The following is a 57671-nucleotide window of genomic DNA, read 5'->3' as shown; positions in this document are numbered from 1 at the left end:
CTGCTGGACCGGGACGCGGGCGCCCGTCGGTACCGCCACACCCTCCTCGACCCGGTGATACCGCCGGTCGGTGACTGCATGGCGACGCTCGCGGCCCACGCCCACGCCGACGGTGCCGAGGTGGTGGCGGGTGCAGTACAGCGCAACCGGCGATCGCCCCTGAGGTGTGACTGGTCGACGACGTGACGTTCCCCAAGTGCGGCATTGCGGCCGCCCAGGTCAGGCCGCGTTCCGGTACTCGCGGATCACTCCGCGCCGAGCCGGTGCCGGCGGCGTATGCCGAGACGGGAGATTTGTCCGGGGTCGGTGATCAGTTCGGGGACCACGCGCAGTGGCGCCGCCGGTGCTCGTCCCAGATCAAGGCGCGGTCCAGGAGTTCGTGGCGGCAGGTGGACCCAGCGCTCAATGATGGCGTTCATGCGTGGTATCCGGACGTCGGTGAGCACACTCTGGATGCCGGCGTCGCACAGGATCTGGTCGAAGAGAACAAGGAATTTCGCGCGGCGAAGACCGCGGGGGCACCTCCGACGGCGAGAGCATCGAAACGACCGCCGGCCGGTCGAACCGGGACGAAGTCTTCGGCTCGGCGAACAAGCTCGGGGTGGGCGAGGAGATCCCACACGGTATGAGGCGGGGAGCACCGCGGCGAGCTCGCGGGCGCGGACCGGACCGGAGGCCGCGCGGGACTGCGCGGCCGCGAAGTCGCCCCTCCCTTCGCTGTAGATCACCGCCTCCCCGTCCAGGACCGTCCCTGGGCGCAGCGAGGTCAGGCCGGCCACGGCCAGATCCATCCACGCGGAGGTGACCGTCCGCCCGGACCGGGCCTGTAGCCGGACGGTCTCTGCATCACGCCACAGGACGGTGCGGTGCCCGTCGAACTTGATCTCGTACCACCAGCCCTTGCCGCGAGGCAGCGTCGGCACGGCCTCGGCGAGGGCCACAGCAACGGGGTACTCCACCTGGCCAGCCTGTGGCGGCCGAGCCGCGGGTGCGCGTTGGCCTAGGCTGCGCGGGCGGTGCCCGCGCAGCGACTCGTCGCCGAGCATGCGGGTAGGGGTTCTTCTGTTCGTCGAGTCAGCGTTTGACACGGTTGCGGACGGCCAGGACGGCAAGGCCCAGAAGGACGGGCTCGGTCACACGGGACGCCATCTCGATGTAGGTGCCGGAAGTGGTCAGGTCCTGGTCGGCAGAGCGGAACACCACTGAGTTGAGGGTGACGTCCAGGGCCTGTTCGAAGCGCTCGCCGGTGAACCTGTCGCCGGTGGGGTTCTGGGGATCTGCCTTGTCGATCTCGAAGGTGACGGTGCCGCCGCCGGCCGGGACGGTGCCGGTCGCTGCCTGCTTCGGGGCGTCCTTCGGAAGACCGAGGCCCATCAGCAGCACGATGGTGACGAGCATGGCGGCGCCGAGCCACGCCAGCGCCCGGGAAGCGCGCATGCCGTAGCCAGACAGCGCCCAGTAGGCAGTCAGAAGACCCCGCTCGCTTCGGGGTATGTCGTCGGCGTGGCGGCGCATCTCCATTTCCCCGTAATAGAAGTCGGCGGCCCCAGGCTCGTGCTTGCCATCCTCGAACGCTTTGCGAAGCGCGCGGTACACCGGCGCCAATTGCAACGGCCCGACGCGCCCGGCGCCGTACACGGCCACGTTCCAGCCCGGGACGGCCCCCGGTTGGCTCGCGCGCCAGTGGTGTTCTTCGGCGAGGGTGCGGCGTTGGGTGAACCGGATCGGACGCCAGCCCCGCCAATGCATTGCGGGCGGGACCGTGCCGAAGGTGCATGCGCCCTCCAGCCGTATCTGGTCCAGGTGCACGGTCCCGGTGAACAGGCATCCCGACAGATCGACGTCGGCGAGGACCAGATGGGCCGCGTCCACCCCACGCATCGAGGCCATCCGCACCGTCGCGTCAGGCCCGCCGGCAAAAGCCTGTTCTGTCACTGGCCGCCCGTCGGAGAGCACGAAGGGGGAGGACTCCGCGGCGATCGTGAGGGGGTACTCGAAGACGGCATGGGCGAAGTCCACCGTTGTGTAGCGCAGCCGTAGTTCGGCTGTCGACATCCAACGGGTTCGCCGGCACTCCACCCGCTGTGCCACGCACGACAAGGTCATCGGACCGTCGAACACCGCACCAGCCAACGACACCGTTCCGGCACACGCAAACGGCCCAAGGTCAACCGGACTCTTGAAGGTCGCTGCCCCGAACCAGGCGTCGTCCTCGAAGGTCACCGACTCGAACCTGGCGCTGCCCTCGAAGGTCGCTGTCCCGAACCCGGCCCTGCGCTTGAAGGTCGCCGACCCGAACCAGGCGCGCTTGAACGCCGTCGACTCGAACCCGGCCTCGGACTCGAAGGTCGCCGACCGAAACCATGCGCCGCCCTGGAAGGTCGCCGAATCGAACCCGGCCTCGCCCTGGAAGGTCGCCGAATCGAACCCGGCCCTGCGCTCGAAGGTCGCCGACTCGAAACGGGCGGCGCCCTTGAAGGTCGACGACTGGAGCCGGGCGGCGCCCTTGAAGGTTGCCGACCGAAACCAGGCGCTGTCGTTGAAGGTTGCCGACTCGAACCCGGCGACGTTCCCAAAGGTTGCTGAATCGAACTGGGCGTCGACCTCGAAGGTTGCCGACTCGAACCCGACGACGTCTTCGAAGGTCGCCGACCCGAACCCGGCGACGTTCTCGAAGGCCGCCGAGGGGAACCCGGTGACCCTCTTGAAGGTTGCCGACTCGAAACGGGCGACGTTCTCGAAGGTTGCCGACTCGAACCAGGCGCTGCTTTCGAAGGTCGCCGACTGGAACCGGGCGGCGCCCTTGAAGGTCGACGACTGGAACCAGGCGCTGCTTTCGAAGGTCGCCGATTCGAACCGGGCGTCGCTCTCGAAGGTTCCTGAATCGAACTGGGCGTCGGCCTGGAACGTTGCCGAATCGAACGCGACGATGTCCTTGAAGGTCGCCGACCCGAACCCTGCGGCGCTCTGGAAGGTCGCTGAGGAGAACCAGGCGGAGTCCTCGAAGGTCACCGAGGGGAACCAGGCGGAGTCCTCGAAGGTCGCGCGGTTGAAAACGGCCAAGCCTGTGAAGGTTGCCGAATCGAAGTGGACGTTGCTCTCGAACGTTGCCGAATCGAATCGGGCTACGCCAAGGCGGGGGTGTCCGGTGGCGGGGTCGCGGAGGGCGTCGAGAAGGGCACTCAGGAGGAGCCGGGTGAAGGGCGTACCGCGGTGGTCGATGTCGGTGCCGGAGGCCAGGCCAGCCAAGTAGGCGTCGCGGTCGATGTCCGTCAGATGAGCCAGGCATACGGTGTGGCCAGGGACGTGGATGCCTCGGCAGCCGACGGGGTCGGTGACGGGGTCAGCGCCGTGTGCGCAGTACAGCCAGGAAGGCGCCCGGGACAGAGGGGATTGAGGTGTGCTCATCGCGTGGCGGCTCCGCTGATCTTGCCGGTTTTGGGGCTCGTCCGGGTAGGACGTGTGGTTGTTGCTCGCCAGTTCCTGCCTCGTGGCCAACTATCGCTGCTGTGACTGAGCACGTAGTGGGCCCGTCCGGCCAACTACGTGCTCAGTTCCGGCGCCTGCGAGTCAGCCCCCGCGGAGTCCCCACTATCCGTCGAGGCCGCTGTAGACGTGAGCTTCGAGGCATTGCGGAGCGTCAAGGCCCACAGCCTCGCCTCGGTACAGGGCGATGAGCGAGTTCCTCCCCCGCCACCAGGTGTCCATCACGCCCTCCACCTCGGGCACCGGCGCGTAGCCGCTGAGGTCCAACGACTCGACGGCCTTCCCTTTGATCCTTGTGACGGTCTTGGCCCAGTGACGAGCATGGTCGGCAAGCGCCAAAGACTCCACCCATCCGTCCGTGCTCGCGTGAAGGGGCGTCCAGCGGTAGGCGTCAATCCCGAATGCTCCGTCGGGACCGACCCAGAATCCGTAGGCCATGGATACCCGGCAGCTCCCCGCTTGGAACGACCATCCCTCGGTTTCCGACCCTTCGGGACAGTCGGCGTCCAGGATGCGCGGGCCGCCTTCGTAGAACGGGGCTGGCGGCAGGGCAAGGCCGCCCCAGCGGTCCTGGAAGGCTGCCGCCCGGTCGATCTCCGCGGCAGGGATCCCCTGCTCGACCCACGCGTCGCGATGTCGCCGGATGTCCTGCCGGTGGACGCGGATGCCATCGACCTCGACAAACCTCTGGGCTCTGCAGCTCAGGCCGGCGGGCCCGACCGGCACTGGCGATACGAATCTGTCAGCCATCACCGCTTCCTCGTCTCACGGAGTGGACGACGGCGTGGCTGCCGCTGAAACGGCGACGGCCCCCTGGTGGGCAGGGAGCCGTGCGTCGCAAGGCGCGCTCGGAGGATGGGCTGTGGCCCCTGGCGGCCTGATGATCGAGGGGCATGTTCTGCTCGACGTCTTTTGCCCTCGACCTGACTGCTACTGGTCCGGGCCGGCCAGCGTTTCGATGGCCAGAGGCGGACAGTTCTCCTCGTCCCGAGTGAGGTTCGCCAGCTGTTCCGACGGCTCGGCTCCGTCCCGGACGGCCATGACGTAGGTCTTTGCCTCCTGCAGGCTCAAGCGCGGGGCTTGCTTTCGGAGATGGCTCATCGCGGCCACCACCCCGGCGGAGTGCACGAGTGCGCGGACAGAGGCGGCCAGCGGGTCAGGCGCCCTGACGCCCTTGATCTGCCGGAGGTAGAGCTCCTGCCACTCCTCGGCTATCCACGTGGTGGCGGGGACGTGGTGGATGCTCCCGTCGTACCGGTCCACCAGGTAAGGGCCACCGCCAACGAGGTTGTCGCGCGGATCACGGGTGCGGGCATACTGCGCCGAGTTCCAAAAGACGAGCCAGCCGACCGCGTGCTCCTCCACGTCGCAGACCACCAGCTCACGGACCGGCCCCGCCCATGTCAGCCGCTCTGCGGCCAACAGCGACTCGACGAGTTCGACGGCGCGTTCCTTGGAGATCACGTCCTCATCATTCACCACAGGTCAACCAGGTTTCCGATCACGTGGCGTTGCGCGCTGAGATCCCAAACGCGGTCCGAAAGAGGACCGGCGGCTGGAGCAGCCCGGCGGGCACTGGTGATCGGGCGGCCATACGGTCGGGTGTGGGCGCCGCGGGCGGCGTGCCGTCGGTGGCGCAGCGTCCCATCCGCAAGGCGGGGCCGCCCTCTGGCGGGGCACGGTCCGGGCTCGGTGGACAGGGCTCTCTGCTGTCTGCTCCGGGCGCCCATTCGGCGGTCGCGACCGAAGGGACAGGCCCCCGGACCCTGCCGGCCAGTGCGTGGAAATGGGACTGGTGCATTGCTGGCGTAAACCCTTCGCCTTCTGTGGCTTGAACGCATCGCAGGTGGCGATTACTTGTGCCCTCGTGCCGGCCAAGTGTCGTGCTGCGGCCCCGGTTTTATATTCCGCTTCTTCATTGAATTTAATTGACCGTTGGCCATGGATCGGGGCGATCGTTGGCCAACGGTTGCAGGGTGAGCGGCGCTTGACGGTGTGACAGGTGTGACGTGAGAGGCCGTTGGGCGCGGGTGCCGGAAATTGATTGTCGCAGTTGTGTCACGGGATTCGATCATGCTTATGCGTCACTGACCTGGCATTACTCTCCGTGGCCGTACCGGAGGGTGCCCCTCCGGTGGGCATAGAAAGCTCTTTCAAAGTTCAAGGACTGCACGGAACCTCCACAGTTGCTCCTATCATTTTTTCCATCCAACGGCCTTTCCCACGGGGGGATATACGTATGCCTGGACACGCTCAGCTTGCGCAGACGCAGACTCCGGTTCTGGTGATCGGTGGCATCAGCCATCCGATCGGCGGCCGGGTGCTCGCCACCGCGGCGCGCCTGCTCTGCTCGGGTCTGCTGTGCATTCGTTTCGGCTTCCGTCTCACGCTCGCCGCCGGCGAGGCCACATCCACGTCCCCAGCGCGGCACGGCACGTGAGTCGCCGTCAGCGCAGCGGACCGGTGCCGAGCGCCCATCAGCACCGGCCTGCGACCGTCGTCATGGGCATCATCGTTGTTCTGCCGACCGCCGCGTGGGTCACACACCACGCAGCGGTCGCCTTCGCCACCGATGCCGAGAGGCGCAGCCGTCTCACCGTGGTCGGGATCAGCCTGTTCCTGGTGTTCCTGGTGTTCCTGGTGTTCCTGCTGCAGACCTTCATGTACCACCTCGAGCGGGTACCGCACCTGACCGGCCGCGCCCGTCGCCGGCTGGCCGCGCTGCACGTCCCGATCCTGATACCCGCCTGCAACGAAGACCCCGGCTGCCTGCGGCTCGGCCTGGAGAGTTTCCTGCGCCAGACCCGCACGCCTGCGAGCCGGACCAAGGGGAGGACACCACCATGCACATCTGCGTACTAGGGCAGGGCTATGTCGGCCTGCCTCTGGCCCTGCAGGCCGCCGAGGCCGGCTACACCGTGACCGGCTACGAACCCGACCAAAACCGCTGCGAGCGGCTGGCCTCCGGCTCGTCCTACATCGAGGACATCGACTCGACTCGTCTGCAGGACGTGCTGCAGTCGGGGTTCTACACCCCGACCTCGGATCCGAAGGATCTCAAGGGTTTCGACGTCGCCGTCATCACCGTGCCGACACCGCTGACCGACCGTGCCCCCGACCTCAGCTGTGTGCGCGAGGCCGGCCGCACTCTGGCCAGGTGGCTGGAGCCGGGCGCCACCGTGGTACTGGAGTCGACCACGCACCCCGGTACCACCCGCGACGTGCTCGTCCCGCTGCTGGAGGAGGGCTCGGGCCTCATCGCCGGCCGCGACTTCCATGTCGGGTTCAGCCCCGAGCGCATCGACCCCGGCAACACGCTCTGGCGCCTGGAGAACACGCCCAAGATCGTCGCTGGTCTCACACAGGCCTGCCTGCGCCGCGTGAAGGCCTTCTACGACTCCGTCACCGACGTCACCGTGCCGGCCTCCGGTCTGGAAGAGGCCGAACTGGCCAAGGTGTTCGAGAACACCTACCGGCACGTCAACATCGCGCTGGTCAACGAACTCTCCCGGATGGCACACACCCTCGGCGTGGACGTCTGGCACACCCTGGAGCTGGCCGCGACCAAGCCGTTCGGGTTCACCAAGTTCCTGCCCGGCCCCGGCGTCGGCGGACACTGCCTGCCCATCGACCCCGTCTACCTCAGCCATCACGTCAAAACGCAGCACGGGCAGACCTTCAGGCTCGTCGAGCTCGCGCAGGACATCAACGAAAGCCAGCCCGACTACGTGGTGCGCCGCCTGCAGGACGCCCTCAACCGCCGCTTCTGCCGCAGCGTGCACGGGGCCCGCATCCTCGCCCTCGGCGCCGCCTACAAGCCCGGCACGTCCGACGCCCGCCAGTCACCGGCCATCCAGGTCATCGACCGGCTGCGCGCCATGGGCGCCGATGTCACCGTCGTCGACCCCTACCTGACCGAAGGCGGCCTGCGGGACATCCCCTTCGCATCCGCGGGAAACGGCACGAGCGTTGCCGACTTCGACGCCGTCCTCCTGCTCACCCCACACGGCGAATTCGACCTCACGCAACTCGCCGCCGAGGCCGCCTACGTGCTCGACACCCGCGGCGCCATGACACGCGCCCAGCACATCGAACGGCTCTAGAGCCCAGACGAACCGCAGCGGTGACACGGCAGCACGGACAGAAATTCACGCCGGCACCCGTGCCAGTCAACAGCTACCGCCACTACAGCCATCACGCGGCTTCATTGCGCCGCAGAAAGGAAGAACTGCCATGGGTTACGACGACGGAGCACTCGCCAGAACCGGAGTAGGCGCTCTCACGCTGTTCGGTGTGAGTATCACGCTGAACTGGATACTCGCCGTCGCGGTAGGCCTCGTCCTGGTCGGTGCCTTCACCTACCGGGCCGTGACTCGGCACAAGCAGGACGTCTGACATGCCCAGCGGACACCGCAGGTCCAAGCGGGGCCTACACGCTCCGTGGCAGACCTGGGTCTGTGTGGCCGCCGCCGCGGCGGCCACCGCCTGGACCCTCGTCTACCACCTCTTGTGGAGCACGCAGCCCTGGGGAACCGCTCTGGTCTTCTACTGCCTCATAACGGCCGTCTTGATCTACTCACTGGCCGCCGTGGTGAAAGGCAGGAGCTTCACCCACCTGCCGGCGCAAGAGGCGCGCGTACTGGCCATCGTCCCGGCCTACAACGAGCCGCCTGAGGCCCTCTACAAGACAGTGTGGGCGCTGATCAATCAGGTACGCCCGCCCGATGCCATCCACGTGGTCGACGACGGGTCCAAGATTCCGGTGGCCCCCTTCGAGCATCCCTTGGTCACCTGGCATCGTCAGGACAACGGTGGCAAGCGCGAGGCGCAGGCTCACGTGCTGCGCCTGGTCGACCCCTCGACGTACGACCTCATCATGACGGTCGACTCGGATTCCGTCGTGCACCGCATGGGCCTGTGGCACTGCCTCAAAGCCATGTCGGACGCTCGCGTGCAGGCATGCACTGGGCTCACACTGGTCTCCAACTACGCCCACAACCTGCTCACACGCGTCATCGACGTCGAGATCGTCACCTGGTGCCTGGTCACCCGGATGGCCCGCTCACAGGTCGGGGCAGTTGCCCCCACCTCCGGCATCCTCGCGGTCTACCGCAAGGAGTTGGTCCTGGACAACCTCGAAGACTACGTAAATTCCGGAACGGCGGGAGACGACCGGCGACTGACCCACTACGCACTCCAGCGCGGCCAGGTCGTAGCGGTCAACGAGGCCTGGGTCTACAGCAAGATGCCCACCGACCTCAACGAACTCTTCACCCAGCGAGTGAGATGGTTCAAGTCGTACTGGCGCTACGTCGGGTGGGAGCTGACCCACTTCTCCGCGGCACCCCTGTTCTTCCGCCTCTACGGCCTCGTCGTCACGGCGACCATGCCCATCCTGTACGTGTGGGTCCTCTTCGTGCTGCCGTACCACACCGATGACAAGATGGTGTTCGTTCAAGGTCTCGGGTACTGGCTCATCATGACCTACGCACAGACCGGCATGTACGCAGCGCTGCGACCCGAGTTGACAGCCAGGCAAAAGATCGCCGCCTGGCTCTTCCTCACCCCACTGGTCACGCTACTCAACCTGTTCATCGTCCGTCCCGCGATGTACTGGGCCCTCACCCAGGCCCGCACCACACACTGGGGCACCCGCCAAGCGGGAATCCCCGCCCCAGTCGCAGAACGGACCTGACGCAAACGCTCAAGACACTCAGCACCGAAAGTCGACCGCGCCGACTACTACGCCCCGCTCAACTTCCCTACCGGCGAGCGGGGCATCGTGCGGGCTCCCGACCGACGCCAGCATGACGCCCGAACGCAGGACGGTCGGCCGCAACAGGTCCCCGATGCACCCATCGGCGGCACTTCGGCCCACAGCGTCAACACGGCCGAGGACTGGCCCGAAAGCAGCAAACACAAAGAAGGGTCCGGGTCGTAGGCGACGCCGGTGACGTGCCCGGCCAGTTCTGGGGCGATGGCCTTCCACCGTTCCCGCAGGGAGGGCGCCGGCGGCCAGGAGCCCCCAGGTATGGGCGAACTGTGTACAGGCCATTGCCATTTGCCCCCACGAACTCTGCATCGAACTCCCGTCTCTTGCCCGCCATGGCTCCCAACTTCCCCTGCCAGTCAAAGTCTCTACGCTACGAGGGGAAGATCAAGTCCGGCCTCGCCCGCAGAACCGGCAGGTAATGGGCTTGCCTCTGCTAGGTCGGCCCAAGACCCGACAGAGGGGCGCGGCGCGATGCGAGTCGCAGTGCGCGGTCGAAGAGCAACTTCTCCTGCGCGGCCTCGGCGCTGGCGCGTCCCTGCCTCACCACGCCCATGGGCGAGGTTGTTGCGGGTGGCTATTGGTCAGGGTGGCTTCGTTGCGGGGACCCAGCCTTCGTGCCAGGTCAGGCAGTAGTTCCTCGAACTCGGATACGGCACCGACTGCATCTCCGGCTTTACTCCGCCAGTGGGCGAGGTCGTTGCGGGCGGTCAGGGCGTGGCCGTGGCTAGGGCCCTGCACTCGTACCAAGTCAGGCAGTAGTTCCTCAAACGCGGCTACAGCACCGGCCGCATCACCCGCCTCACCCCGCCAGTGGGCAAGGTTGTTGCGGGCGGTCAGTGTGTGACGGTGGTCGGCACCCTGCACTCGCACCAAGTCAGGCAGCAGTTCCTCAAACGCGGCTACAGCACCGGCCGCATCACCCGCCTCACCCCGCCAGTGGGCAAGGTTGTTGCGGGCGGTCAGTGTGTGACGGTGGTCGGCACCCTGCACTCGCACCAAGTCAGGCAGCAATTCCTCAAACGCGGCTACAGCACCGGCCGCATCACCCGCCTCACCCCGCCAGTGGGCAAGGTCATTGCGAGCAGCCAGGGCGTGGAGGTGGTCTGGGCCCTGCACTCGCACCAAGTCAGGCAGCAATTCCTCGAACTCGGCTACGGCACCGAGCGCATCCCCCGCTTCAACCTGCGAGTTGCGGCGGACTGTCAGGGTGGCGGAGCGGTGAGGGCGCTGCACTCGTACTAGTTCAGGCAACAACTGCAAGTACTGGGCTACAGCACCGGCCGCGTCCCCCGCCTCACCCCGCCAGTGGGCAAGGTTGTTGCGGGCGGTCAGTGTGTGACGGTGGTCGGCACCCTGCACTCGCAGCAGATCAGGCAGAAGTTCCTCAAACGCGGCTACAGCACCGGCCGCATCCCCCACCTCACCCCGCCAGTGGGCAAGGTCATTGCGAGCAGCCAGGGTGTGTGGGTTATCCGGGCCCTGCACTCGTACCAGGCCGGGCAGCAATTCCTCGAACTCGGCTACGGCGCCAGCCGCATCCCCCACCTTGCCCCGCCAGTGGGCGAGGTCGTTGCGGGCGATCAGAGTGTCACGGTGATCTCGGCCCAGCGCCCGCATGCGGATAGCCAACAGTTCCTCAAACGCGGCTACAGCACCGGCCGCATCCCCCGCCTCACCCCGCCAGCGGGCAAGGTCATTGCGAGCAGTGAGGGTGTCGGGGTGATCTGGGCCCAGCGCCCGCATGCGGCAGGCCAACAGTTCCTCGTACAAGGTCGCAGCGCCGGCCGCATCCCCCACCTCACCCCGCCAGCGGGCCAGGTCATTGCGAGCAGTGAGGGTGTCGGGGTGATCTGGGCCCAGTTCCCGCATGCGGCTAGCCAACAGCCTCTCGAGCTTGGGCACACCGTTACCCCGATCCAGCGGCGCGGATTTCATGTAGCCGATGGTCTCGTAGACGAAGTGGGGGTCCTGCACCCGAAACCGGTCCGCCTGCAGCTCCTCGGACGCGGCCGCATTCTGAGCCTCATTCCGCCAGTGGGCGAGGTTGCGGCGAGTGGTCAGGGTGTCGGGGTGGCTCAGGCCCAGGACTCGTACCCGGTCGGCCAGCTGTTTCTCGTACGCGGCTACGGCGCCGACCGCGTCCCCGGCTGCACCCCGCCAATAGGCGAGGTTGCCTTGGGCTGCAAGAGTGTGGAGGTGGTAGGGGCCCAGGAGCCGCGCGCGGTCGGCTAGTAGTTCCTCGAACGCGGCTGCGGCGCCCGCCGCGTCCCCCGCCTCACCCCGCCAATAAGCAAGGTTGCCGCGCACGGCCAGAGTATTGAGGTGGCCGGGGCCCTGCACCCGCACCAAGTCAGGCAGTAGATCCCCGAGCGCAGCTGCGGCGCCCGCCGCGTCCCCCGCCTCACCCCGCCAATAAGCAAGGTTGCCGCGCACGGCCAGAGTATTGAGGTGGCCGGGGCCCTGCACCCGCACCAAGTCAGGCAGTAGATCCCCGAACGCGGCTGCGGCGCCTGCCGCGTCCCCCGCCTCACCCCGCCAATAAGCAAGGTTGCCGCGCACGGCCAGAGTATCGGGGTGGTCAGGGCCCAGAATCCGCACCACGAGGGCCAGCAGTTCGTCAAGCGCAGCTGCGGCGCCGGCCGCGTCCCCGGCCGCACCCCGCCAGCCGGCGAGGTGGCGGCGGGTGGAAAGGGTCTGGGAGTGGTTGGGGCCCAGCACCCGAGCCCGGTCGGCCAACAGCTCCTCTAGCGCAGCTGCGGCGCCGGCCGCGTCCCCGGCCGCACCCCGCCAGCCGGCGAGGTCGTTTCGAGCGGTCAGGGTGTCGGGGTGATAGGGGCCCAGGTGGTGGCCAGTGGTCTCGGCCAGGCGGTGGTAGTGGGCTGTGGCTGCGGTGAACTGGCCTGCTTCACCAAAGCTTTCACCGGTACGGAAGAGCACCGGGTGGGCGTCGGGTAGGTGGAGGGCGTCTTCGGCGGTGAGGGCGAGCGCGGTGGCGTTGGCGCGCAGGGCCTGGGCTAGGTCGATGTCTCGTCCGATGGCAGGCCAGGCGGTAGTAAGGGAGTCGGCGGCGGTGCGGGCAAGCCGGTCGTGCTGGTCGGGGGTGAGGGCGTCGCGGGTGGCGCGCTGGATGAGCTGGTGAACGCGCACAGCCCGGTGGGGAGTATCGGGCGTGTGGTCGATGAGACTGAGCCGGCGCAGAACCCTGAGCGCGAGCACGGCGTCCTCGGCCGAGATCAAGGCCGGCCGGTGGATGCCGCCTGTGTCGGTGCCCGTGCGGTGCTCGGCAGCATGCGCGAGGGCGGGCTGGCTGGTGAGCACCGTGAGGGGGATGCCGTTGGGGTCGAGGAAAGCGGCCAGTTGGAGCATGGGGCTGGCCAGGCCCACCGGGCGGAGCTGGTTGGCGCGTTCGACGGACAGGGACCAGGTAGCGGACACAGTGGCGGCCTGACCATCAGGCAGTACGCCGGGCTCGGGGAGCAGGTCGGCCAGCTTCCTGATCCGGTTGGCCAGCATCTGCTGGTAGGAGGCGCAGGTCAGGTCCGCGTCGATGATGTAGGCCGCGGCCTGTGCCAGGGCGAGCGGCAGGTGTCCCAGGTCGGCGGCGAGGCTGTTGATTTGGTCGGTTGGCTCGTGACAGTCGTGTGCGGCGAGTACGGCGGTGACATAAGCGGCGGATTCTTGGGGGGTGAACAGGCCCACGGTGACCAGGCGTCGGCCTGTCCCGGTCAGGGCGGCCTCGCGGCGGCGCGTGGTGACCAGGACATGGCCGCGCGGACTGGTGGGCGGCCACCAGCCGATCATGTCGGCGGGGTCTGTGACGTCGTCGAGGACGATCAGCCACCGGCACGGCTTCTGTTCGGCTTTGGGTTCCAGCCAGGCCAGGAACGTCCGCGCGGCCTGCTCGGGGTCGCGGGGGTCGGCTGCAAGGATCTCCACACCGGCCTGCGCGTAACCGGCCGTGATCGCTGAGCGGTTTCTCGCGCTGATCCACACCAGTACGTCAACCTCGCCCCTGCGCAGGGCCGTGCGGGCGTGGTCGGCAGCCAGCTGCGTCTTGCCTACCCCGCCGGTCCCAGTTAGTACTTGCGTGTTCAACCCGTCGGCGGCGGCCCGCAACTGGTCGGCCTCTAACCGGTGCTGAAAGGAAAGGGCGCGCGGTGGGAGCACGCCGACCTGGTGCGGCCAGGCGGCCGGTGTGCGCGGGGCCGCCTGCTGCACGAGAGTGAAATCTTCGATCGCCAGGTATCCGGTGTTGGCCAGCCCGCCCTCGCTGGCAGTGGCGGCTCCCGTATAACTCACATGTACCGGGCCGACAGTGTGTGCGCCAGGTCTGGCGTAGCCGGATACCGCCGTGGTGCCGTGGCGAGTTGCGGCATTGCCGGCGTCCGCGGCAGAAGGAACGGACGGCTCAGGCGTTGCGCCGGCGTCCCCAGGACCAGCGCCAGGGGCATCGTCCGGGCCGGGGCGACGGTTGGGCCATCTCATCATTGGACGCTGTTCCTCCCACATGCTGTAACCGTCCCGGCCGGGTCAGCTGAAGTCGACTCCCGTGTTCGCGCTGCTGCCGGGACCATCTGCGGTCGCGTCCCCGGTTCGCTCCGCCCTAACAGGCCCGCTCCCACCCTGCTGCGGGCGTTGCACGCCGGTGGCCGCCCGGCCTCCACCTGTGGCCTTGGCCTTGCCGGTATCAACCGCTGCGACCCCCGGCTCCGGGGTGGCCGGGGACTGCATGAGTGCCCACACCAGGGCGGCGACACCGGTGGCGCATTGGACCGAAGCGGCAACCAGTTGGCCGGTGTCCGGGTTGTTGAGCAGCCAGAAGAACGGCGTCGATACCGTCAGCACGACCGCGACCACCACAACGATGATCTTCCTACGCCACGACATACTCATCCGCCCCCTCAACAGCACCGGACGCCTTTCACTAGCAGATGAGGACGTCCCTGCACAATCACTGGTTCCCCGCGCGCTGTTGAACTCACCATCCCCCGCCGCCGGCACAAGCAGAAACCACATCAACTTGTATGCGAAGGTCAACCTCGGCACGACGGCGTCCACTCGGCAAAGGAAGGCAGCGGCACAAGTACAAGGTCGGCGAAGTCACTCGACGTGCGCCCCCTTTCCAGGCCGGTGGGTCAGGCCGTCTCTCCAGATACCGGGGGCAGTCCGGCCACGCATCCCGGGCACCAGCCGCCACGCTCGCGCCACGGGCGTTCCTCGTTCTGCGTGGACAGCGCCTTGGCGTGCCGGTGCACCGTGCAGGCCAAGGCGTAGGTGCTCTCTTCCCGGCGGATGACCTGGGCACCGTCCTTGGGGTGGTCGTAGACGAGATCCCAACCGGGAATCACAGACGGGCCGAGGGCATCGACACGGCGACGCCCGTCACTGCTGACGTGCTTGGTTCGCTCCATGCGGTCTCCTTTGTAGCGTCCGTCTTCTGCCCCGTGTGTGCTTGAGGGCAGGCGGCATGTTTCAGGAGGGGGAACTTACCCGTTTACCTGAGGATTATCGTTTGCCCTCCGGCGACTTCAGTGTGGCGCCCAGAGCGGGCCCTCCATATCCAAGCTGGTCTGCAGAAGCAGGTGCAGGCTCATTAACGCACTTGTTCGGGTTGATCACGGGCGTGTCGTAACGATCACGCGAGTAGGTCCAGTGGTCGCGGGACAGCCATCGCGCGAGTTGGCAGGAGGCGAAGGGGGCCGGTCTCGATGATTTCGCACTCGGAGCATGGATGGCTCTGCCGTTTCCGTGCCCTGCACGAAGCAGGGATGAGTATCTCCGCGATTGGAGGCGGCGAGACACGCAGAATCCGCTCCCTGCTGAACGTGTCCGCCCTTGCCCAGATGCTGCGTCGAAGCCGACGGTGCGGTGAAGTTCTGACAGACCTTGATCAGGCGGCGAAGCCGATGTTCATGACGTACTCGTAGGCGCCGTAGTCGGATCCGAGGTCGACGGTGATGCCGTCGAACCAGGCCTCGTCAATGGCCTCGTCGTCATCAGCGGCCCATGCGTCGACCATCCGGTCCCACTGGCGCACGTTGAGGGTGCGGAAGGAAACGTCACGCTGGCAGGGACGGGGACCTGAGACTGGTTGAGGGGGTGGAACTCGACACGGGTGCCGCGGCCTTGCCCGTTTGAGGCCATCAGTTAGCGCTCGTACATCTCCGTACGAAGTTCAGCACCCGCCCACGGCGATGCCTGTCAGTGCAGAGCGCGCCCAGAGGGGTGAAGTGGGGCGGGCTGTCGAGCATCAGTCCGCCCCACGCTTGTCGTCCTGGCCGCCGCAGCCAGGGGCCACGGCCTCCGCAGCGTTCGGCTCAGGTGCTTCTAGCGGTGGTAGTGGTGGCGGCCCCAGGAAGCGTCGTCGACGAAGCGGTCACGGTCGTTGCGCAGGGTCGCGGTGTCAACGCGGTTGTCCCACACGTAGGTACGGCGGTTCTGGTAGACGTCGTGGCGGGTGTCGTAGCCGATGCCGGTGTGGACGCGGACCGTGGCACGGCCGGCGAGGCGGTAGTGGTCGAAGGTGTAGGTGTGGCCGTCCTCGTCCGCCAGTGTCCAGCCATCCAGGTTCACGCTGCGGCGGGTGTTGTTGGTGATCTCCACCCACTCCTGGTTCAGGGAGCGGTTGGAACGGGTGTCCCATCCCGGGGAGTCGTACTGCACGCGGCTGATCTCGACGCTCCGCCACTGTGCGCCGTGGTCGGCGGCGGACGCCGGCACCGCGATCACCGCGGTGCCAGCCGCGACGGTCAGCGCGGCAGCAGTCAGACGGCGAGCGGACGTGGATACGGTCACAGGATCTCCCTGCATCATGCGGGCACCCGCCCGGCAGCCCCCCAAGAGCAGCCGGAGTGGTGCGGTGTTCGGGTGGCGGCCGGCCGGCCGCGCACGCACACCCTGCTCCCCCGCCGACTCGCCGCGGATCCAACACGGCACGCGTTGCCGTATGCCCACACTGCCGTGACAGTCGCCTGCAACATCCACCTATGTGACCTATGTGTCGAATTGATGGTCCGGCAGCTCACAGACCCTTGCCGCTACTGGCCGCCGCGCTGCATCCGTCATGCCCGGCGGCTCGGCGAGCGGGCCGGCGTCACCCGAAAGTGAGTAACAGCGCCGCCGCCCGAACTCCACGGCACCTGGACCAGCCCGTCGCCGGCCCAGGGCGGGCAGCAGACGTGAAAAAGACCCCGCACCACAGATGTGGGTACGGGGTCTTCACGGAGCGCCGGGCAGGCCTTGCACCTGCATCTCCCCGCAGGAAGCGGGACGTCTTTCCTTGGACCACCAACGCATAGCGTGCCGACAGGAGTTCCGTCGGTCAGCTCAAGATCAACAATAGCAGACCCGGCACGTCGCGCGAACCGGTGGCAGACATGGAGCCTTTTCCATCGTGATCAGGCGGCGAGTCCGAGTGCGACGATGGCACGGACGACGGCGGTGATCCGGGTGGTGCTGCAGCGGAGCTTCCTCAGGAGGCGCCAGCATTTGAGGGTGGCCATAGCGCGTTCGCCGAGGCTGCGAATCTTGGCGTGATCGCGGTTGCGACGACGACGCCAGCCGCGCAGGTTCTTGCCCCGGAACGGGACGCAGACAGCAGGGCCTGCGCCCTGATACGCCCTGTCAGCCCAGCACTTGACGTCGTCAGCGGCGAGAGCCGGGGGGGGATGCCGTGGGTCCGGGCCGCGGTCAGATCGTGCACGGCTCCGGGCAGCGGGTCCGAGGCCCAGATCAGGCGGCCGGCTGGATCCGCGAGGACCTGCACGTTCATCCCGTGGTGCTTCTTCTTCCCCGAGAAGTACGGGAGGTCGGCGGCGATGCGGTCGATCAGCAGTACGGTGCCGTCGAGGATCACGTACGCCTTCTTCCCGCACCGTCGTTATGGCCTGTTCCAGCGTGGGCGCGAGAGCGGCCAGGAGGTCCACGGCCTCGCGTATGTACCGGTGGACCGTCGCGATTCCGACGCGGAAACCTGCTGCGAGGCGGGCGTAGGTGTCGCCGCAGCGCAGGTGGGCCAGGACGAGCACGGCCTGCCGGCCACAGATCAGGCGACGCCAGCGGGAGCCGATCCGTCGACGGTGGCCTGCGAGGAGACCGGATAGGTGCTGCAGAGAGCGGCTGGACAGGTCGATACCGACGGGTAGACAAGCACGCGGAAGCTCCTGACAGACTAGTGATCTTGGCTGAAAACCCACCTACCAGGGGCTTCATCCTGTTGTCAGCTCAACGGCGTACTGCTGATGCAGGTTGAGAAGGCTCAATGTCAGTGCCGTGCTGTTCACTTGGCCGCGTGGACGCCTCAGCTCTGCGCGCCCGTCTGAACGACGCCTGGCGCGCGCCCGAATTGCACTGCCCGCTGCCCATTCATGGGGCAGGGCATGTCTGTGTGCCCAGTGACGCGGAGGATCTGGCCGAGCTGGAGCGCGTCGCTGCGGACGTGGTTGACGGGGCGGGTCTGCCGGTACGTGCCTGGGTCGTCGGGGGTAGGGCGGCAGGGGTGCCCGACGGTCCGCCGGTGGGCGGGGAGGGTGGGCTCCCCATCGGCGGGGAGGGCGGGCTGCTGGAGCTGCGCGGGTGGGTGCTGGCCGAGCACTGGTTCGGATACGGCGTGACGGCCACCGCCGATGGCCCGCGCCGCGTCGTGATCCTCGCCCGGCGCGCGTTCACCCGCCCGCCCGGGGTCGAGTGGGTGGCGTTGCTGCGGGAGGCCACCGGGCGGACGGAGCCCGATCGGTGCGGCGTCGACTGGGCCGCGACGGAGACAGCGCTGGGCACCGCGCTGCCCGGTGACTACAAGGACATCGTCGACGCCTTCGGCGCGGGCAGCTTCGACGAGTACCTGGACCTGTTGGTGCCGGGTGCGCTGGGAACGGATCTAGTCTCCTGGGGCCAGGACATGGCGCGGTACGCCGACCTGTACCGGCCATACCCGGTCCACCCCGCGGCCGGCGGCGTGCTCATATGGGGGACCTCCGAGCAGGAGCTGACCTTCCACTGGCTGACCGGACCGGCCGATCCCGACGACTGGCCGGTTCTGGTGCAGTACCTGGACGGTGAGTGGCAGCGCTTCGACTGCGGCACCGGCGAGTTCGTGCTGCGCCTGCTCACCGACCGCACCCCGCCGTTCGCCTTCCCGCCCTCCGCCGGACCGTTCCCCCACTGGTTCGCCTCATGGGAGCTGCCGGAGGGCTAAGCCCCTGCTAACCCGGCTGTCAGCGCCGCTGACCATGCTCGGCGAAGCGTCTGGGCCGCCGGGACAGACTGCGGATCTGCTGGTCACGACCCCGCTACAGACCGGTTCAGTCGTCAGCAGGCCGATGAGCAGTACAGGGATGAGGTGGGAAAAGGCTCATGGATGCGCTCGAACTCGGTCCCCAGTGACTGTTCTTCGCCGATGCTGACGTACAGGAAGGCAGCCATCGGTTTCCGGCCCTGTCGACGACTTCCTATGGCCCCTGTCCGGTTCCCCGGGCTCGGTGTGGTAGTTCGCATAGCGTGCGGGTAGTGGGTCGCTGTCGAGTAACCCCATGGCGCGCTACCAGCGCAGCGTGTCAGAGAGGACTCGGGTCCAGGCGTCGAGCGTGGCCAGGCCCAAAGCGCGTATGCGAGCGTGGGCCACGACTCCCACCGGGTACGTAGAGTGGTGACCGGTCCGCGCGCAGCGGCACGTGCGCGCAGTACCAGGCCCGCTCTCTGTGCGCCCGTATCCCTGCGCACATCGTCTAGCAGTGCTGTCATGACCTGGCGGCGTCCGAATGCGTAGAGCGCCGGCTCGACGAATCAGCGGCAGAAGCTGGGGGCCGGGTCGTAGATGGTTGTGGCTGTCGACGGGGCGAAGAACTCTTCGGGCAGGCTGGGGCGTTCGCGTAGCGGCTTGCGTACCACATGGGGCAGGTGCCGCGCGCGTCGGTCTTGCGGCAGGCCGACCGTGTTGTCGAGGTCCAGCGGCCGAGTTACCTCGGCCGCGCATGGCAGGAATGAGCGTCTGCTGCCTGGTTGTGCTCTTCTTCGGCCATGGTTGCATTCTCGGCTGGTGCTGGATCAAGAGGTGTAGGGGCATTGGTTGGTGGTCCGTGAGCCGCGGCTTGTCGCTCAGCTGCTTCTACGCAAGGCGAAACGCCGCCCCGCGGTCAGCCCGTCTCGCCGCTGAACGCAGCACCCAGCTTCACTTCTGCCCAACGGGCGTCCGTTTGCGGAACTATGCCGCCGCCAGCCCGCCAGGAATTGACGCACAGCCAGAGACTGCATTTGCCCTCGTTGGTGACCATCGCCATCTCGCCGGCCTTTGCGAATTTCGGCAGTTTCGGGCGGGGATTTCCTTGAGCGTCTGCGCCGAAGGCAACCTCTCTGGGTACGAGCTGGATCTGTCCGCGTTCCTCGGACTTCGCAGTGATCCCCGGGCCTTTCAAGCCGACGAAACTTCCGCCGGCTCCTTTTTCGCTCCAACCGACGACACCCTCGTCGTTGTGTCCCAGCCCGAGGACTCCGTATCCAAACCCGGGTCCCGGCAGAGTTACTTCTCCTACGACACCCGATACTGTCTTCAGCCCGAGCTGAGGATCTGTGCCAACTGAAGCCTCATTGGCTGTTGTTCCCTTGACACCGGCAGAGGCGGGAACGACGAAGTGCGCACCATCTCGAGGGGTTTCCTCGCTGTCGGTGAAAAAACCCCAGACCCCGAGTTTGCCGAAAGCCCATGCCCTTCCGGCCACTCCATGACCCGTTGCGCTCTGGCCAAAGACTCCGTGACCTGTGCCATTTGTTTCCCCGACCACGCCGTTGCCGTTGACGTCGTTTCCGCCGTAGACCCCGGAGATCTCGTCCTGTTGTGACTTGCCAACGAGATTGTTCGCCATGGTCCCGTCATCCTTTCTGCGGGTATCCCTCACTTCTCCGGCACGGCGGCAGTCAGCCGTCGGTTCGCCGCCGGGCGGGGCCGACATGGCCCTGCCACCAGGATCGGCCCTCACTGGCCCCGTTGCACCCGGAGGCTGCCCTTCGCGTGGAGGGCGCAGTTCCGGCGTCACGCACGCCAAGGTCTTTGATGGGGCGGGAGCTCTCTCGTGAGGGCGAGGTTGTGCCGGTGGGCGATGCCGAGCATCGCGGTGTGAACGTCGTCGCCCTTCAGACGGCAGTCGCGAAGGATCTTCCGGGTCTTCATCCGCGCGTAGACGTGCTCGACGCGGGCTTGGACCGTGCGGTGGGAGGTGTGGTGTTCCTCGTTCCATGCAGGCAGTTCGGTCTGGCCGCGTTCGCGGCGGTGCGGGATGAGCAGGCCGGTGCCCCGGTAGCCGCCGTCCGCGGTGACCGTGGCCCGGCCGACGGCGGCCTTCGCACCGGACAATTCCTACGCCGTGCACGTCATGCGCTGGTCCCCCGCTGCCCTGACCGCGAAGCTTGGCGGTGTGGTGCATGTCCCAAACGGCCAGCTTGCTGCCTTCACCTGCGTCACTGCCGTCCACTAGGGTTCTTGATCACATACGGGGCAACGTCGCGCCCGCGAGCGGGCGTTGGGACACGGGGGAAGTAGGGGCATGGGTTACACGATTCCGGGCTGGCTGGACGAGATTCTGGACTTCATCGGGATCAATTTCCCGAACGTGGATGAGGACGACTACCGCGAAATGGCCACCACCATGCGGGAGTTCGCGGAGAAGTTCGAGGGCCACGGCGGCGACGCGCACAAGGCGTTCTCCCGGATCCTGTCCTCCTCCGAGGGCTGGGCCGTCGACTCCATGGAGAAGCACTGGAACCAGATCAAGACCAGTCACCTGGAAAAACTCCCGGAGCTGGCCCGGCTGTTCGCGGACGCCTGTGACGTGCTCGCCGAGATCATCGAGTGGATGAAGCACAAGGCGGAGGCCGAACTCGCCATCATGGCAGGTTCGGTGGGCCTGTCGATCGGCCTCGCCTGGGTGACGGGCGGTCTGTCGGCGATTCTCGGTGCGGCCGAGATCCAGGCGATGCGTCAGGTGGTCAAGCGGATCATCGACGAAGCGGTCGACCGGATCGTCGACGAGGTGATCGCGAAGCTGACCGAGCCGGTCAACGCGAAGCTGGAGGCGATGGTCGAGGACATGGTCCTGGACCTGGCCGACGGCGCGTTCCACATGCCGCCGGCCAACGGGGGTGGTGGCGGCGGGCACGGCGGCAAGGGCGGAATGCATCTTGACTCGGCCGGCGATGCCGGCGCTGGCTCGGGCAAGGTCACCCGTATCAATCACGTCGAGTTCGAAGACGGCGCGGGCAAGGTCTCGCGGCACGGCAGCGAGATGCATACGGCTGCCTCGGACCCGCTGGGCCGGGTCAAGGGCGCGTTCGGCCGCAGCAAGGGCCGCGATCCCTTCACGAAGGCCTTCGACAGCGTGCTGCACGGCGCGATCAAGGGCTCCGAGAAAGCCCTGAAGAAGATCAGCACGCACATCACCGAGACCGTGCCGGAGCGGGTCAAGGGTGCTTCGCAAACCCACAAGGGCAAGGATCACGACGTCCGCGACAAGGTCAATGCCATCGAGGGCGGGAAGAAGGCCCGCGGTGAGGACGGCGACGGCCAGTCGGGCGGGTATGGCGGCCGCGGCAAGAACCTGCGCGACAGGCTGAAGTTGGCCTCCGCCCAACTGGCCCAGCAGGCTCGCTCGTTGAAGAACAAGTTCACCTGCGGCGACCCGGTCGATATGGCCACCGGACAGATGATCCTCGCCCAGACCGACATCGACCTGCCCGGCGTTTTGCCCTTGTCTCTGCGCCGCACGTATCTGTCCGGCTACGCCGCGGGACGCTCCTTTGGTCCGTCATGGGCCTCCACACTCGACGAACGCCTTGAAGAGGATGAGTCGTTGGGCGGATTGTGGTGGTATCGGGAGGATGGCTCCGCGCTTGCTTATCCGCGCCTGCCTGACCTGCCTGGTGACTGGGTAGATCCGGCCCAGGGAGAGCCTTTGCCGCTCGCCTACGTGACGCGCGACGCCAGCTACGTTTTGACCGTGCAGGACCCGCGCTCCGGGCTGATCCGGCACTTCGAACGCGCCACGGCGCAGGGCGGCGTGTGGTGGCTGGTTTGTGTTGAGGACCGTAACGGCAACGCGGTCACTGTGGAGCGCGACGAGCACGATGTCCCCCTGACTGTCACCCACAGCGGCGGCTACCGTGTGCAGGTCGACTCCGACCAGGGTCGCGTCACGGCCCTGTCGATGCTCACCGATGACGGGCCGGTTCGCGTACGGGCCTTTTGCTACGACGACGCGGGGGATCTCACCGAGGTCCGCAACGCTGTCGACGCGCCCCTGCACCTGGGCTACGACGCCGACCATCGAATAACCCACTGGCGCGACAGCAATGACACCGCGTACTCGTATGCGTACGACGGCCAGCACCGAGTCGTCGCCACCCGGGGCACAGACGGGATCCTGGACGCTCGCCTCACCTACGGGGGCCCTGACGCGGACGGCGCCACCACCGCCACGTATACCGACTCCCTCGGTCATGTCACGGTCTACCGCGCCAACCGGCACGGCCAGATCATCGCGATCACCGACCCGCTCGGCCACATCACCACCCAGACCTGGGACCACCACGACCGTCTCCTGACCCGCACCGATCCGCTCGATCGCACCACTCGCTGGGAGTATGACGACGCAGGCGACCTGGTGCAGGTCACCACACCCGACGGGGCGACGACCAAGATCGGCTACAACGAGCTGCACCTGCCGGTGGAACTGATCGGCCCCGACGGCGCCCGCATCCGCCAGGAGTTCGACGCCCGCGGCAATCGAACCGCTCAGGTCTTCCCGGACGGCGCCGCGCTGCGTTTCACTCACCACTCCAACGGAGCGGTGGCGCAGGCCACTGACGCGGCCGGAGGCCGTGTGAGCGTCCTGGCGAATCCGGCCGGTCTGCCCACCGAGGTCACCGACGCGAGGGGTGCGACGAGTCGCTCCCGCTACGACGCGTTCGGCCGTCTCGTCGAACTCGTCGACCCGCTCGGGGAGCTCTCCACGACGTGGTGGGACGCGGAAGGGCGGATGCTGCGCCGTTGCGCAGCCGACGGAGCCACCCAGTCGTGGGCCTGGGACGGGGAGGGCAACTGCACCAGCCACACCGATCCGGTCGGCGGCATCACACGCTACAGCTACGGGCCCTTTGACCTGCCCGCCTCGCGCGTTGCGCCCGACGGGGCAACGCACACCTTCCGCTACGACACCGAGCAGCGCCTCACCCATGTCACCAACTCGCTTGGTTTGACGTGGAGTTACCTCTACGACCCGGCCGGGCAGCTGATCTGCGAGACCGATTTCGACGGCCTCACGTCCCGCTACGCCTATGACGCGGCGGGCCAGCCCGTCTCCCGCACGAACGCCGCGGGCACGACCGTCGCGTACACCTTCGACGCGGCCGGCCGGGTCAGCAGCAAGAACGCAGACGGTGAACACACGCAGTACCACTACGACGTGGCGTCCCGGATGACCCGCGCCATCACCCGGGACCACGTCCTGGACTTCACATACGACAGCGCGGGACGCCTGGCCGCGCAGAGCGTGGACGGCGCCGCGCTGCGGTTCACACACGACCGTGCCGGGCGGCGCCGCAGCCGGACCACCCCGTCGGGAGCCGTCACCACGTGGACGCAGGGCGCGGACGAGGGCACCGCGCGCATGAGCGTGTCCGGGCGCGCCATCGACTTCACCTACGATGCTGCAGGGCGGGAAGTCGTACGCCGCATCGGCGAGTTCGCCACATTGACCAGCAGCTACAACCTGGCGGGGCGGCTCGTGGGCCAGGCCGTGTCCGCGGGCCTCGAGCAGCGGCTCGTGCACCGCAGGACGTATTCCCACCGGGCCGACGGTCAGCTCACTGGCATCGACGACCTCCACTCCGGGCCCCGGCGCTTCGATCTCGACGCGGCCGGGCGCGTCACCGCAGTCCGCGCCGCGAACTGGAGCGAGACGTACGCCTATGACGCCATGGGGAACCAGACGGCGGCGTCCTGGCCCACCCGGCATGCGGGCCCCGACGCCATCGGCGAGCGTGCCTACACCGGCACCCGGATCACCCGCGCCGGGAGCGTCCGCTACGAGCACGACGCGCTCGGCCGCATCGTGGTGCGGCAGAAAACCCGACTGTCCCGCAAGCCGGACACCTGGCGCTACGAATGGAACGCCGACGACCAGCTGAGCGCCGTCACCACTCCGGAAGGCACCCGCTGGCAGTACACCTACGACGGACTGGGCCGGCGCACCACGAAGCTGCGCATGGCCGCCGACGGGAGGACCGTCACCGAGCGCACCACGTTCACCTGGGACGGAGCCACGCTGTGCGAGCAGAGGGTGCACAGCAGCGGCTCGCCCGAGCTGATCACGCTCACGTGGGATCACGACGGCCGCGTCCCGATCGCCCAGACCGAAACCAAGTCACTCGCCACTGCGCCCCAGGACGCCATCGACCAGCGGTTCTTCGCGATCGTCACCGACCAGATCGGCACCCCGACCGAGCTCGTGGACGAAACGGGCATCATCGCCTGGCGCAACCGCGCCACGCTCTGGGGCGCCACCACCTGGAACAAGGGCGCCACCGCGTACACCCCGCTGCGGTTTCCCGGCCAGTACTACGACCTCGAGACGGGGCTGCACTACAACTACTTCCGTCATTACGACCCGGAGTCCGCCCGCTACCTCACCCAGGACCCGCTGGGGCTGCTGCCTGCCCCCAACCCCGTCGCGTACGTCGAAAACCCGCATTCCCTGAGCGACCCGCTGGGCCTCAAGCCGTGCGACGAGGCCGACGTCACCTGGGGCGACCGGGTCCAGTACGGCGACCTCGGCCCGCACAACCGGGCCACGTCGATGCACGCCACCATCACCCGCGACATGCTGGGTGGGAAGACTGGCCCCAAGGTCGACCCTGCCGGCTGGGAGTCCGGTAAGGGCTACAACCGGGCGCATCTGCTCGCCGCGATGATCGGCGGATCCAACAAGGACCCGCGCAACTTCGTCACGATGCACAGCTACGCCAACTCGCCCGTGATGCGCCAAGTCGAACTCCAGGTCCGCAACGCGGTCCGGGACAACGACGAGATCATCCAGTACAGCGTGAAGCCCATCTACGCCGACGGTAATGCGAAGATTCCCCTCGGCGTGACCATCGAGGCCCACGGCAACAAGGGCTTCACCATGCACCCGCACGGCAGCGACAGCGGCGGGACCAACAGCGTCACCATCTGGAACCGCAAGCACTGACGAAAGGAACCATCCGCGAGATGAGTCCCGAACTGAACCGGCTCACCGAAATCCTGCCCCGGCCCTCCGCACCCACCCAGACGCCCGACTGGGACGCCGCCGAAGCCACCCTGGGCACAGCGCTGCCCGCAGACTACAAAGAGCTCATCACCACCTACGCAGGCGGCTTCGTCGACGGCTACCTGCTGCTCCTGGAACCGGGCTGCGCCAACGACGTATACGACCAGCTCAAAATCTCCGCAGAGCGCGAAGAAGCCAACGACGCGCTGTGGCAGTACGAGGACAAGCCCGCCGAGATGGACACCGAAGGCAACCGCCTGGTCTGCTGGGCCACCACCGACAACGGCGAATACCTGTACTGGCTCGTCCAGCCCGGCGACACTCCCGACAGTCGCCCGATCCTGATCAACGACGAGTCCGGGGAAGACTGGGAACGCTACGACATGACCGTGACCCAGTTCCTCACCGCCGTCCTGAGCGGCGAGGCCCGATCGCAGATTCTCTGGGACGAGTTCCCGCTGGAGCAGCATCAATTCCGCCCCGCCCGGGAAATGTAGGACCACGAGCGCCAAGCCGTAATAGGGCCGACCCTCGACAACCAGGCCACCGCGCTTCCATCGGAGCTCCGGTCAGCCAACGCTCACACCGGCCAGAACGGCGCCAGGCACCGCTCCACGCCATGCCCGGCATCGCCCGACGGCACAATCTCGCGTCGCCGGATACACGAGCAGTCCCGCACTCCGCCCGATCCTCTCCCGATCGACCCAGAGATCACTACGGGACAAGCCTTAGCAAGACTGCCCAGCTTGGGATTTAGGCGCCGATGGAGCCCGACCCGTGCAGCCAGGTGCCGACGCCGCGGGCAACGGCCCTGCGCGTGCACTCGCGTTACTGACGGAGACCGAGGCCACGACGGCTCCAGCGGGCTGCATCTGGGCAGGGGGCGGGCTCATTTCCCGAAAGCCGTACGCGGTGGCGGGCGACCAGGCGTGGGGCGCGGCGATGCGACCTCTCCCCCGCCGGCTGACCCGGTGCGCTCTACCAGATTCCGTCGATGACCTCTTCGAAGGCGAGGTTCCACTGAGAGTCCTCGTCTTCGAATGGGAGCGGGTCGAGCTCGGAGATCTTGGCCCGCAGTCCGTCGACGCGCTCCTCTACGTCGTCGTCGCCGGTGTTCTCAAGATCCTGTCGGAGGGCCTCGAACTTGGTCAGTGCGTAAATGAGGGATTCGACGTTTCGGTGAATCGGCGTACAGACCAACTCGTCTTCTCCGTCGCCCAGCGCGTAGACCATCCCGGTGTCCGGGGCGAGCGCGAGAGTGGTGTCGGCGAAGAGGCCCAGCACGAGCCAGTCGTGGCACTCCTTGGGGACTGTTCCTCGGTCGCTGTACCACTGGGCGACGTTGATGGAGTCGGTTGCGCTGAGGCTTGCCTTGGACATGAACCACTCGGTGTCAGGAAGCCCGACGCTGCTCAGGAGGAACGCAGTTCGGTCGTTCATCCGGTTGTGCGTTGCGTTGTAGCGGGGGAAGAAGACGAGACCTGACAAGCCGAACACGGTGCGTACCTCGTCCGGTGTCACGGCGAAGTTCATGCTGAGGCCTTTGCGTTGCTGGGAGATGGCGTGTGATCCATAGTGCCTGTGGCTCGACCCCTGGCGGCTATCTCACCGACCGCCCGTCTCCGGCTCCATCGGCTCGGTCGTCCGCCTGTGGCCGTTCATCTATGCGGGCACCATCCCGATACCGGAGCAAACCCCCGGATCAGGTCCAACCCGTACACCACTTCCCAGGACGCAACCCGCCCACCAGGCTCGGTGCCTCAAGGCGAGGTCGAGGTATCACCCGAGCTGCGTAAGAGGGTTGACTCGACAAGCGGATCCTCCTGCACTCCAGCGGGCCACGCAAGTTGCGATTTTCTCGGCCTGCCGAGCGTCTGGGTCCGCGCCTGGGGCGGAAACGGCGTCGCGGCATGGCACTCTCACGGCCCGGCCCCAAGCGCGCCGCTCTTGCGTCCAAAGCCTCTCGCCACAGCCACAAGGCCGGTTGTGCACCTGCGTGCTGAAGCGGCCGGTGCGAGCCGTGCCCTTCCCAGTCCAGGATCACCGCAGCGGCCGACGTCTCAGCCGACCCCCTTCGGCCAGGTGGCCGCCAGCTCTTTTCGTGTCTGGCTTTGACTGCACGCCGCGGATACGACGTCGTTCACAGGCCAGAGGATGGCGCCGTCACATACGTCAGCAACAACGCTGAGTGGTGACCGCACCTGGGAGCAATGAGGATCGAGGATCGGTCGGGTTAGGCGACTGACCTCCAGGGCAGACAGGGCATCGGCATGCTGTGTCTATGACAAGAGAGCGGGCACTCGCAATCGCCGGCTACAGCGCAATCGGCGTGCTGCTCGCCGCAGCGACAGCATGGACGGTGGTCACCCGGCCTCACGCGGCTGGATCTGCTGGGAAACACCCTTCAGGTCCGCCTCGCAGAGTGTCACGCTGAAGGCGGAGGACGTGGCGGAACCTACACCGTATGCCACACGCTCGGCCGGGGTGAGGGCAAGCACCAGATGGTGCCCGGCTGGCCGGCGAAGACCTGGGCCCCAGCCGGTGCACCGAAACCATCCCGGCCCGGCCTAGGGCAGGCCGCCGGGCTCGAAGAACCGCCGCCCGGCCACCCGTCATGACGTGGGCAGAGTCCTTGCCACCAGCGAGGCGTACAGCCGCCCTGCCCACTACAAGAGGGGCGCGCCAAACCCCGGCGCACCGAGGAACGGCAAACTTGACGGCCTGGGCCATGTGCAGCGGGCACGAGGCCGAAGAAGTACACGGAGTGCGTTGGTGGATCTCAGCTCAGTGATCATCGCGGTGACAGGCGTCGCAGGAACCCTGGGAGGATCACTACTCACCCAACGCGGCTCCGAACGAGCGAAGCGTCGGGAAATAGAGCTCGTTCGTGATCACGATGAGATCCGCGAAAACCGTACACTCCGACGCACCTGCTATGTGGAACTCAACCGAGATGCACGGCAGTTCACCACAGCACTCAACCGCCACCTGCACGTCATGAGGGAACGCGGCGTGGAGGACGCCGACAGCGACGCACTCGACGAAGCGAAGAACGCGCACCGGGATCGATATTCCGAAGCGCAGATGATCGCCCCCGAAGAGGTACTCATGCGAGCGAGCGTCGTCAACCAAGCCCTGAACAAGGTCTACGGCCAGGTCAAGCGCCTCGAACGCGGTGCCCCCGAACCAGGCGAAACGATGGAGACTGCGGCCCAGGCCCAGTACGAGGTCTGGGACTTGCTCCGAACCATGAGAACCACTATGCGTCACGACCTCGGCGTGGTGCATGGCGATTGAGCTGGCGGCTATCGACACGCTGCGCAGCGGGCGCCGAGCGAGACGCGGACGGTGTTCCTGTCGCGCTGGGCATGTTCTTGGCGAACACCCTCCGCCGAGCCGACAAACTCACCACACAACGACGCGCAGACCTCAACCAACTCGGCATGCGCTGGTGGAGGTGCGAATTGGTGCGTCTCCGATTCCCCGCGCCGTGCTGCCCTTGGGTGGCCTTCTTCACGAGGCGTTCTCGTGAACAGAGCCAGTCGGGCTTGTACCACCAGCAGACGAGGAACGTTCTTGTTTCATGCAGCCCGAAAAAACTTGGGTTCTTCTAGAGATCTTTAAGGGTCTGGGTTACGTGGGATCGTGACGGCTGGCGCGGGCTGCGCTATGCCGGAGGGATGAGGTATCCCGATGGCGGAGGGCTGACGGCTGAGGAGCGGGTTCGGCGTGAGCAGGTCCGGTTGGCGGCCGCTGATCTGATCGAGGCAGGTGCCAGTGACCGAGAGGTGGCCCTGCAGTTCAGAGTGACGCGGATGTCGGCGAACCGCTGGCGGCGGGCGTTGGCTGCGGGCGGGCGTCAGGCCCTGGTCTCCAAGGGCCCCGGCGGCGCCCGCTGCAGACTCGATACAAGTCAACTGCGTTTGCTGGAGGCGGTGTTGGATGCTGGTCCGGCCGCTGCGGGCTGGAGCGACCAGTGCTGGACTCTGGCGAGGATCGCCGAGGTCGTGCACCGCCGGTTCAGGGTGGAGTACACCCTGGCCGGGATGGATCTGCTGCTGCACCGCATCGGCTGGAGCGTGCAAGTCCCCTCCCGCAAGGCCACCGAGCGCGACGAGGAGGAGATCGCCGCGTGGAAGGACGAGCAGTGGCCCGTCATAAAAAGACGGCGGCGGACCTGGGCGCCTGGCTGTGCTTCGAGGACGAAGCCGGCCAGGGGCTGAGGCCGCCCAAAGGCCGCACCTGGGGCCGACGCGGGAACACACCCGTCGTGCAGGTCACCGCCGCGGGCACCAAGCGGGTGTCCATGGCCGCGCTGATCTGCACCAAGTCTGGCCACCGGTCCCGGCTGATCTATCGCATCCACCTCGACCGCGGCCCCGCGAAAGGCCGACGCAAGGGCTTCACCGAGACCGACTATGCCCGCCTGCTGGATGCCGCGCACCAGCAGCTCGGCGGCCCGATCGTCCTGGTCTGGGACAATCTGAACACGCATGTCAGCCACACCATGCGCGAGCTGATCGATGCCCGATTATGGCTGACCGTCTACCAACTCCCGGCATACGCTCCGGAGTTCAACCCGGTCGAAGGCGTGTGGTCTCACCTGAAACGGTCCCTGGCCAACCTCACCAAACACAGCCTCGACCAGCTCACCGCGTTGGTGAAGACCCGGCTCAAACGGATGCAGTACCGACCCGGCCTCATCGAGGGGCTCATCGCCAAGACCGGCCTCGACTTCCAACCGCCGTAACCTCAGCCATTGAAGATCTCTAGAGCTTCAAGTCGGTTGCCTGGCGGCGCCGTTGCGCTCCCGGCAACCTGACCTAGCCGTTACCCTCCGTCATGCACAAGCTGCTCCCCTGCGCTCCACGAGACGCAGAAGCGCCTCCCGCTGCTCCTCAGCCAGCACCGCCGTTTCCCCTCCCGTAACACGTCTTCGGGATCCAGCCGGTACGCGGAGGCAATCTCGCCGACGTCGTCCTGGTCACCCAGTCCTCCGGGCTGGTGGAGCGGGGCTCTTCTCAGGCCGGTTCCCCGTAAAGGATCACCTCCGCGATGCCCGCGACGCTCTGCGCGCCCCCGCCGCTGACCTGGGTGACGGTGATGCGTATCTGGCGTACGTTCGGCGCTGCGAAGTCCTCGGGAAGGGTGTACTGACCGCTTCGGGTCAGGTCGGAGAGCGCCGTGTCCCAGGTGCTGCCGTCCCTTGAGGTCTGCAGGTCGAAGGTGTACCAGCTGCTGTCCTTGCCCCAATGGATGCGCACGCCGACCCGCTCGGCCTGGCCGGCTGCGACAACGACCCCACCTGGGGACGGCGCGTCTCCTTCACCCCAGCCGAACACGACCGCCCTTACGAAATGAACGCGGTCATCACCCGCGACATGCTCGACGAGGGGACCGAAGCCAACTCATCTCTGCGCCCGCCCGGCTTCCTCGGCGGTGACTACAACCAGGCCCGCGGCCACATGCTGGCCCGCATGCTCGGCGGCTCCGGCGACACCCTCGACAACCTGTTCACCATCACCCAGAACCCGACCAACAGCCCCGACATGCGTGACTGGGAGCAGGACATCTACGACGCCGCCAAGAAGGGCGAAGTCATCGAGTACAACGTCTACCTCGAATACACCGATGACGAGAAAGATTCCGTCCCCAAGTCCATTCAGCTGGAAGCCTACGGAAACCGGGGCTTCTCCCTGGACGTTATGTTGGACAACCCAGCCCACGAACAGCAGCAACGCCACCGCCGAGGACTCCTGTGACCACTCTCAACGACCTCGCCCGCCTCTCGCCCCCGCCGGCCGCTCCCCCCACTGTCGACTGGCAGGACACCGAAGACGCTCTCGGATTCACCCTGCCCACCGACTACAAGCAGCTTGCCGCCGCCTACGGGCCGGGCTCCTTCTGCAACTTCCTCAGCGTGCGCCACCCGCTGGGCGCCACTGACTGGATCAGCCTGCCCGGCCCCATGACAACTGCCGTCCAGGAACAACTGCAACGTGACCGCGACCAGGGCCGCCCTGTTCCTCACGCTCCGGCAGAACTGTTCCCCATCGCGGTGAGCGACAACGGCGAGTACGTCTTCTGGCACCGCCCGGCCACTTGCGCCCCGCAAGAGTGGACCATCACCGTCAACGAGGCCCGCGGCCCCCGGTGGTTCCCCTTCGACGGAACGCTCACCGAGTTCCTCCTCAGCGTGCTCAGCGGGCAGACCAGCGTCCCCCTGTTCCCGAACGGCCTCCTCTCCCAGGGCACTGCCTTCACACCGGCTGCCGCACGCAGGCCCGCCCAGAGCCCCCAGACCGTCACAACAACCCGCCCCGGCACCGCCACGGACTCCCATGCGATCCGCGCCTGGGCCCGCGCCAACGGCTACGACGTCCCCGACCGCGGCCGGATCCCCGCCGCCATCTTCTCCGCATGGCAAGACGCCCACCGCTGACCCACACCATCCAGCACCAGCGGGCGGACCGGAGCTGCTCAACCAAACTGGTCCGTGACAGCTACGCCTGACAAAGGAGCCTCATCAACGTCCGGCACATGCCCTGCTGCGCCCCCACCGACCCTGCGAAAACATGGTGGAACGCTTGGTGCGGCCCGCTGGCGGGCGGCAGCGGTGCGCCCGGCGCCCCTGTGCCTAGGGCCTGTCCTGGCGATCACGCAGCCTGTCAGGCTCCTACACTGCCCGAGGGCGAAGCGGTAAAGCGGGCGAAGGGGCTACCAAGGGCGTGCGGCAGAACGAACGGTTGGCGAGCCTGACGTTCGACCAGCAGCGTCAGATCGCTGCTGTGGCCCTGTGGTCGTGGCGTGCGCCCTTGCTCACGTTCGGACTGGACGAGGCGTGGGATATCGACCCATCCGTGCTGGAATCGCTTTTTCCCTTGATGGCAGAGGCTCCCAGCCCAGAGTCGGACCAGGCGTACCGGCAAGCCGTCGCCGCGCTGCGCACAGCCCAGCTGTTCGCTTCCGAAGTGGACCCGGACACGATTGAACTCGTCCAGTTGGAGATCATCGACAGCCTGTTGACTTACGGCGCGTTGCTCGACAGCCCCCGCACCGTCGAGGTCGAGCGAGTAACCGAAACCACGTCCAGCCTGGCGAACTACCTCGACGGTCTCGTCGAGGGCACGTTCCGCTCCCACCCATGGGAGCAATCACACCGGCAGTACCTTGTCGACCTGGCGGACCAGGTCAGCGGCCAGGGCTATCTCGCCGCCCGGAGCTCCGTCATCGAGTCAGCCTGTCACAACGCCCTCCTGTCTCTCCCCGATGGACGGCTCCTCGACTCCGCCACCAGCCATGAGCTGCGCGTGCTGTGCGAGGACTTCGGCGAAGAAGTCGTCACTATGCTGCGGTGGCTCCGTACAACCGGTTACTAGCAATCACGACCTGAGCCAGATGACGAGTGCGGCAGCTGTGACAGTGCCGAGGAAGACGTAACTGCGCTTGTCGTACCTGGTGGCCACTGCCCGCCACTGCTTGAGCTTGTTGATCGCGCGTTCCACCGTGTTGCGCTTCTTGTATCGCGCCAGGTCAAAGCCTGGTGGTCGGCCGCCGCCTCTACCGCGACGTGAGCGGGCGGCCCGGGAGTCTGACTTCTCCGGGATGGTGTGCGCGATGCCGCGCCTTCGCAGGTAGTCGCGGCAGGGACGGTTGCTGTAGGCCCTGTCCGCAGCGACGCTGTCCGGCCTTTTGCGCGGCCGCCCCGGACCCAACCGGGGCACCCGGATCTTCTCCAACACCGGAATGAACTGGGTAGTGTCCGCTTGCTGCCCGGCCGTGACTACCAACGACAAAGGCCGACAGTGACCGTCCGCGCTCAGGTGGATCTTTGAGGTAAAGCCACCGCGGGAACGGCCGAGTCCCTCGCCTTCTGCACCACCCCCACCAGCAGGCCCCGCCACAGACGTTCGTGCTGGTGTTCTGCACCCGATGCCCCCTTTGGTGGGCCCCCAAGTGCGGGAGGGGGAGCGTGACGGGCACCGGCCGCCGACTGGTGAGCCCGGATCGCCGTCGAGTCCACCGACACCTGCCAGTCGATCTGGCCGGCTGCGTCGGCTGCCGCCTGCACCTGCTGGAGTACCCACTCCCATGTGCCGTCCGCCGACCACAACCGGTGCCGCTCGTACACCGTCTTCCACGGTCCGAACCGCTCCGGCAGATCACGCCACTGCACACCGGTCCGCACCCGGTACAGAATTCCGTTGATGACCTGTCGATGATCTCGCCACCGTCCGCACCTCCCGGTGCTCACCGGCAGCAGTGGCTGCAACCGCCCCCACTGGTTGTCCGTCAGATCTCCCCGCCTCACGAGCGGGACAACGATCCAACAAAGCCACAGTCACTTGATCGCCAGGACAGTGCCTAGGCGTGCGTTGGCCCGCTGGCCCGCTGGCCCGAGGGAATCCTGCTCGATGCGTCAGAGCGCATGCGTAGCGGTCGGGCCCGCGCAGCCTCACATCCGGGATCTCAGCACGTCGACCTCACAGCCCGGCGCGAACGGGTCGAAGCCGTGCTCGATCAGCCAGCGAACCACCAGCAGGCTTCGCAACGACCACCACGCGTGGATCACGTCGAGATCGATGTCCGTGCCATATCCGGCGACGACATCGTCGAGGTGCTCCTCGTGTCCGAGCGTGAAGGTGGCAAGGTCGTACAGGGCATCACCTTGGCCCGCCTTTGACCAGTCGATGATGCCCGTGACCTCGTCGCCGTCGACGAAAACATGCGCGATCTGCCCACCCAGCGCTTCCTCGACAACGCCTCCCATGTCCTGCTGTCGGCCCGCCAGGCGTCGGCAAGACAATGCTGGCCGTCGCGCTCGCCCGCTCCGCAGTCGACGCCGGCCACCGCGTCTACGTCACCACCACCGCCGAGTTCGCGGCCAAGCGCCACAAGACCGCACTCGAAGGACACTGGTCGACCATCATGCGCTCCTTTGCCGGACCACGGCTTCTGGTGATCGACGAACTGGGCCATCTCCCACGGTCCGAGAAAAGCGAAGGACGGAACATGGAACTGGAACTACTGCCACTGGTCGGCGTCGGGCCACTGCGGCTCGGCACATGGAACTGGAACTACTGCCACTGGTCGGCGTCGGGCCACTGCGGCTCGGCATGTCGGCGCAGCAGGCGCGCGACACGGTCCAGGCATGGGGGCTGCTGCGCGTCGCCTCCAGTGATCCCCAGCCCGGGCAGATCCTGCTCAAGCACGACACCTCCGGCCTGAACGTGATGCTCGGCTTCACCAAAGGCGCGCTGAGCGGCGTGGAGCTGTTCCGGTTCCTCGACGAGGACGCCGACATGCGCGTGCTCCTCGACGGTCTCGACGTCTTCCGCACCCCGAGTGCGGACCTCTTCGAGCTGTTCACCCAGCGGGGCCACGAGATCACCGAGAACGACCTCGGTTTCGACGAGCTGCCGCAGCTGAAGATCGTCCTGGCCAACCAGAGCAGCTACGAGTACCCGGTGGACGAGGACGGGGATCCTCTCTACTACGACTACGTGCGCCTCGCGGACCAGAACTGACGCACGGTAAACCCACGGCAGACCCCGCACGGCGCAGGCTCCACGACCCCCGAGCGGGACGGACGTGCGCCGGGGGTCTCCTGCGGCGGGTGCTGCAGAAGAACTCCACCCGTACTGGATGCCACTGACAACCCGGAGCACGATCGCTCTGCCAACGGCCCGACTTCGATGCGGCAGTAGCGGCGGCCCAGCAAAGAAGCCGATCGTGCGACTGTGCCCGACGACCTGCGGCGCCGGCTTCTGTAGCTGTTGCACCGCAGGCCCCGGCAATCTGCCGGGCCCACTGCAGTACCCAGACGCACCCCTCTCCACGCTCGGTGACCGACGTGGCTGCCGCTGCGAAGAGGAACGACGGGGAACATGACGAGGGCGGGTGAGCGCCCACTGTCGCAAACGATGGCCGCGGGCGAGAGCGGGTTGAACCCGGACGCGGGCTTGTTGACCGTCGACAATGTCCACGACCGGGCTTCCAGCGAGCACGACATCGCCGCGGCGGCCGCCGTTCGAGGTCGCAGACGGGCACCGCCATCCGCTGCACGAGAGCCCGAAGCAAGGCGACATCCCGGCCGTCAACATCCCCTGTAGAGACCGATGTGATGCCGTCTGCCAAGACTCGTCAAGGGACGAAGGTGACCTTGAACATGTGGGGCCAGAGCTTGCCGGTGATCAGGAATTGGTTGGTGCCCGGCACGGCGGCGATGCCGTTGAGTGCCTGGGCCCTGCGGCGTTCGGACGGTGTCAGCAGTGCGCCGGCGTCGATCCGAGCGGTAACGGTGCCGGTATGCGGGTCGATCCGCACGATCGTGTCCGTTGGGTAGACGTTCGCATATACAGAGCCGTCAGGTGCGCATTCCAGTTCGTTGAGCCCCGTTACCGGTTGGCCGCCCTGACGCACCCTGATGCCGCCTGTCACCTTGAAGGTGTCGGGGTCGCGGAAGGAGAGCCGGTCGGTGCCGTCGCTCATCACCAGCGTTTCACGTCCGGCAACGCGTAGATGACACAGACCCCACCCCTCGCCTCGGTAGACGACGCGGCGGCGCTCTGTGAGGGTGCCGGGGTCACGTTCGATGGCGATACCGTCGCGCCAGGTGAGTTGCCAGAGTCTGGCACCGGACACCGTCATGCCCTCGCCGAACAGTGGCGCCGACAGTCCGGCGTAGACAGTAGGTGGCTTACCGGGTGGACCGGCGCGCAGCGAGGACCGGCCGGCAAGGCCCGTACTTTCGTAGAGGGTGGCGCCGCGGAACTCCAGCCCCTGCGTGAAAGCACCTGGATCGTGGTGAAGGACCTCTCGCACTGCGGCATGCAGCAATCGGACCTGGTGAGCGCCGGACCTGAGGGGCACTTGACCGCTGGTCGACGCACCTGTTCGCGCCGCGCTGTCGGAGGGGCTACCGGCGTCACACGCCGCGACAGCGCCGGGGAGCAGCACCGCGCACAACAGCGCCGCCGCGACTGTCCGCGAGCGGTGACCCGATCCCATCCCGCGTGGGCCTGCGCCGCCGTTCAAGAGCTTCATCGCTTTTCCTTCGTGGATACCCCCGGCTTTAGGGATCCTTTCAGAACGAGGATGGGGTGGCAGTCACTCGTCGTCGAGTCGCTGAAGAACCTGCGTGAAGTCACCGGCGTCGAGTAGGCCAACGAGTACCTGAGTCATGCTGTCGATGCCGGGATCTCGGACTACCAGTCCGTCAGAACACCAGAAGCAGCGTCCGCCCAACTCCTCACCTGTTGGGGACCACCTCTTCATCAGGCGCTCGACCTCGGCGAGAGTGAACACGGTTGCGCTCCAGCGGGAGCCGTCCGCTGCCAGCCGTACCTCTACATCGACGTTGCAGACGGCATCCAGATCCTCGCCCGCGCTGGGCAAGAACGACGCCTCGAACCGATCTGTGCGGACGCGGCGGTCTTGGAGGCGATCTCGTTCACACTCGCGGCATCGAGACCGCGCATCCGCTCGCTCAGTTGTCGTGCCCACGTGGGCGAGCTCGAGCCTACCCTCAGCCCCCTCGCGCTCCTCGACGTCCGCCCGGTGACCGTCACCACGTCAAAGAGCACATGCATGCAGGGGCTGCCTGCCCGGCCTCGGCTGCCTAACAGCGGGCCGCTCGGCCCACACCGCCGTGCCCCGCCAGCACCGTGTGCGTCATGCCGATGGCGCTGTCGAGGAAACCGGAGGGGTCGCACAGTTGGCTGATGCGCTCAGTACCGAGCCGGCTCACCAGATCGGTGTGACCGAGGAGCATCGACCGCGCAGCGCACCTCGGCGTGACCTCGGACAATGGGCACATGCTCAGCTTCACCGACGGCCTCCGGGGATGCCTCGCGCCAATAGGCGGACTGCGACGGCGCGGGAAACGCGTACCGGAAGGCACTGCGCGAGAACCAGACGGGCCGCGTCCACCCCACGCATCGAGGCCATCCGCACCATGACGCCAGACGCGCCGGCAAAAGCCTGTTCTGTCACTGGCCGCCCCGCAGAGCACGAAGGGGGCGGCCCGCCGCCAGAGCATGGATTCGGCGAGCCGCCCAGCTTTGCCACCGGCGCCCCATGAGCCACCCCGGCAAGACCTGGTCACTGCTGACCGCTAGGCGATCCACCCGATCTGCCAGCGCTGGGACTTACCCCCGGTGCACGTGGTGGTGTTGACACGGTCGTTCGCCATCCGAGCCAGACACTTGTGGCTCACAGCGTTCTTGATCGTGGCGCCATCCACCTCATTCGGGGTGATCGTCCACAAGGCCGCATCGTCTGCCGCGGAACAGGGCTTCATGGTCGCCTGACCGTTGCGCGACACGAGGCACAGCCCCGTCGCCTTCTGCCGAAGCGCCGTGTACTCGAACTCGTCGTTCCAGTACCACTTTTGATAGCTGGTGAAGTTACACCCGAAGACATAGGGGCCGTAGTCGGCCCTGAAGTCCAGGCAGTTCCGGGCCGGGGCAGCCTTGTTCTCGAAGGTACTGATCCCCGGCGCTGCGCTCGCCGGCGTGCTACCCAAGCCCACCGCGAGCCCGATGACGGCCCCCAGCGTGGCCAGCCTTCTCCACAACATCATTCCCCCTCGGCCCGGCGGGTCAGGCCGGGTGCGAATTGAGATCTGCGAGGCCAGGAGACTAGCAGCCAGCTACCACACCAGCCCCGACATCGCGCATCGGCACACAGGATCCGCTGCACCACGCCATGCCGAAGTCACCTCTTCGTGTGCGAACAGAACCAGGGCGTGGCTCTGTTCACGTCGCGGAGCAGCATCGTCCATCACAGCAGAGCCGGCCATGGCGCGGCAGCCGGAAGCCGTGTGCACCCGCATCCGTCCCTCCCCCTGCGGCCCGTCTCAACGGGCCGCGAGCGCGCAGGCCCCCGGCCGACGCGCAACACGACACAACGCGGCCTTGACCCCGAGCACGCACGCGCCGGCCTCGCCCTGCCGTCTGCCCTTTCCCTCCTCCTTTCCCTTCCCCAACCTGTTGCCGGGCCGGAGTGTGCGTGAGAGGGGTTGTCGGCACCACCGGTACACCCGCACCGGCAGGCCTGACCTGCCGTTTCCCTCTCTCCACCGGTGGAGAGTGCACTAGGGGCTTTGAGGCCCCCTTTGCGGGTGACTTTGCTAGGAGCTTTGAGGGGTAGTTTGTCGGCCGTGCCGGTGCCGACACACCGCGGGCGCCCGGGCCAGTCACCACAGGCGTTGGGCCTCCCCAGCCCGGGCACTACCACTCCGTGGTGATCGGCCCGATCCTGACCCTCACCGATTCCCGACCGCCTGATCGCCGTCGTCTTCCGCCCAACTGCCCCGCCGATGAAGGGCAGTGGGTTGTTCATCCGGTTCGCAGGCCCTCACACGGCCAGCGGTGAAGGTCAGCCCAGTGCCGGGTCCAGAGGCTGGCAACTGCCACCACCGGCTGTGTTCCACCACGTCCAGTCCCACGGCCCCCGCTCGTACAGGCGGACTCAAAGCGGCGCCGATAACCGAGAACGGCACAGAGCAACGGTGAGGCAGCCGGGCAAGAGACCGAGGAACAGCACACTCCATCCCCACCAGCCGGGCATCGCGCCGGCACTCAGGACGAGCTGCACGTCGCCGAAGCCGATCACGCAGGGGCCGATAGGGATCACCAGCCAGAACACGACGCCCAGCATCCCGGCACCCCACAGGGGCGGCGCGTGAACGACCCGCACCCCGAACACCCCGCCGGCGAAGGCCAGCACGGCAAGGACGGCAAGGACGGCAAGGACGAACGGCTCCACATCACCCTCCACTACCACCGGCCGGTACGCACACCGGTACGCGTCTCGCTGCACCACGCCGCCGGGCCGCGACAGCGCACAGGTTGCGCAGCGGCCTGTTCACCGCCCGCGCGAGGGCTCGCCGATGGTTGCGCAGCACGACCCGATCGTCCACTGCGCAACGATGAGCGCGGACTATGCGCAACGGGGGCGGGGACGCTGCGCAGCAGGGATCCCGCAGTGCGCAGTCAAAGTGCACCGCGACTGCGCACCGTGGGTGCGCAGCATCGTGGGTGCGCAGCATCGTGGGTGCGCAGTCGCGGTCACTGCGCACTCCCCCGCACCGGTACGCGTCTGGTTTCCCCACGCGTACCGGCCACCGCGGCCCATCCCGCGTCACCCGGCTTCGAGGCCGAGGCGGCGACGGGTGATGGCGATTCGTGAAACTCCCCAGGCTCGATCTTCGGTCCCCACTTCACTGACTGTTCAACCGTGGAGTGGTGAGCAGACCGCCCGGGACGGTGGAGGCACATCTTCGTCAATGGCTGTCTGCTGGTCCGCCCTGATGCCAGGCGTAGACACGGACGCGGTCGAGGTGGAGTTCATTGGGGCCCATGCAGTCGGCGGCCCAGGTGGCCAGGCGAGAGCCGCAGAAGCAGGCCAGGTTGGGGCCGTGCGCGCCGGTGGGACCGCAGCACCCGAGCCAGTTGTCCCCGAGTGTGAAGGGGGCGAGGTGGGGCAGAACGTCGTCTGGGTGGACGACGAAACTGTCACGCCAACCGGCTGACTCCGTAACCCCAGTGCCGGGTCGCAGCAGCTCACGCCCGCTGCTGCGGGCGCGATGGCGGGATTCAGCGGCGACGAACGGGGCGCCCCACGGGTCGGGGTCGATGGCGTAGCGCCCACGGGGGACGGTGGAGCGAGCCCGACCGGTCTTCTTGTCACGGCCCCGATCTGGGTCGTCGACGTCCGGAACGACCGGGAGCGCCACCAGGTCCCCGGTGAGCACGTTCCCGCACTTGGCGCAGTAGAAGACGGTCACACGTCGGGTTCTACCGTGTGTCAGGCCTGACCGTCACGCGGAATTTGGCTGGCTGACAGGGACAACTCCTGCCCGACGGCCCGCCACAGGCCGACACCTGCAGGTAGGGAATCGGGGTGAGCAGGTCTGGCCCGTCCCTGGGCACAGGGTGGGGATTTTCAACGAGCCTCATCACGGGCCGCGCCCGCTGCGATCCGGCGACCGGTACACGTTGGTCAAGGGGCGAAAAAGCGCGTACCGAAACGCGTACTGGCCTGCAGAACCCTCAGGTCACAGACCTGCCGGACGAAGCCATGGCCCCCAGGACGCACCCGGTTCGCACGCCTACCGGTACGCCCTTTCGCCACCCCGCTCCAGATGCCCGGTACGCGTTTTGGCGAGCGCCGCACCATGCGTACCGCCCGCTCACCGTCGACCGGTACTGGCTGCGCAGTACCCGGTGCGCAACACGCCCCAGTTCGCACTGCGCAGCCGGAGTCCGGGCCGGACAGGCCTGCTGCGCAACGGTGGACGGGGACGCTGCGCAGCGGGGATCCCGCAGTGCGCAGACAGAGTGCACCGCGACTGCGCACCCTGGGTGCGCAGCATCGCGAGTGCGCAGCATCGCGAGTGCGCAGCATCGCGAGTGCGCAGCATCGCGAGTGCGCCAACTTGAAGTCGCAGGTCAAAGGGCTGGTGTGACTGGTCCTCGGGGCGCTCATGCTGGTCGTGGGCGGGAGTCCGCGGCGAAGATCATCCGTCAGCGGTTGACTTCGAGGTTCGTCAAGACGAGCAGGGCTCGCAGGAGCTGGGTGGCGCGGGCGAGGTCGGTGCGGAGCTTGGTGAGGATCCGCCAGTTCTTGAGGTGGGCGAAGCCGTGCTCGGCCGGCGCGCGTCCCACGGCGAGGACGCGGTTGGCTTCCTTCTCGCCTGGGGTGAGCTTGTGGGTGCGGCTGGCAGCGTAGCCGGTGACGATCACGGGGTCGAAGATGTCGTTGTCCAGGCCGCGGAAGCCGAGGTCAGCCAGCGCCCCGAGGCCGGCGGCGCGCAGGTGGGCCAGGATGTGGTCGTGGCGGGCGGCGGTGTTGTCGTGGGTGCGGCCAGGCCGCGCGGCGGATATCCAGATCAGGCGCCCGTTCTCGTCGGTCAGGGCGAGGAAGTGCAGGCCATGAGTTCGGTGCTTGCCGGAGTAGTTCCGTCGGTCGGCGCTGCCTGTACGGCGCTGGGTGCGGATGAGGGTGCCGTCGATCAGGACCACCTCCCCGCCCTGCTTGACGACCTTCTTCAGAACGCGGTCCAAGTGCGGTGCCTGGGCGGCGAGCAGTCCGATCAGCTCGTCGCGCCAGCGGCGGACCGTGGACTCGGACACGTCGTTGCCGCCGGCCATGTCGGGCAAGCGCTGGTCGTGACGCAGGACGGCCAGGACGATCACCGCGATCTTCCCGGGCGGCAGGATCCGCCAGCGTGACCGTATTGCCTTCAGATGACGCCGCAGCAGGTCGGCGAGGTGGTTGACGGTGCGCGTGGACAGTGGCAGACGGCACTGGTAGACAAGCTGGCAGGTGTCCTCGGCGCGCTCTTTGGTATTCGTCACACAATTCCAACGGACCCCGGGGGCAACCCGGTTACGCGCGTGCTGAGCCGCTCCGAGTGGCGATGCTGCTCGTCACAGGCGGGTGGTGAACCGGCCGTCGGGCAGTTTGCGGAGCCAGCCGCGGTCGACGAGTCTGACCGGCTTGCCGCGCAGCGGTTCCAGCTTGGACTTCACGCTGACGTCCACCCCCACTGCCTCGCCGACCTCGCGGGCCATGACCGGTCCGGCGGCCTGCCGCACGGCGGTGATGATGCGCTGGTAGTCCGGCGGGAGCGAATCCTCCTCCACGCCCGGTTCGCGGTGCGGGATCAGCATCACCGCCCGGCCACCCACCTGCCCAGGCACCTGCCGGGCTGAAGCACGTTCCTCGGCGAGCTGCCCAGTCGTCCGTTCAAGGACCCGTTCGGCGACCGCGAGTTCGTCCCGTTCGGCCCGCACTTCCGACAGCTGTTTGTCCAGTTGTTCTTCGAGTTCGTCCAGTTCCGCGCGCCGCGCGGTGATCCGTTCCAGCAGCTCGGGATCCAGCATGGACCGGATGGTAGAAGGCCACCCGGTCGTGGTGAGCGGGAACCGACAGATCGGCCCCCGCTAAAGCACGCGCTGGTAGCGGAGCTCAGTGAGCGTGATCCCGTCGTAGACATCGTCCTGAGCCCCACCGTCAGCCTGGTAGTCGGCCCGCTCGTAGAAGCGCCGGGCTCGTTGGTTGTCACACAACACCCACAAAGCTGACGTCTCGAAGCCCTGGTCCTTCATCTGAGCATGAGCCTCACCCAGGAGAGTCCGGCCGATGCCCTGGCCGATCAGATCCGGCGAGATATACAGGGCGTAGACCTCACCGACCCGTTCCAGACCGGGCATCTCACCTCGATACGGACCGAAGCAGATCCACCCCACCAGGCCACGGTCACCGAGCGCCACAAGGTCTCGAGACTTTCGTCCGGGTTGAGAAAACCACTGCCGCCGTTGACCGGCATCACCTTCCGCCGTCATGGCATCCAACTACGTCTGGGGAACAATGCCGGCGTACGCCGCCTGCCATCCTCGGACTCGGATCATCGAAACGGCCCCGATGTCGGCCTCATCCATCTCCTGCACGTGCACCATCGCGCCACCGTAGTAGCACAGGTACCGCAGAACGAACTGCTTTACCCCGCTGTCGGCGCCTCCTCTCACGAGAACGCTGCCTGACGAACGATCTCCTCTGAGGACACCTGCCTACGACCACCGTGAGCATGCTGAGAACCGGTCACACCAGCCCTTCGATCTGCGACTTCAAGGTGGCGGAGGCTCACTGACCGCACCACCGCACCGGGTCGGTGCGCACCGGTGCGGTGGTGCGCGCACCGAGTCCATCCGGTGCGCACCGCGATGCGCACCACCGTCCACTCGGTGCGCTCCACTCGGTGGGCGTGCTGCGCAGGGCATGACGGTTGAAGACAGGTGGCCGAGTAGCTGGCTCAGGTGATGAGCAGTTCGGCGATCTCATGGGCGAGCTCCGGCCCGAGCGAGCCCCAGCCATCCTTGTAGCCGTACACACTCCCCAAGGTGCGGGCGTCGTAGTCGCCGTTCAGGATGTCTATGTCGGTGGGGGTGATGAGCGACGGGTGGGGGACACCGACGGCGCCCGAGACCTTCAGCAACTCCCTGCGCAGGGTGCGCAGGTACATCGCGGCCCGGATGCCCTTCGAGGGCGCGTCGATGCCGCGCGCCAGCCACGGGTTCTGGGTGGCGATGCCGGTGGGGCACTTGTCGGTGTGGCACTTCTGGGCCTGGATGCAGCCGATGGACAGCATCGCCTCACGGCCCACGTTGATCATGTCGACGCCGAGGGCGAACGCGACGACGGCGTTCTCGGGCAGGCCGAGCTTGCCGGAGCCGATGAAGGTGATGTCGTCGGTCAGGCCCCGCTCGGCGAACACGCCGTAGACGCGGGAGAAGCCCACGCGGAACGGCAGGGACACCGAGTCGGCGAAGATCAGGGGAGCCGCCCCAGTGCCGCCCTCGCCACCGTCGACGGTCACGAAGTCGACCCCTCGCTCACCCCGCTCCATCAGCGTGGCGAGTTCCTCCCAGAAGTCCATCTCCCCGATGGCGCTCTTGATCCCGACCGGCAATCCGGTCTCCGTGGCCAACAGTTCCACGAAGTCGAGCATCGAGTCCACGTCGTGGAACGCGGTGTGCCGCGACGGCGAAGCGCAGTCCTGGCCCGCAGGAATGCCGCGGATCGCGGCAATCTCGTCGGTCACCTTCGCGCCCGGCAGCATGCCGCCGAGCCCCGGCTTCGCGCCCTGCGAGAGCTTGATCTCGATCGCCTTGACGGGCGCGCCCGCGACCAGTGACTTGAGCTTGTCGAGGTTGAACGTCCCGTCCTCGTTGCGGCAGCCGAAGTACGACGTACCGATCTGGAGGACAAGGTCCCCGCCGTTGAGGTGGTAGGGCGACAGGCCGCCCTCGCCGGTGTTCTGCATCGTCCCGGCCAGCGCCGCGCCCTTGTTGAGCGCCGTGACGGCCGCGCCGGACAGCGAGCCGAAGCTCATCGCCGAGATGTTGATGACGCTCGCCGGGCGGAACGCCTTCGCGCGGCCGCGCGGTCCGCCGAGCACCTTGGCCGAGGGCAACGCCGCTTGTGGGTCGCTCAGATCGGGCAGCGCACCGGCGAACGTACGCTGCTTCACGTATGCATGACCCTGCACGTGCTCGATGTCGTTGTCGGTGCCGAACCCGAAGTAGTTGTTCTCCCCCTTCGCCGACGCGTAGATCCAGCTGCGCTGGTCACGGCTGAAGGGACGCTCCTCGTCGTTGGACGTCACGATGTACTGCCGTAGCTCGGGGCCGATCGTCTCCAGCACATACCTGGCGTGTCCCACCAGGGGGAAGTTCCTCAGCAGCGCGTGCTTCTTCTGCACGAGGTCACGGGCGGCCACCAGCGCCAACCCCGTGGCGGCTGCCGCACCTATGCTCCGAGCACGCATCACAATCGTTCCTCTCCTCGACTGACCGAACCTCACGGTGACCATCTACCCCGCGCCGCGGAAATGCCACGCGATGCCGGAGACCCGAGGGCACCGCCCCTGCGGGAGGGCCGCCGCGCGGCCCGTACGGGGGTCGGGCCGCGCCGCGGGCGGGTCAGAGCGCCGAGTCGAGGTGCCCGAGGTGCTTGATGAGGTTCATGTTCTCGGCGTAGTCCACCGGGCAGTTGATGATCGACACGCCCGGGTCCGCCAGTGCCTCACGGAGCGTCGGCAGCAGGTCCCCAGCGGACTCGATGTGGTAGCCCTTCGCGCCGAAGCTGCGGGCGTACTGGACGATGTCCGGGTTACCGAAGTCGGTGTTGGAGTTTTCCCCGACCTCCAGGTCCATCTTCCACTTGATGAGCCCGTAGCCGTTGTCCTCCCAGATCAGCACGGTCAGCGGAATGTTCTCGCGGACCGCCGTCTCGATCTCCTGGGAGTGCATGAGGAACGAGCCGTCGCCGACCGCCGCCAGCACCTTCGTGTGCGGCCTGGCGAGCTGAACCGCGAGCGCGCCGGGCAGCGAGAAGCCCATGGTCGACAAGCCGTTGGAGATGAGGCAGGTGTTCGGCGCGTACGTCGGGTAGAGCCGGGCCATCCACATCTTCAGCGCGCCGGTGTCGACCAGCACGATGTCGTCGCGACCGAGCGCGGCGCGGGTGTCGGCGACGACGCGCTGCGGGGCGAGCGGGTAGCGCTCGTCCGCGGCGCCCTGCTCGAGTTCCTTGGCCAGCAGGGCGCGGGTAGCCAAGGTGTCCTCGTCGTCGATGGTCCAGCGCAGGCCGTCGAGTTCGGTGGCGAGGGCGTCGAGGGAGGCCGAGATGTCGCCGATGATGCCGACGTCGACCGAGTAGCTGTCATCCACCTCCGCCGGGACGCGGTGGATGTGGACGATCTTCTTGTTACCGTCCGGGTTTATCCGGGACGGGTCGAACTCCTGCAGCTCGTAGCCGACGGCGATGACGACGTCGGCCTCCTCGAACCCGAAGTTGGTGTAGTCGCGCCGCATGAAGCCGAACGTGCCGGTCGCGCACGGGTGGTCGTCGGGCAGGACGCCCTTGCCGTGGAAGGTGGTCGCGGTCGACACGTCGAGTGCGGTGGCGAACGCCGTCAGCGACTCCGCGGCGCCGCCGCGCGCCGCGCCGTGTCCGGCGAGGATCACCGGCCGGCGGGCCTCCCGCAGCAGCTCCACCGCTCGCTTGATCTGCTTCGGGGACGGTGCCTCGGGCTGCACGACGTTCCTGCGCAGCGGGCGCAGGTCCGAGCCTTCCGTCGCCGCGTCGACGTCCTCGGGCACGGCGAGATAGACGGCGCCGGGCCGCTCGGACTCCGCGGTCTTGAACGCGCGCCGCACCATCTCGGGGATGGCCTGGGTGGCCGGGACCTCCGCCGACCACTTCGTGACCGGGGCGAACATGCTCACCAGGTCCACGAACTGGTGGGACTCCTTGTAGTTGCGCTCCTTGCCGACCTGCGCGGTGATCGCGACGACAGGCGTGCTGTTCGTCATAGCGTCGGCGACGCCCAGCATCAGGTTGATCGCGCCGGGCCCCAGCGTCGCGGACATCACACCCGCCGAGCCGGTGAGCCGGCCGTGCATCTCCGCCATGAAAGACGCGGCCTGCTCGTGCCGGGTGAGCACGTAGCGGATCTTCTCCGAGCGGGCGAGGGCGTTGGTGAAACGGATGTTCTCCTCGCCGGGTACGCCGAACACCACCTCGACGCCCTCGTTCTCCAGACAGCGAACCAGGAGTTCGGCCGCTCCGTCGGGGGTCTGCTTCCGGTGCTCGGCGTCGCTCACGCTGATCGTGTCCCCTCCTGAGTTTTGGCCGCGCCGATGGGCGGGCCGGTCAGCCGTCTACCCCGGCCGGCCGGCCGCACTCACAAGCTCACCCCGGACCAGAAGCAAGCCAACCGCGCCCTTGCGATCGGACCGGCACCGGTCAAGCACGGCTTCGCCCATCTCAAGAACTGGCGGATCCTCATCAAGCTCCGCACCGACCCCGCCCGCGCCACCCGCCTCCTGCGCGCTCTGCTCGTCCTGACGAACATCGAAATCAACCGCTGACAGATGATCTTCTTCGCGGACTCCCGTCCATGACCAGCGTGAGCATGTGGAGAATCGGTCACACCAGCCCTTTGAACTGCGACTTCAAGTCGGCGGAGGCTCATCGCGAGTGCGCAGCATCGCGGTCACCGCGCACTCCCCCGCACCAGTACGCGTCTGGTTTCCCCACGCGTACCGGCTGCCTCGGCCCATTCCGCTGTCCGCGTCACCCCACTTCGAGGACGGCGCAGCGACGGGCCGCGCCCGCCGCGATCCGGTGACCGGTACGCGTGCTACACGGGGCGGAAAAAAGCGCGCACCGAAACGCGTACCGGGTCTGCAGAACCCTCAGGTCACAGACCTGCCGGACGAAGCAATAGCCCCCAGGCCGCAACCGGTTCACTCAGCTGCTGGTACGCGTTGTGCCGCCCTGCTTCAGATGCCCGGTACGCGTTTGGGCGGGCGCCGCACCATGCGTCCACCCACTCACCGACGACCGGTACGGGTGCGCAGTACCCGGTGCGCAACACGCCCTCGTTGGCGCTGCGCAGTCGGAGTCCGGAGCGGGCGGGCCTGCTGCGCAACTCCCGAAGCCCCCGTTGCGCAGCGAGCCCGAACTGCGCAGTGCGCAGTGCGCAACGACTACGGGTTCCTGCGGGACGCTGCGCAACCGCAGGCCGCCCCGGGCACCGCTCGCACTGCGCACCAGGCCGCGCGGGAAGGCTGAACCACTCTGCGCAGCTCCTCACCGATCACAAACCCGTTGCGGCACAGCGCCGTTCAGCCGCAACGAATCCTCTCCAGCACCAGCGGATACCCCGAGCCCGGGGTCGTGACCCGGACAGCAGCGCCCGACCCGAACTGGGAGCCCTCACCGGGCACGTCCACGCGTTCGGGAAGATGCTCACCCAGCTCCAGGACGACCAACTCCCGCAGTGGATCAAGGCGGTTCGCGTCGACGACCTGCCCAGCCTCCACGCCTTCGCCAACGGCCTCAAACGAGACCTCGCCGCCGTCACCGCCGGCCTCACACTGCCGTGGAGCTCCGGTGCCGTAGAAAGCCACATCAACTGGATCAAAAGATTAAGCGTCAGATGTACGGCCGGGCCGGCTTCGGCCTTCTGCGGAAACGAGTCCTGCTGGCATCCTGACGGGACAGTCACGAACTCTGATGGATTCGCTCCGCGGCCTGAGCAGGGGTGTCGTAGTAGCCAGGCCGTGCCAGCAGGACCGAACTGAAGTAGTAGCCCTGCTCTTCCTCTGGCTCGTCGTCGGCCGCGAACTGGCGCCAGAAGCTCAGGAGCAGGTCAGAGGCGACGAAAGACGCCGGATCGTCGGGGTCTGCCTCAATCGAGGTGTACTCGCCCATGCGTTGCACCAGCTCGCGGGCCGGGATCGCGAACACGTCCAACCCTCGGAAGATGACTCGGTCTGTCTGAGTCGACGGCCTCCCAAGCTCAATGGCTTCGAGTATGTCTCGCATGCAGTGGATGCTGATCATCAGGCCACTGGGACGGAAGATGTGCTGACCTGGCCGGTCGGACTCCGAGACCGCGGAGAGATCGCGGAACGAGTCCAACGCCGCGTTGGCCGATTGCCGAGTCATACCGATCCGCAACGGGCCAACGCCGTTTGGTGGGGCGAGGTCGAAGTCCATGCGGGCATGATCCCAAACTGGTCTGTCAACGTGTCACGAAGGGCCATCCAGTCCTGAGACATTACAGAGCGCGGCTGCTTCACAGGAGTTGGACCAGAACCCGAGTTCGTGCAGCGTTTGTTCAGGACTTCGGGCAGCACCCGCCCAGGTGAGGGAATCGAACGTGGACGCCCACGTCTCCACGGCTCGCTGAGGGGCGCGCGGCCGACGGCTGGGCGGATGACTCGGGTCAGGCGTTCTGCTCCTGCGGATGCAACTCGAACGTGATGTGCGGGCCGAGCGCGTGCAGGAAGTCGGGGGCGTCGAAGATCTCGCCGGCACAGACGACGCCGACGGTCTTGGTGCGGCCGGTCAGGACGCGCTCGAGGGCCTCGGTGACCAGGGGCGCGGTGACGGCGTAGATGTCCTGGCCTGAAGCCGTGGCCCGGCGCTCGGTCCCGCCACAGCGGACGACGACGTCGACGAGGAAGGTCTGGTCCGAGCGCCCGCTCTCGTCGGCGGCGGCCGGGGCCGGCGTGTGAGGGGCAGCGACGTCCCGGGCCGCCTCGGTGCTCATGTAGGTGGTCACATCGGGGATGGAGAGGTGCTGGGGGACGGTGACGCAGTCCGCCATGGTGAACTCCCCGATCACCGGCCGGGGTCCCATCGGTTGCGGGAAGGTCCACTCCAAGGTGGGTGCGGCGTCGGTGCGGCGTTCCCACTGTCCGCCGCTGTAGCGCAGGCGGTGGTCGCCGCGTCGCTCGCGGGAGACCGCGCCGGACAGCCGGGTGCCGGCCGTGGGGTGCCAGTTGCTGAGCGCGTAGGCGATGTGTGCCTCGTCGGCTTCGGTCCACTCGCCCATCGCCGCGGTGGCCAGCAGGTCGCCGAGGCCGCCGAAGAAGGCCATGGCCGGGACGATCACCGCTCCCGCGTCCCGGGCCCGCTCGCGGTAATGGGCGAATGTGTCGAGGTTGGCCTCGAGCTCGGCGGCCACGTCCAGATAGGGGATCTTCGCGCGGAGCGCGGCCTCGATGACGGGGCCGGTGGTTGACGCGAAGGGGCCGGCGCAGTTGATGACCGCCACCGTGCCCGCCAGGGCCCGATCCAGCGAAGCCGGGTCGTCGACCGACGCCACTTTGGCCTCCAGCCCGTGTTCGTGGGCCATCTCCTCCAAGATCTGTGCGTTGCGCCCGCACAGCACCGGAACGAACCCGCGCGCGGCCAGCTCTGCGACCACGAACCGCCCGGTGTGACCGTAGGCGCCGAACACCGTCACCAGCTGACCTGACCCCATGAGACTCTCCCCTGTACGCGAACGCCCGCTGCGAGGTTGATCCGCCGCGGCCTGGCATCCGTATCCTGTCCCTCGGGCAGCACCCCGCACGAGCGTCGGAAACGACACGCCGCGTACAGTTTCGGACATGCCTGCTGTTGCACTGGCCGCCACCGACGGCATGCTCCACTACGAACTGTCCGTGGCCGTCGAGGTCTTCGGATCCGACCTGACCCACATCGTGGATCCCTGGTACGACTTCTCCCTGTGCGGGAGCGGGCCGGTGCACCTCGGCCACTTCCGCCTGGACCCCGACCACGGACTCGACCACCTCGCGCACGCAGACACAGTGATCGTCCCCGGCTGGGCCGACACCGACCGCGACCCGCCCGCCGAGCTGGTCGAGGCGGTGCGTGCCGCCCACGCGGCCGGTGCCCGCGTGGCCTCACTGTGCACGGGCGCCTTCATCCTGGGCGCGGCAGGACTGCTCGACGCCAGGCGCGCCACCACACACTGGGCCCACACGCGGGAACTGGCCCGGCGCCACCCGGCGGCCACCATCGATCCGGACGTCCTCTACGTCGACAACGGCGACGTCCTCACCTCCGCAGGCAAAGCCGCCGCCATGGACCTGTGCCTGCACCTGGTCCGCCTCGACCACGGCTCGGCCAACGCCAACAAGATCGCCCGACGCCTGGTCGTCCCACCCCACCGAGACGGCGGCCAGGCCCAGTTCATCACCACCCCCCTGCCCGCCGAGGGCAACCACCCCCTGAGCGAACTCTTCCCCTGGGCGCTTCAGCGACTGGACCAGCCACTGACCGTGGAAGACCTGGCCCGCCAGGCCCGCATGAGCTCACGCCACCTCGGCCGCCACTTCAAACACCTCACCGGCACCACCCCACTGCAATGGCTCCACACCCAGCGCATCCGCCACGCCCAGGAACTACTGGAAACCACCAACGCCACCGTGGACACCATCGCCGCAGCCACCGGCATGGGCACCGCCACCACCCTGCGCCGCCACTTCCACCGCAGCGTCGGCGTCCCACCCGACACCTACCGCCGCACCTTCCGCCCCTGAAGGAGTACCAAAGCCCTGGCCGCCCATCGAACAGCGCCGAGGCGGGTGCCGTCCGAGCAGAACGCGGGACCACCCAAAAAACGCCGTTCCCGCCCATTCAGACCCCGGACCACGCACAGCGCAGCGGCGCACAACGGCCGCAAAGGCCGCTGCGCGCCGCCACGCCGTACTCGGCCGGCGCCTGCTTCCACGGTCAGCCCTGACACAGAGTCAGTGACGGCCACCCTGCCCAGACTGACCCTGGCCGCCACCCTGACCCTGACCGCTCTGGCCCTGATGACCGCCCTGACCGTTCTGACCCTGACCGCTCTGACCGGCCTGGCCCTGACCGTTCTGACCCTGGCTGCCACCCTGGCCGTTCTGACCCTGGCCGTTATGGCCGTTCTGACCCTGGCCGTTCTGACCTTGGCTGCCACCCTGGCCGCTCTGACCCTGGCCGTTCTGCCCCTGACCGTTCTGACCCTGGCTGCCACCCTGGCCGTTCTGACCCTGGCCGTTATGGCCCTGGCCGTTCTGACTCTGATGACCGCCCTGGCCGTTCTGACCGCCCTGGCCTTGGTGGCCGCGCGGCCCGTTGTGACCCTGGTGGCCGCCCGGAGTGTTCTGACCCGGGTGCACTCCCCCGGCGCCGCCGTGGTGCCCTGCGTCACGGTGGTGACGGCCACCGAGGTCACCCCAGCGCCAGCCGTCACGGTTACGGTGGTGGCCGCCGAAGTTGCCCCAGAGCCAGCCGTCACGGTCACGGTAGTGACGGCCGCCCCAGGAGACCTCGTCGATGAACCGGCCGGCGTCGCTGCGCAGGGTGGCGGTGTCGGAGCGGTTGTCCCACACGTAGGTGCGGCGGTCCTGGTAGACGTCGCGGTAGGTGTCGCGGCCGACACCGGTGTGCACACGCACGGTCGCACGTCCGCCCAGGCGGAAGTGATCGAAGATGTAGGTGTGGCCGTCCTCGTCCGACAGCCTCCAGCCATCCAGATTCACACTGCGACGAGAGGTGTTGGTGACATCGATCCACTCCCGGTTCAGGGAGTAGTTCGAGCGGTCATCGAAGCCCGGCGAGTCGTACTGCACACCACTGATCACCACACCCGACCGGTATACGGCCCCCCGGTGAGGACTGGACTGGGCGGAGGCCGGAAGCGCGGCCGCGCCAAGAGCGACACCGGACGCGACAGACACGGCGGCGATGCGACGGATCGAACGAGAAGACATCAAGAGTGCTCCCCTTGGAGTACGAGCCCGCCCCCAAACCAGCATGGAGGGCCGGGAGCGGGCAGTGTGCGGATCCCGGCCGATGCCGAGAACCCAGAGACTGACCACCCGACCGACCCGATCCGACTTGCGCCGGTTCGTGTCACAGTATCCGGATATTTCTGTGACAGTCGCCTGCAACAGGCAACCAACTCCGCAGGCCGCAAGAACAGTTCACGGGCGAGGGCATCCACCCCCTGATCCCCGCGAGGGAAGCGGTTTCCAACCCCCACCCGCCCCACCGCACCACCCACCCACCTCACACCAAATACCCTTTCGGTATGTAACAGGCACATATGAACAACTAGCGAGCAATCCTTCGATGGCATGTCAAGCGTTCGTATGCCTGGCCGCGGCAGGAGCCTCCCGCCAGGCAGCACCCACGGCCCTGTCCGCAGCGCGCAACGGATTGGCGCGGTCCCACCACGCACTTCACAGGCACCGTCCAGCCCACAGCCCCTGCCTCACCTTCAGTGACGGGACGGCAAGAAGAACGAAGAACGGTGTAACTCCCGATCACCGACGACGCACTGATGACCAGTAACAACACGTCTGGGAACGAAAGTTCTGGGCTGGCGGCCCCACAGCCGGCCAAAACAGTCGATGACCAGCCGATCAAGGAGTCAGCGGGCCGGACTCAGGCCGAAAGCCTGCCAGCTCACCAGTGAAAAAGGTCTGCCGCAACAACTCACGAAACAACCCCTGGAACCAGCTCCAAAGGGCGAGATAACCGAGCTGGACAAGGCAGCCGACAAGAAGCAGACGAACAAGACGACCGCCCCCTACAGCCGTGTCCACCCTCTCTGCAACAACGAGCTCGGCACCACGAAACCCGACCACCACGGCGCCGAACTGCTCCTCCCGGCGCTGACCGAACGCAAGGACAACAACAGCATCGCCATCGCCTGACACGAGTCGTTCGGTAAAGCGCACATGTTCCGTCGAACACGTGCCAGGCGGCGCCGAAACATCACGGGTTCGCAGGGCGTCCGATCCCGTCTGCGGCCTGGAAGTCGTGGTATTCGTCGCAGACGATGCCCTGGTTGACCCAGTGAGCGGGGTCCGCGCCGAGCTCACGCTCGGCCAGGCGGAGGGCTTCCTCCGGGCTCGCCACGGTGCCGATCTCCTTTCCCCGGCCATCGTCTTCCGGGTCGAGAGGTGGGAACTCGGTGACGTCGCGGCAGGTGCCGCTGCCGACGTCTTCGACTTCGCTCAGATAGACGGTGATACTCGCGCGGCCCGGACTGACGGCGACCCAGCGAAGGCCCCGCCGACCGTCGCGTTCAATTCCACCGAGGAACTGCTCGACCTGTTTCCCGCGGTGCAGTGCCCCGAGGGCGAATGCCGGGGTGAGGTGCCGCATCTCATCGTCTCCGTTCTTGCTGGTCGGGCAGGCGTCCTGGGTCACTGTGATCAGCACGGTAGATGCGGGTGGCCTGCCGCTCCATGCCGAATGCGACGGCGACGAGATTGGGGTCCATGGTGTTCACCAGATCGACGAGACGGGTGCTGCGGATCATCCGGGGCGGGTATCCGCAGTCGTCAAGGACGTGGGAAACATAGGCCCGCCTCTGCGCGGCCATCGTCGACCGCCTGACCTTCAACGGCACCACCATCGAGACCGGCACCGACTCCTACCGCCTGGCCGGCACCCGGGCGCGGACCGGAGCCGCGGCCGAGGCCGGCTGAGCGCTGCATGGTTCAGCTCGACGGTTCTCCACCCCAAGGATCGTCAAGCACTGTTTCGGGGATGGTTGTCGTGAGCATTTCGTCGATGCAGCTGCGCAGCCCGGCGCCATGGTGGTCGACCCAGGTGAGCCATGGCACCGGCTGGAGCAGGTCGTCGTATGGACGGGCGCCGGGGTCGGTGAGGAGGGAGCGGAGCTCGTCGGGGGCGGGGCCGCTGGCCAGACACAGCCAGGCCAGGCCGGCGCCGATGCGGACCTCGGGCGGTCGTCCGGGATCCGACCACAAATCCTGGGCCCATTGGGGAGCGTGTCCATCGTGGTGTTCGCGGGCGAGTTGGGCGATCGCCAGGATCAGGCTCACCCGAGCTGCCGCATCATCTTCCTTCGCCAGCCTGGATTGCACAGCAAAGGAGACGCGTGACACCTCGCCGATCGCCGCCGCCAGGACGTAGGCGGTCACGGAGCGGACCTCGGGGTCGGGGTCGGGGTCGGACAGAAGCGGGAGCAGCAGGTGCAGGTCGTTGGTGACGGCTTGGCGGGCGGCCTGGATCGTCCAGTCCACCGGGCACATCGTGCTGCCCTCGATCATCAACTCCTCCTCGGCGACCTGGAGCAGGCCTTCACGTGATCCGTCCCCCATGTGCTGACACCGGCCTATCTCAGCGATCAAGCGAAGGGTCTGGGCACGGAGCCCGGGGCGCCCGGCCACCGCGATCCGGAGCAAAAAGGGCACCGCCAGTGCTCCCACCGCGATCGTGCCGCCCTGATGATGAAGATCCGTCCAAAGCTGCTGCAAGGCCCCATCCGCAGCTTCGGTGTCCCCGGACGCGAGCGTGACGAGCAGACCGGGGATGTCCTCACCCGGGCCGTAGAAGTGCCGGAACCGCTCCCAAGGGACCTCGTCATACCTGAACCCGTCCTTGACCTCCCGCGAGATCGCGCCCACGGCCGTCCGCACGTCGCAGTCGGTGCCGGTCCATCGTTGCGGCCAGCCAGCCCAAAAGTCATCATCCACAGCGTGGCCTTCCAGTCCACCAACAGCACCCGAACCCCGGGAGTCTAACGACCGGTGGCCAAGGGACGGCCCTTGTGCCGCACTCCGGTGGCACCGCACCACGGCGACGTCATTTCTCGTGAGCATCTGCAGCACTCAAGATCGCCAACTGCTGCCCAAACCGCTGATCAAACGCTGCTACTTCACGTGAACGAAGCCAGATCACCAACCCGGGTCCGTGGGCAGCGTCGGCACGGCCTGGGCAAGAGCGACAGCGAGGGTGGGCGAGGAGATCCCACACAAAGACCGACGGATTCGCCGACCCCTGAAGGTCATTGAGTGCGAACCCGCAGGTGCGACCCGCGTGCCAGGGGAAGCATGCGACAGGTTCGGAGCATCACAACGCGATTCAACGCGACCGGTGCAGTTGTGCCAAGAGTCGTTCTTGTTCGAGCTTCAGCGACTCGAACGAGCTCCGCAGGTAGGCGTCCAACCCAATGCGCGGGAAGTTTCCTGCGATCGACACGTGATCCTCGAAGTCGACAGAGTCGAACCCGTCTTCCTGCCATCGAGCGACGAGCGGCTCGTAGCAGGCCACGTGCGCGCACAACTCCTTCAAAGGCTCCGGGATGGTGGTTTCCCTCAGGAGGTCAGCATGGGAGATGACGGTCTCGACCATGCGCCGGTTGAGCGGCATGAAGACCGTGGACATCCATAGGCGCCAGGCGGCTGCTTGCTCCGACGTGACAGGGAACGGCCGGGCCCAGACGTTCCCGCTGACGGCAACGAACTTGTGCCAGGCTCGATCCACTGCCTCCGCCTGTGCATAGAGCGGACCGTAGAGCTCGCTGAGTTGACGATTGACTCTGTCCAGATGCTCGTTGCGGCGCTCCAGACGAAGATTCGTCAGGTAAGTGGCTGCATAGCCAGTAGCTGCCACGAACACCTGTGACTGAGCGCTTCAGTTGGCCCCTGCGTGCTGTGGTTGGCCCCTGAGTGCTGTGGTTGGCCCGGCTGAGCGTTTCGGTTGGCCCGCAGGGTAGCGGTGAAGGCTGTGACCTGCGATGTGTTCTTGTGAACTGGTACGGGATGGCGCGCGGTGGCGCCGACAAAGGTCAGCGAGAACCGTCAACCTTTACTGAGAACGGATGTCGACCATCATCGGGCCAACGTAACAACGCCCCCCGACAAGTCAGCCGCGCTGCCCCTGCCGCCGCCACGTGCGCCCGCCGTCGTCCGAGGCGTACAGCCCCTCGCCCTTCACCAGGTCGTACGTCGCCGTCGTCGCGTCCGCGATGCCGTACAGCGTCTTGCCCTGGACGGTGAACGAGGTAAACGGCACCGGGGTCTTGAGCTGGTGAAAGGCCCGGTTCGAGCGGTCGTCGGCGAGCCAGTAGCGGCCCTCCCTCTCGCCGACGAGCAGCCGCCCGTCCGGCAGCGCCCGCAGTACCAGGAACACCAAATCGCGCTTGAGGTCCTGCCAGGGGATGCCGCCCCCGGTGAGGTTGCGCCAGTGCGCGCCGTCGTCCGCGGTCACCATCAGGCCTCGGACCGTGCCGCCGCGGAGCAAGGCCAACGCCGTCGTGCCGCCCGCCGCGGTGACGGCGCCGCCGCTGGTGTACGGCTTGGGCATCGGCATGGAGGTGAGGGTGCGGCCGTCGCGTTGCTGCACGACGCGGTTGGGCATCCGCGACTGGTCCACGAACCAGACCGAGCCGCGCTCGTCCAGCGCGAAGTCTACGTATTCCGGTGCGCCGGCCGGGGCCGCCACGGTGCGGTTGGCGGGGCGGTAGAAGCGAGCCGGCATCCCCTCGTGGAGGACGATGTCGCCGGGGCGGGTGCCCAGCGCGCGGTCCGACGCGGTGACCTTGTGCCGCTTGCCGCGTACGTCGAGCGCGTACGCGCTCTCCGCGCCCCGGCTGCTGCGGTGCCAGCGGACGAAGCCGTCGCGCACGCCGATGTACTGGTCCGGCTGATCCTCCACGTTCGCGTGCCACGCCTGCTGCGCGACCGTGCGGCCGGCCGGCGAGACGATCCGCCAGGCGGCGGCCGCCGGGCCCTCGTCGTCCTCCATGTTGGGCGCGTTGTACGACAGCAGCAGGGAGCCGTCGCCCGCCCGCGCCACCCCGGCCGGTGCGCCGGCCGCCTCGATGACGGCGTCAGGACTCGGGTGCGGGTCCTTGACGACACGCTTGTACGCCGCCTCGCGGTCGCCGCTGCCGACCCCGGAGTCGCTCTGCGCACACGCGGTCAACGCCAGGGACATGACACTCACGACCGCCGCGCCGACTGTGAACACGCGCCTTCTCAGCCTCACCATCGCGCCATCCTCGCAGCTCAGCGTCGCGGAAGGGCACCTTCCGGACTCTTGGTCATCTCGATCCGGTGACCGGCCGCCTGATCGGCAGGTCGCGCCGCGAAGCTTCGGGCATGTCCTCGCCACCGGATTCCGCGCCGACTCGGCAGCCGTCCCACCTGCAGCACCACCGCGACAACTTCGATGAGAACGAGACACCTTCAATGAGAAGACCCCCGCCCCGGACACCTTCACTGAGAACGCGACACCTTCAGTGAGAACGAACACCTGCCGCTGGGACGGGCCAACCACCACGCACAGCCGGGCAAACCACGGCGCTACTGACTTCGCCTCGTCAGGGTGAACTTCGGCGAAGTCCCTGAAGAACCTTGAGCGGTGCCGGTATCCCGTGGTGTGTGAGGTATGCGGATGGGGGCGGCCTGACCGCTGCAGGACGTCAGCGCCGGGAGTCGCTG

At 67.3% G+C, this 57671-nt stretch carries 51 protein-coding genes and 6 pseudogenes (1 of these 57 running past the window's edge); 20 read left to right on the top strand and 37 right to left on the bottom strand.

Annotated elements, in window-relative coordinates:
- On the top strand, positions 1–186 hold the 3' portion of the coding sequence (locus tag ACFC96_RS44190; RefSeq protein WP_376618276.1) for a hypothetical protein. 87 nt of this gene lie to the left of the window's left edge; the window shows 186 of its 273 coding nt (coding positions 88–273); its start codon lies beyond the left edge, outside the window; it ends in the stop codon at positions 184–186.
- A gap of 59 nt (positions 187–245) precedes the next feature.
- On the opposite strand, the gene ACFC96_RS44185 is transcribed toward ACFC96_RS44190, so the two are convergent.
- The 5 genes and pseudogenes from ACFC96_RS44185 to ACFC96_RS44165 all read right to left on the bottom strand — a co-directional run bounded on the left by ACFC96_RS44185 (position 246) and on the right by ACFC96_RS44165 (position 4950).
- Positions 246–419, bottom strand: a complete 174-nt coding sequence (locus ACFC96_RS44185) for a hypothetical protein (RefSeq protein ID WP_376618295.1) — start codon at positions 417–419, stop codon at positions 246–248.
- A gap of 276 nt (positions 420–695) precedes the next feature.
- A pseudogene (locus ACFC96_RS44180) lies at positions 696–1046 on the bottom strand (hypothetical protein); the annotation flags it as partial.
- A gap of 28 nt (positions 1047–1074) precedes the next feature.
- Positions 1075–3408, bottom strand: coding sequence for a pentapeptide repeat-containing protein (locus ACFC96_RS44175; RefSeq protein ID WP_376618274.1), 2334 nt, complete (start codon positions 3406–3408; stop codon positions 1075–1077).
- A gap of 183 nt (positions 3409–3591) precedes the next feature.
- Complete coding sequence (locus ACFC96_RS44170) at positions 3592–4236, bottom strand: hypothetical protein (protein ID WP_376618272.1); 645 nt, start codon at positions 4234–4236, stop codon at positions 3592–3594.
- A 180-nt stretch (positions 4237–4416) separates the two neighbouring features.
- Complete coding sequence (locus ACFC96_RS44165; RefSeq protein WP_376618270.1) at positions 4417–4950, bottom strand: YrhB domain-containing protein; 534 nt, start codon at positions 4948–4950, stop codon at positions 4417–4419.
- A 775-nt stretch (positions 4951–5725) separates the two neighbouring features.
- On the opposite strand from ACFC96_RS44165, the gene ACFC96_RS44160 reads away from it, so the two are divergent.
- The 4 genes from ACFC96_RS44160 to ACFC96_RS44145 all read left to right on the top strand — a co-directional run bounded on the left by ACFC96_RS44160 (position 5726) and on the right by ACFC96_RS44145 (position 9181).
- Positions 5726–5926: a hypothetical protein gene (locus ACFC96_RS44160; protein ID WP_376618268.1), complete on the top strand. Its 201-nt coding sequence runs from the start codon at positions 5726–5728 to the stop codon at positions 5924–5926.
- 62 nt (positions 5927–5988) lie between these two features.
- A complete protein-coding gene (locus ACFC96_RS44155) occupies positions 5989–6348 on the top strand; it encodes a hypothetical protein (protein WP_376618266.1) in 360 nt (119 codons plus the stop codon).
- Entirely contained in the window at positions 6330–7589 is a 1260-nt protein-coding gene (locus ACFC96_RS44150; RefSeq protein ID WP_376618264.1) for a nucleotide sugar dehydrogenase, read from the top strand. The genes ACFC96_RS44155 and ACFC96_RS44150 overlap by 19 nt, the downstream gene beginning before the upstream one ends.
- A 293-nt stretch (positions 7590–7882) precedes the next feature.
- Entirely contained in the window at positions 7883–9181 is a 1299-nt protein-coding gene (locus tag ACFC96_RS44145; protein ID WP_376618262.1) for a glycosyltransferase, read from the top strand.
- A gap of 618 nt (positions 9182–9799) precedes the next feature.
- On the opposite strand, the gene ACFC96_RS44140 is transcribed toward ACFC96_RS44145, so the two are convergent.
- The 6 genes and pseudogenes from ACFC96_RS44140 to ACFC96_RS44115 form a co-directional block, all read right to left on the bottom strand.
- Positions 9800–13558, bottom strand: coding sequence for a tetratricopeptide repeat protein (locus tag ACFC96_RS44140; protein ID WP_376618261.1), 3759 nt, complete (start codon positions 13556–13558; stop codon positions 9800–9802).
- A 231-nt stretch (positions 13559–13789) separates the two neighbouring features.
- Positions 13790–14317: a hypothetical protein gene (locus tag ACFC96_RS44135; protein ID WP_376618259.1), complete on the bottom strand. Its 528-nt coding sequence runs from the start codon at positions 14315–14317 to the stop codon at positions 13790–13792.
- Positions 14318–14394: 77 nt separating this feature from the next.
- Positions 14395–14670, bottom strand: coding sequence for a hypothetical protein (locus tag ACFC96_RS44130; RefSeq protein WP_376618257.1), 276 nt, complete (start codon positions 14668–14670; stop codon positions 14395–14397).
- A 479-nt stretch (positions 14671–15149) separates the two neighbouring features.
- Positions 15150–15394 (bottom strand): annotated as a pseudogene (locus tag ACFC96_RS44125) (transcriptional regulator); the annotation flags it as partial.
- Positions 15395–15586: 192 nt separating this feature from the next.
- On the bottom strand, positions 15587–16069 hold the full coding sequence (locus ACFC96_RS44120; protein ID WP_376618293.1) for a lamin tail domain-containing protein: 483 nt from the start codon (positions 16067–16069) through the stop codon (positions 15587–15589).
- A gap of 587 nt (positions 16070–16656) precedes the next feature.
- Positions 16657–17391 (bottom strand): annotated as a pseudogene (locus ACFC96_RS44115) (transposase family protein).
- 158 nt (positions 17392–17549) lie between these two features.
- On the opposite strand from ACFC96_RS44115, the gene ACFC96_RS44110 reads away from it, so the two are divergent.
- The gene (locus tag ACFC96_RS44110) at positions 17550–18452 is read left to right on the top strand and encodes a hypothetical protein (protein ID WP_376618255.1); all 903 of its coding nucleotides are present in this window, start codon (positions 17550–17552) and stop codon (positions 18450–18452) included.
- Positions 18453–19389: 937 nt separating this feature from the next.
- Here the strand turns inward: ACFC96_RS44110 and ACFC96_RS44105 are convergent.
- Together ACFC96_RS44105 and ACFC96_RS44100 are read right to left on the bottom strand one after the other, a co-directional pair.
- Positions 19390–20115 (bottom strand): hypothetical protein, encoded by a 726-nt coding sequence (locus ACFC96_RS44105; RefSeq protein ID WP_340458307.1) that lies wholly within the window; start codon positions 20113–20115, stop codon positions 19390–19392.
- Between the two features lie 167 nt (positions 20116–20282).
- Positions 20283–20606: pseudogene (locus ACFC96_RS44100) on the bottom strand (transposase); the annotation flags it as partial.
- 163 nt (positions 20607–20769) lie between these two features.
- On the opposite strand from ACFC96_RS44100, the gene ACFC96_RS44095 reads away from it, so the two are divergent.
- The gene (locus ACFC96_RS44095; protein WP_376618254.1) at positions 20770–25491 is read left to right on the top strand and encodes a DUF6531 domain-containing protein; all 4722 of its coding nucleotides are present in this window, start codon (positions 20770–20772) and stop codon (positions 25489–25491) included.
- A gap of 20 nt (positions 25492–25511) precedes the next feature.
- Complete coding sequence (locus tag ACFC96_RS44090) at positions 25512–26048, top strand: SMI1/KNR4 family protein (RefSeq protein ID WP_376618253.1); 537 nt, start codon at positions 25512–25514, stop codon at positions 26046–26048.
- A 481-nt stretch (positions 26049–26529) separates the two neighbouring features.
- Here ACFC96_RS44090 and ACFC96_RS44085 read toward each other — a convergent pair whose 3' ends face one another.
- Complete coding sequence (locus ACFC96_RS44085) at positions 26530–27084, bottom strand: SUKH-4 family immunity protein (protein ID WP_376618252.1); 555 nt, start codon at positions 27082–27084, stop codon at positions 26530–26532.
- Positions 27085–28323: 1239 nt separating this feature from the next.
- Between ACFC96_RS44085 and ACFC96_RS44080 the strand changes: the two genes are divergently transcribed.
- The 3 genes from ACFC96_RS44080 (at position 28324) to ACFC96_RS44070 (ending at position 30301) form a co-directional block, all read left to right on the top strand.
- A complete protein-coding gene (locus ACFC96_RS44080) occupies positions 28324–28848 on the top strand; it encodes a hypothetical protein (protein ID WP_376618250.1) in 525 nt (174 codons plus the stop codon).
- A gap of 383 nt (positions 28849–29231) precedes the next feature.
- The gene (locus ACFC96_RS44075) at positions 29232–29774 is read left to right on the top strand and encodes a winged helix-turn-helix domain-containing protein (protein WP_376618248.1); all 543 of its coding nucleotides are present in this window, start codon (positions 29232–29234) and stop codon (positions 29772–29774) included.
- Positions 29684–30301: a transposase gene (locus tag ACFC96_RS44070; RefSeq protein ID WP_376618246.1), complete on the top strand. Its 618-nt coding sequence runs from the start codon at positions 29684–29686 to the stop codon at positions 30299–30301. The genes ACFC96_RS44075 and ACFC96_RS44070 overlap by 91 nt, the downstream gene beginning before the upstream one ends.
- Before the next feature lie 271 nt (positions 30302–30572).
- On the opposite strand, the gene ACFC96_RS44065 is transcribed toward ACFC96_RS44070, so the two are convergent.
- Positions 30573–30815 carry a hypothetical protein gene (locus ACFC96_RS44065; protein ID WP_376618244.1) on the bottom strand — a complete coding sequence of 81 codons (243 nt, stop codon included), beginning with the start codon at positions 30813–30815 and terminating at the stop codon, positions 30573–30575.
- Here ACFC96_RS44065 and ACFC96_RS44060 point away from each other — a divergent pair.
- The 3 genes from ACFC96_RS44060 to ACFC96_RS44050 all read left to right on the top strand — a co-directional run bounded on the left by ACFC96_RS44060 (position 30804) and on the right by ACFC96_RS44050 (position 32930).
- Positions 30804–31313, top strand: a complete 510-nt coding sequence (locus ACFC96_RS44060; protein ID WP_376618242.1) for a DNA/RNA non-specific endonuclease — start codon at positions 30804–30806, stop codon at positions 31311–31313. The two genes, ACFC96_RS44065 and ACFC96_RS44060, sit on opposite strands and share 12 nt — an antisense overlap.
- The gene (locus ACFC96_RS44055; RefSeq protein WP_376618240.1) at positions 31310–31993 is read left to right on the top strand and encodes a histone-like nucleoid-structuring protein Lsr2; all 684 of its coding nucleotides are present in this window, start codon (positions 31310–31312) and stop codon (positions 31991–31993) included. The genes ACFC96_RS44060 and ACFC96_RS44055 overlap by 4 nt, the downstream gene beginning before the upstream one ends.
- Positions 31994–32279: 286 nt before the next feature.
- Complete coding sequence (locus tag ACFC96_RS44050) at positions 32280–32930, top strand: hypothetical protein (RefSeq protein ID WP_356360452.1); 651 nt, start codon at positions 32280–32282, stop codon at positions 32928–32930.
- 3 nt (positions 32931–32933) lie between these two features.
- Here the strand turns inward: ACFC96_RS44050 and ACFC96_RS44045 are convergent.
- A protein-coding gene (locus tag ACFC96_RS44045) for an IS5 family transposase (RefSeq protein WP_376618238.1) occupies positions 32934–33862 on the bottom strand; the annotation gives its coding sequence in 2 pieces (ribosomal slippage) (positions 32934–33529 and positions 33529–33862; 930 coding nt in all).
- A 144-nt stretch (positions 33863–34006) separates the two neighbouring features.
- Positions 34007–34288, bottom strand: a pseudogene (locus ACFC96_RS44040) (phosphotransferase); the annotation flags it as partial.
- Between the two features lie 68 nt (positions 34289–34356).
- On the opposite strand from ACFC96_RS44040, the gene ACFC96_RS44035 reads away from it, so the two are divergent.
- Both ACFC96_RS44035 and ACFC96_RS44030 read left to right on the top strand, forming a co-directional pair.
- A complete protein-coding gene (locus tag ACFC96_RS44035) occupies positions 34357–34779 on the top strand; it encodes an ATP-binding protein (protein ID WP_376618236.1) in 423 nt (140 codons plus the stop codon).
- Complete coding sequence (locus ACFC96_RS44030; RefSeq protein WP_376618291.1) at positions 34668–35078, top strand: hypothetical protein; 411 nt, start codon at positions 34668–34670, stop codon at positions 35076–35078. Before ACFC96_RS44035 ends, ACFC96_RS44030 begins: the two co-directional genes overlap by 112 nt.
- Before the next feature lie 616 nt (positions 35079–35694).
- Here ACFC96_RS44030 and ACFC96_RS44025 read toward each other — a convergent pair.
- From ACFC96_RS44025 to ACFC96_RS43975, 11 genes are all read right to left on the bottom strand, one after another.
- Positions 35695–36597 carry a glutaminyl-peptide cyclotransferase gene (locus ACFC96_RS44025; RefSeq protein WP_376618235.1) on the bottom strand — a complete coding sequence of 301 codons (903 nt, stop codon included), beginning with the start codon at positions 36595–36597 and terminating at the stop codon, positions 35695–35697.
- 63 nt (positions 36598–36660) lie between these two features.
- Positions 36661–36948 (bottom strand): hypothetical protein, encoded by a 288-nt coding sequence (locus tag ACFC96_RS44020; RefSeq protein WP_376618233.1) that lies wholly within the window; start codon positions 36946–36948, stop codon positions 36661–36663.
- Positions 36949–37171: 223 nt separating this feature from the next.
- Positions 37172–37324, bottom strand: coding sequence for a hypothetical protein (locus tag ACFC96_RS44015; protein WP_376618231.1), 153 nt, complete (start codon positions 37322–37324; stop codon positions 37172–37174).
- Positions 37325–37666: 342 nt separating this feature from the next.
- Complete coding sequence (locus ACFC96_RS44010; RefSeq protein WP_376618229.1) at positions 37667–38134, bottom strand: RICIN domain-containing protein; 468 nt, start codon at positions 38132–38134, stop codon at positions 37667–37669.
- Between the two features lie 890 nt (positions 38135–39024).
- Positions 39025–39321, bottom strand: a complete 297-nt coding sequence (locus ACFC96_RS44005; RefSeq protein ID WP_376618227.1) for a hypothetical protein — start codon at positions 39319–39321, stop codon at positions 39025–39027.
- Between the two features lie 517 nt (positions 39322–39838).
- Positions 39839–40342 (bottom strand): hypothetical protein, encoded by a 504-nt coding sequence (locus ACFC96_RS44000; RefSeq protein WP_376618225.1) that lies wholly within the window; start codon positions 40340–40342, stop codon positions 39839–39841.
- Positions 40343–41081: 739 nt separating this feature from the next.
- Positions 41082–41915, bottom strand: coding sequence for a transposase family protein (locus tag ACFC96_RS43995; RefSeq protein WP_376618224.1), 834 nt, complete (start codon positions 41913–41915; stop codon positions 41082–41084).
- A 72-nt stretch (positions 41916–41987) separates the two neighbouring features.
- On the bottom strand, positions 41988–42443 hold the full coding sequence (locus ACFC96_RS43990; protein WP_376618222.1) for a hypothetical protein: 456 nt from the start codon (positions 42441–42443) through the stop codon (positions 41988–41990).
- Between the two features lie 60 nt (positions 42444–42503).
- Positions 42504–42905, bottom strand: coding sequence for a GNAT family N-acetyltransferase (locus ACFC96_RS43985; RefSeq protein WP_376618220.1), 402 nt, complete (start codon positions 42903–42905; stop codon positions 42504–42506).
- 467 nt (positions 42906–43372) lie between these two features.
- Positions 43373–44887 (bottom strand): FMN-binding glutamate synthase family protein, encoded by a 1515-nt coding sequence (locus ACFC96_RS43980; RefSeq protein WP_376618218.1) that lies wholly within the window; start codon positions 44885–44887, stop codon positions 43373–43375.
- A gap of 154 nt (positions 44888–45041) precedes the next feature.
- Positions 45042–46727 carry an acetolactate synthase large subunit gene (locus tag ACFC96_RS43975; RefSeq protein WP_376618217.1) on the bottom strand — a complete coding sequence of 562 codons (1686 nt, stop codon included), beginning with the start codon at positions 46725–46727 and terminating at the stop codon, positions 45042–45044.
- 24 nt (positions 46728–46751) lie between these two features.
- Between ACFC96_RS43975 and ACFC96_RS43970 the strand changes: the two genes are divergently transcribed.
- Positions 46752–46994 carry a transposase family protein gene (locus ACFC96_RS43970; RefSeq protein ID WP_376268999.1) on the top strand — a complete coding sequence of 81 codons (243 nt, stop codon included), beginning with the start codon at positions 46752–46754 and terminating at the stop codon, positions 46992–46994.
- A gap of 759 nt (positions 46995–47753) precedes the next feature.
- On the opposite strand, the gene ACFC96_RS43965 is transcribed toward ACFC96_RS43970, so the two are convergent.
- The 3 genes from ACFC96_RS43965 to ACFC96_RS43955 all read right to left on the bottom strand — a co-directional run bounded on the left by ACFC96_RS43965 (position 47754) and on the right by ACFC96_RS43955 (position 49903).
- Positions 47754–48038, bottom strand: a complete 285-nt coding sequence (locus ACFC96_RS43965) for a hypothetical protein (RefSeq protein WP_376618215.1) — start codon at positions 48036–48038, stop codon at positions 47754–47756.
- A 94-nt stretch (positions 48039–48132) separates the two neighbouring features.
- Positions 48133–48630 carry a hypothetical protein gene (locus ACFC96_RS43960; protein ID WP_376618213.1) on the bottom strand — a complete coding sequence of 166 codons (498 nt, stop codon included), beginning with the start codon at positions 48628–48630 and terminating at the stop codon, positions 48133–48135.
- A gap of 229 nt (positions 48631–48859) precedes the next feature.
- Positions 48860–49903: a saccharopine dehydrogenase family protein gene (locus ACFC96_RS43955; RefSeq protein ID WP_376618212.1), complete on the bottom strand. Its 1044-nt coding sequence runs from the start codon at positions 49901–49903 to the stop codon at positions 48860–48862.
- A 127-nt stretch (positions 49904–50030) separates the two neighbouring features.
- On the opposite strand from ACFC96_RS43955, the gene ACFC96_RS43950 reads away from it, so the two are divergent.
- On the top strand, positions 50031–50966 hold the full coding sequence (locus tag ACFC96_RS43950) for a helix-turn-helix domain-containing protein (RefSeq protein ID WP_376618210.1): 936 nt from the start codon (positions 50031–50033) through the stop codon (positions 50964–50966).
- A 210-nt stretch (positions 50967–51176) separates the two neighbouring features.
- On the opposite strand, the gene ACFC96_RS43945 is transcribed toward ACFC96_RS43950, so the two are convergent.
- Positions 51177–52178, bottom strand: coding sequence for a lamin tail domain-containing protein (locus ACFC96_RS43945; RefSeq protein ID WP_376618208.1), 1002 nt, complete (start codon positions 52176–52178; stop codon positions 51177–51179).
- Positions 52179–52820: 642 nt separating this feature from the next.
- On the opposite strand from ACFC96_RS43945, the gene ACFC96_RS43940 reads away from it, so the two are divergent.
- The gene (locus ACFC96_RS43940) at positions 52821–53126 is read left to right on the top strand and encodes a hypothetical protein (RefSeq protein ID WP_376618206.1); all 306 of its coding nucleotides are present in this window, start codon (positions 52821–52823) and stop codon (positions 53124–53126) included.
- A 61-nt stretch (positions 53127–53187) separates the two neighbouring features.
- Here ACFC96_RS43940 and ACFC96_RS43935 read toward each other — a convergent pair whose 3' ends face one another.
- Entirely contained in the window at positions 53188–53580 is a 393-nt protein-coding gene (locus ACFC96_RS43935) for a hypothetical protein (protein WP_376618205.1), read from the bottom strand.
- Between the two features lies 1 nt (position 53581).
- Entirely contained in the window at positions 53582–53737 is a 156-nt protein-coding gene (locus tag ACFC96_RS43930; RefSeq protein ID WP_376618203.1) for a hypothetical protein, read from the bottom strand.
- Between the two features lie 46 nt (positions 53738–53783).
- Between ACFC96_RS43930 and ACFC96_RS43925 the strand changes: the two are divergent.
- Positions 53784–53906 (top strand): annotated as a pseudogene (locus ACFC96_RS43925) (AAA family ATPase); the annotation flags it as partial.
- A gap of 12 nt (positions 53907–53918) precedes the next feature.
- On the opposite strand, the gene ACFC96_RS43920 reads toward ACFC96_RS43925, so the two are convergent.
- The 3 genes from ACFC96_RS43920 to ACFC96_RS43910 form a co-directional block, all read right to left on the bottom strand.
- Positions 53919–54851 carry a hypothetical protein gene (locus ACFC96_RS43920; protein ID WP_376618202.1) on the bottom strand — a complete coding sequence of 311 codons (933 nt, stop codon included), beginning with the start codon at positions 54849–54851 and terminating at the stop codon, positions 53919–53921.
- A 457-nt stretch (positions 54852–55308) separates the two neighbouring features.
- Complete coding sequence (locus tag ACFC96_RS43915; protein ID WP_340458624.1) at positions 55309–55839, bottom strand: hypothetical protein; 531 nt, start codon at positions 55837–55839, stop codon at positions 55309–55311.
- Positions 55840–56091: 252 nt separating this feature from the next.
- Positions 56092–57165, bottom strand: a complete 1074-nt coding sequence (locus ACFC96_RS43910) for a hypothetical protein (RefSeq protein ID WP_376618289.1) — start codon at positions 57163–57165, stop codon at positions 56092–56094.
- Positions 57166–57671 lie beyond the last annotated feature (506 nt).

Origin of the sequence: Streptomyces sp. NPDC055955 (genome assembly GCF_042270245.1) — a bacterium.
Lineage (GTDB): Bacteria > Actinomycetota > Actinomycetes > Streptomycetales > Streptomycetaceae > Streptomyces.
This window is presented reverse-complemented; position numbering and strand designations above follow the sequence as displayed.

Excerpts from the sequence above, each read along its gene's own strand:
- ACFC96_RS44185 (WP_376618295.1), bottom strand. The coding sequence starts at position 419 with ATGAACGCCATCATTGAGCGCTGGGTCCACCTGCCGCCACGAACTCCT.
- ACFC96_RS44175 (WP_376618274.1), bottom strand. The coding sequence starts at position 3,408 with ATGAGCACACCTCAATCCCCTCTGTCCCGGGCGCCTTCCTGGCTGTAC.
- ACFC96_RS44170 (WP_376618272.1), bottom strand. The coding sequence starts at position 4,236 with ATGGCTGACAGATTCGTATCGCCAGTGCCGGTCGGGCCCGCCGGCCTG.
- ACFC96_RS44160 (WP_376618268.1), top strand. The coding sequence starts at position 5,726 with ATGCCTGGACACGCTCAGCTTGCGCAGACGCAGACTCCGGTTCTGGTG.
- ACFC96_RS44155 (WP_376618266.1), top strand. The coding sequence starts at position 5,989 with ATGGGCATCATCGTTGTTCTGCCGACCGCCGCGTGGGTCACACACCAC.
- ACFC96_RS44150 (WP_376618264.1), top strand. The coding sequence starts at position 6,330 with ATGCACATCTGCGTACTAGGGCAGGGCTATGTCGGCCTGCCTCTGGCC.
- ACFC96_RS44145 (WP_376618262.1), top strand. The coding sequence starts at position 7,883 with ATGCCCAGCGGACACCGCAGGTCCAAGCGGGGCCTACACGCTCCGTGG.
- ACFC96_RS44130 (WP_376618257.1), bottom strand. The coding sequence starts at position 14,670 with ATGGAGCGAACCAAGCACGTCAGCAGTGACGGGCGTCGCCGTGTCGAT.
- ACFC96_RS44120 (WP_376618293.1), bottom strand. The coding sequence starts at position 16,069 with ATGCAGGGAGATCCTGTGACCGTATCCACGTCCGCTCGCCGTCTGACT.
- ACFC96_RS44105 (WP_340458307.1), bottom strand. The coding sequence starts at position 20,115 with ATGGCGAACAATCTCGTTGGCAAGTCACAACAGGACGAGATCTCCGGG.
- ACFC96_RS44090 (WP_376618253.1), top strand. The coding sequence starts at position 25,512 with ATGAGTCCCGAACTGAACCGGCTCACCGAAATCCTGCCCCGGCCCTCC.
- ACFC96_RS44085 (WP_376618252.1), bottom strand. The coding sequence starts at position 27,084 with ATGAACTTCGCCGTGACACCGGACGAGGTACGCACCGTGTTCGGCTTG.
- ACFC96_RS44075 (WP_376618248.1), top strand. The coding sequence starts at position 29,232 with ATGAGGTATCCCGATGGCGGAGGGCTGACGGCTGAGGAGCGGGTTCGG.
- ACFC96_RS44060 (WP_376618242.1), top strand. The coding sequence starts at position 30,804 with ATGGATGCGCACGCCGACCCGCTCGGCCTGGCCGGCTGCGACAACGAC.
- ACFC96_RS44035 (WP_376618236.1), top strand. The coding sequence starts at position 34,357 with ATGCTGGCCGTCGCGCTCGCCCGCTCCGCAGTCGACGCCGGCCACCGC.
- ACFC96_RS44030 (WP_376618291.1), top strand. The coding sequence starts at position 34,668 with ATGTCGGCGCAGCAGGCGCGCGACACGGTCCAGGCATGGGGGCTGCTG.
- ACFC96_RS44025 (WP_376618235.1), bottom strand. The coding sequence starts at position 36,597 with ATGAAGCTCTTGAACGGCGGCGCAGGCCCACGCGGGATGGGATCGGGT.
- ACFC96_RS44015 (WP_376618231.1), bottom strand. The coding sequence starts at position 37,324 with ATGCTCCTCGGTCACACCGATCTGGTGAGCCGGCTCGGTACTGAGCGC.
- ACFC96_RS44010 (WP_376618229.1), bottom strand. The coding sequence starts at position 38,134 with ATGATGTTGTGGAGAAGGCTGGCCACGCTGGGGGCCGTCATCGGGCTC.
- ACFC96_RS43990 (WP_376618222.1), bottom strand. The coding sequence starts at position 42,443 with ATGCTGGATCCCGAGCTGCTGGAACGGATCACCGCGCGGCGCGCGGAA.
- ACFC96_RS43985 (WP_376618220.1), bottom strand. The coding sequence starts at position 42,905 with ATGACGGCGGAAGGTGATGCCGGTCAACGGCGGCAGTGGTTTTCTCAA.
- ACFC96_RS43980 (WP_376618218.1), bottom strand. The coding sequence starts at position 44,887 with ATGCGTGCTCGGAGCATAGGTGCGGCAGCCGCCACGGGGTTGGCGCTG.
- ACFC96_RS43960 (WP_376618213.1), bottom strand. The coding sequence starts at position 48,630 with ATGGACTTCGACCTCGCCCCACCAAACGGCGTTGGCCCGTTGCGGATC.
- ACFC96_RS43955 (WP_376618212.1), bottom strand. The coding sequence starts at position 49,903 with ATGGGGTCAGGTCAGCTGGTGACGGTGTTCGGCGCCTACGGTCACACC.
- ACFC96_RS43950 (WP_376618210.1), top strand. The coding sequence starts at position 50,031 with ATGCCTGCTGTTGCACTGGCCGCCACCGACGGCATGCTCCACTACGAA.
- ACFC96_RS43945 (WP_376618208.1), bottom strand. The coding sequence starts at position 52,178 with ATGTCTTCTCGTTCGATCCGTCGCATCGCCGCCGTGTCTGTCGCGTCC.
- ACFC96_RS43940 (WP_376618206.1), top strand. The coding sequence starts at position 52,821 with ATGACCAGCCGATCAAGGAGTCAGCGGGCCGGACTCAGGCCGAAAGCC.
- ACFC96_RS43935 (WP_376618205.1), bottom strand. The coding sequence starts at position 53,580 with ATGCGGCACCTCACCCCGGCATTCGCCCTCGGGGCACTGCACCGCGGG.
- ACFC96_RS43930 (WP_376618203.1), bottom strand. The coding sequence starts at position 53,737 with ATGATCCGCAGCACCCGTCTCGTCGATCTGGTGAACACCATGGACCCC.
- ACFC96_RS43910 (WP_376618289.1), bottom strand. The coding sequence starts at position 57,165 with ATGTCCCTGGCGTTGACCGCGTGTGCGCAGAGCGACTCCGGGGTCGGC.